We start from the raw sequence: 56,279 nt of genomic DNA, 5'->3' as shown, positions 1-56,279 counted from the left end.
GTTGCTGAGCAGGATTTCCATGGTGAAGGGTTCGCCCTTCGCGTTCACCAGCTTGCCGCCGGTGATCTGGTAGCCCGCCTCGCGCAGCAGCCGCGCCGCCTCGCGCAGATTGCTGCGCCGGGCCTCGTCGCCGCCCTCGGGCGGGTTGGCGTAGGGGGTGGTGAAGACGCTGGCCGGCACCTTGTCGCGCACCGCCTCCAGAATCTCCAGCTCGCGGCCCTGCGGCAGGCCGGAGGAGGCGAGCTCGGTGCCCTGGAAATAGCTGCGGGTGCGCTGGTACTGGCCGTAGAACAGGGTGCGGTTCATGCCCTCGAAGTCGAGCGCGAAATTGAGCGCGCGGCGCACCCGCGGGTCCTGGAATTTCTCGCGGCGCAGGTTCGGGATGAAAGCCTGCATCTGGCCGGAGGAGCGGTCGGGAAACTGCTCCAGCACAACCTTGCCCTGCTTCACCGCCGGGAAGTCATAGGCGGTGGCCCAGTTCTTGGCGGAGGTCTCGACCCGGAAGTCGAACTGGTCGCCCTTGAAGGCCTCCAGCTCCACCGTGTCGTCGCGGAAATACTCGTAGCGGATCTCGTCGAAATTGTTGGTGCCGATATTCACCGGCAGGTCCTTGCCCCAGTAGTCCGGCACCCGCTCGAAGGCGATGGTGCGGCCGGGCACCACCTGCTTGACGCGGTAGGCACCGCTGCCGAGCGGCACTTCAAGCGTGCCCTGGGTGATGTCGCGCGGCTTGCCGGCGGCGTCGGTGCCGGTCCACCAGTGCTTGGGCATCACCCGGAGCTGGCCGACGATCTGCGGCAGCTCGCGGTTGCCGGCCTGGTCGAAGGTGAAGGTCACCTCGTGCTCGCCGGTCTGCTCCACCTTGGCGACATGGCCGTAATAGAAGGCCTGGCGCGGGTTGTTCCTGGTCAGCACCTCGAACGACCACACCACGTCCTGCGGCGTCACCGGCTGGCCGTCCTGCCACTTCGCCTCGGGGCGCAGGCGGTAGGTGACGGAGGAGAAGTCGGCGGGGTAGCGCACCGCGTCGGCGAGCAGGCCATATTCGGAGGCCACCTCGTCGGCGGCCGGGGTCATCAGGGAGTCGTAGATCAGCGACATGCCCGCGGCGGCGTTACCGCGCGGCAGTATGTCGTTCAGCGTGTCGAAGGTGCCGTCGGCGGAGAGCCGCAGCAGGCCGCCCTTGGGCGCGTCCGGCTTCACATAGTCGAAATGGGCGAAGCCCGCCGGGTATTTCGGCGTCCCCATCAGCGCGACGCCGTGGCGCCAGGCACCCTCGCCCGGCGCGGGCAGCACGCCGCTGGAGGCCGGCGAGCCGGCCGGCGGCTCCGGCATCTTGCTCGCCGGCGCCAGCGGGTGGCCGGCATCGGCCGGCTGCGCGGCGGGCGGAGGCGGGCTCTGCTGCGCCGCCGCCGGGGCGGCAAGGCCGGCAGCGGCGAGGAACAGGGCAGCGAGGGCGGTGGAAACGAGGGGTGCGGGGCGGCGCGTCATTCGGTCGTCCTTCGCGGGGGCGGGGCAGCCGGGGCGCATCCTGCGCCCTTGGGCTTTCCTACGCCAAAGGGGCGTTGCTGCGCCAATGGCAATGGCGGGACACGTTCCGAAAAGAATAAGGCCGGGACGCGGGAGCGTCGCCGGCCTGACGTGATCGTGAAACGCGCGGGGCATAGGGACTCGGCCGGCCGATGCCGGCGGCGGAGGCTCGCCTTCCCCGGCGCCTTTCAGGCCGGAGCGTCCGGGCTCACGGCGCCGGGGCGGCGGCGCCGGGCGCGGGCAGCGGCTGCGGGCTGTGGGAGAGCGTGTTGAGATAGACCAGCAGGTCGGCGCGGTCGGTCTCCTTGGCGAGGCCGGCAAAGCCCATGGCGGTGCCGGGAATGTCGGCCTTCGGGTTCTTGATGAAGTCGGAGAGGTCCTGGAAGGTCCAGGTGCCGCCATGCGCCTTCAGCGCCGCGGAATAGGCGAAGCCCGGCGCGCTCGCCACCGGGCGGCCGACCACGCCGTAGAGGTCCGGTCCGACCTTGGCGCCGGCGCCCTCTTCGAAATTGTGGCAGGCGCCGCACTTCTTGGCGATGGCGGCGCCCTTCTCGACGCTGGCCTTGCCGAGCAGCTCGGCGATCGGCACGTCCGCCGCCGCGGCGGCCTGGGCCCCGCCGCTGGAGGCCTCCTGCACCGCGATCTCATATCCCGGCTTCTCGCCGTGGTGCGGGGAGAAGATGGCGCCGGAGAGGACACTCAGTCCGAGCGTGAAGGTGAGCGTGCCGAGCACGGCACCAGCGATCTTGTTCAGCTCGAAGCTGTCCATCGAAATTCGGCTCCCTCGATCCGCGGATAGTGGCGCTTCCGGCAGGCCACCGACCACATCGCCCAATGTAACAGCCGCCTTGCCCGGCCGCCAACGGCGCGCCGGAACTAATCATTTTGACGGTGGCCGTGCAACCCGTATAAGCCCGCTGCGGTTGCTACGTTTCGCCCCGGCGGCGGGGCCTCGCGCACCCCTCCGAGGCTTGCCGCCGCTGCGAAAGGCCCGGTTTGCCGACCTGCGCGGGCGTCTTCGCCCGGCACCCGCCGGCAGACCCTTCGCGAAACACCTGACGCGAGGGTGGCCGGGCCGGTCGTGGCGCGGCGTTCCGTCGCGGCAGGCGCCCGTCGCGCGGCCGGCCTCGGCACGGCGGCGGCGAGGGCGCGCGGCCCGGAGCCGGCCAACCCCTTCCGGAGGCCGGCGGTGCCGGCCCGGAGCTTCCGCAACGTGATTCGGGCGGTCCGCCGCCCTCCCCGCCCGCGCCGCCGGCGCGGCCTTCTGGCAGGGCGGCCGAACCGCAGCACGCGGCCGGCCGCATGAGGACTGAGAGATGACGACGCGCAAGACGATCGTGTTCCAGGGTGAGCCGGGAGCCAACTCCCACATCGCCTGCCGCGAGGCCTATCCCGACATGGAGCCGGTGCCCTGCGCCACCTTCGAGGACGCCTTCGCCGCGCTGCAGAACGGCGAGGCCGACCTCGGCATGATCCCGATCGAGAATTCGGTGGCCGGCCGCGTCGCCGACATCCACCACCTCATGCCGACCTCCGGCCTGCACATCATCGGCGAGTACTTCCTGCCGCTCAGCCACCAGCTCATGGCGGTGAAGGGCGCGAGCCTCGCCACGGTGAAGACCGCGCAAAGCCACGTGATGGCGCTCGGCCAGTGCCGCAACATCATCCGCAAGCTCGGCCTCAGGGCGGTGGTCGGCGCCGACACCGCGGGCTCGGCGCGGCAGATCGCCGAGGCCGGCGACCCCACCCAGGCCGCCATCGCCTCCCGCCTCGCCGCGGAAATCTACGGGCTCGACATCATCGCCGAGAACATCGAGGACGAGGCCCACAACACCACCCGCTTCATCGTGCTCTCGCGCGAGGCGGAGTGGGCGCCGGCCGACAATGGCCCGACCATGACCACCTTCGTGTTCCGGGTGCGCAACGTGCCGGCCGCGCTCTACAAGGCGATGGGCGGCTTCGCCACCAACGGCGTCAACATGACCAAGCTGGAATCCTACCAGCTCGAGGGCGAGTTCTTCGCCACCCAGTTCTATGCCGATGTCGAAGGCCACCCCGACCATACGTCGGTGCGCCTCGCGCTGGAGGAACTGGCCTTCTTCTCCAAGGAGCTGCGCATCCTCGGGGTCTATCCCTCGCACGCCTACCGGCTGGCCCTGACCCGCTCCTGAGCGCCGGCCGCCAACGCAAAACGCCCGGGCAAGGCCCGGGCGCGTCCGCGCGAGGGCAAGCGGGCGGGGGCCTTACTGCGCCGCCGCCTCGCCGCCGAACTTGCTCTCGGCATCTTCCATCGTCTTCAGCACGTCGGGATGCGGCATGGAGATGATGTTGTAGCCGGAATCGACGAAATGCACCTCGCCGGTGACGCCGGTGGACAGGTCCGACAGCAGGTACAGCGCGGCACCGCCGACCTCCTCGATCGTCACCGTGCGCCGCAGCGGGGCGTGGCGCTTCTGGTAGTTGAACATCAGCCGGGCATCGGCGATGCCCGCGCCCGCGAGGGTGCGGATCGGCCCGGCGGAGATGGCGTTCACCCGGATGCCCTGCGGGCCGTAATCGGCGGCGAGGTAGCGCACGCTCGCCTCCAGCGCCGCCTTGGCCACGCCCATCACGTTGTAGTTCGGCATCACCCGGGTGGAGCCGCCATAGGTGAGGGTGATGAGCGAGCCGCCCTGGGGCATCAGCGCCGCCGCCCGCTTGGCCAGCTCGGTGAAGGAGAAGCAGGAGATCACCATGGTGCGGGCGAAGTTCGCCCGGGTGGTGTCGGCGTAGCGGCCCTTCAGCTCGTTCTTATCGGAAAAGCCGATGGCGTGGACCAGGAAGTCGATGCTGCCCCATTTGGCGGCCAGCGCCTCGAACACCCCGTCGACCGAGGCGAGGTCCTCGACATCGCAGGGCAGCACGGTGTCGCTGCCGAGGCTCTCGGCGAGCGGCTTCACCCGCCGGCCCAGCGCCTCGCCCTGATAGGTGAAGGCGAGCTCGGCGCCCTGCGCCGCCAGCGCGCGGGCGATGCCCCAGGCGATCGAGTGATCGTTCGCGACGCCCATCACCAGGCCGCGCTTGCCGTTCATCAGGCTCATGGTGGTTCCTTCCGCCGCGGGCGCGGGGGCTGTCGGGGTCACGCGTCGGGATGCTGGAGGACGAGCACCGCATTGGTGCCGCCGAAGCCGAAGCCGTTGGAAAGCACCCGGCCGAGCCGCACATTGTCGACCCGCTCCCGCGCGATCGGCATGTCGGCGAAGGCCGGGTCCATCTCCTCGATATGGGCGCTCGCGGCGATGAAGCCGTTCTGCATCATCAGCACGGAATAGATCGCCTCGTGCACGCCGGTGGCGCCCTGCGAATGGCCGGTGAGCGCCTTGGTCGCCGAGATGGGCGGGCAATCCTTGCCGAACACGGCGCGAATCGCCTCGATCTCCTTGAGATCGCCGATCGGGGTCGAGGTGGCGTGCGGGTTGATGTAGTCGATCGGGCCCTTCACGCCCGCCAGCGCGAGGCGCATGGCGCGCTCGGCGCCCTCGCCGGAGGGGGCGACCATGTCGGCGCCGTCCGAGGAGGCGCCGTAGCCGACGATCTCGGCGTAGATGCGGGCGCCGCGGGCCCTGGCATGCTCCAGCTCCTCGAGAACGAGGACGCCGGCGCCGCCGGAGATGACGAAGCCGTCGCGGTTCTTGTCATAGGGGCGGGAGGCGACCTCGGGACGGTCGTTGTAGTCCGAGGACATCGCGCCCATGGCGTCGAACAGGCAGGACAGCGTCCAGTCGAGATCCTCGCAGCCGCCGGCGAAGACGATGTCCTGCTTGCCGTACTGGATCATCTCCGCGGCGTTGCCGATGCAGATGTTGGTGGTCGCGCAGGCCGCCGAGATGGAGTAGCTGGCGCCCTTGATCTTGTACCAGGTGGAGAGCGTCGCCGAGGCGGTCGAGCTCATCGCCTTGGGCACCGCGAAGGGGCCGACCCGCTTCGGGCTGCCGTTCTTGCGGGTGATGTCGGCGGCCTCGACGATGGTGCGGGTGGAGGCGCCGCCCGAGCCCATGATGAGGCCGGTGCGCTCGTTGGAAATCTCGTGCGCCTCCAGCCCGGAATCCCGGATGGCCTGGTCCATCGCGACCTGGTTCCACGCGGTGCCGCCGCCGTGGAAGCGCATGGCGCGGCGGTCGACCATGGCGGCGGCGTCGAGCTGCGGCGCGCCGTGGACCTGGCTGCGGAAGCCATGCTCGACATAGCTTTCCGACCGGGTGATCCCGCTCTTGCCCTCGCGCAGCGACGCCAGCACCTCCTGGGTGGAGTTGCCGATCGAGGAGACGATGCCCATACCGGTGACGACGACGCGGCGCATGGTTCTTAATCCTTCCGGGACCGCCGCCGGCGCACGGAATGCCCCCGGCGCCTCGGGCTGCGGTCGCCCTTCATGGTCAAATCCCCCGGCAGATGGCGCCGGGGCGCGGTGTGCACAAGGCCGGCCGCGCGATCAGCTCTGGAACAGGCCAACTTTCAGGTCGCCGGCGCGGTAGATCACTTCGCCGTCGGCCTCCAGCCAGCCATCGGCGATGCCGAGCACCAGCTTGGAGCGCATGACGCGCTTGAAGTCGATGCCGTAGACCACCTTCTTCACGCTCGGCAGCACCTGGCCGGAGAACTTGATCTCCCCGGCGCCCAGCGCCCGGCCGCGGCCCGGCGCCCCGAGCCAGCCCAGATGGAAGCCGACGAGCTGCCACAGCGCGTCGAGGCCGAGGCAGCCCGGCATCACCGGGTCGCCGATGAAGTGGCAGGCGAAGAACCAGAGGTCCGGCTTGATGTCGAGCTCGGCCCGGACATGGCCCTTGCCGGCCGGCCCGCCCGTTTCGGAAATCTCGGTGATGCGGTCGAACATCAGCATCGGCGGAGCCGGAAGCTGCGCGTTGCCCGCACCGAAGAGCTCGCCGCGCCCGCACGCGAGGAGGTCCTCATACCCAAAGCTCGATCGACGCTCGACCATCTTCCCTACGTCACCTTATTCTCGTTCGGACGCCGCGTCCGTTCCGCCGGCCGTGGCTCGCAGGCTTCCTAACACAGGGTTCCCGGCGCTCAAAGCCGCCTCGCCGCTCCTCGTCGGGGAGGCATTATGTCTCTGCCGTGACAGCCGGCCGCCCGACCCGAGAGCCCCCGGCGCGCCTGTGCAGGGTTCCGGACAGGCGTCACCAGATTGGAATCATTCCTGTTATCCCCCGGCGGGTTGCGGCGGGTCCTGCCCCGAGGGTAATATGCCGGCCAACCAGAGTGCTGCGCGCCGGTTTGGCCGCCGCAGCGTTCGTGTATGATAGGGTCTGGTGACGTCGGCCTCCCGCTGGGCGGCCGAGACGCACCCTGCCCTCAGCCGACCCCGGAACGAGACATGAGCGAGACTGTTCGCACTGTGCAGATGGCGATGCCGCGCGTGGTGGTGGAGGATGCGGAGCCCGTGCTCCCGATCGCCCGGCTGCGCGATTCGGCCTCCGTCAGCCGCACGGGCTGCCCCTTCCACGACGTGCGCCACATGCTGCGCGAAGTCGGCCTGCGCCCCACCCGGCAGCGCCTCGCGCTCGGCTGGCTGCTCTTCGCCAAGGGCGACCGCCACGTCTCGGCGGAAATCCTGCACGAGGAAGCCATCAAGGCGCGCTTCCCGGTGTCGCTGGCCACCGTCTACAACACGCTGCACCAGTTCACCGAGGTCGGGCTGCTGCGCGAGCTCGCGGTGGACGGCTCGAAGACCTATTTCGACACCAACCCCTCCGACCATCATCACTTCTTCGTCGAGGGAGAGAACAACCTCGTCGACATACCGAGCGCCGCGGTCGAGGTGGAGCGGGTGCCGGAGCCGCCGGAAGGCTATGAGGTCGCCCGCATCGACGTGGTGGTGCGGCTGCGGCCGAAGCGCCGCTCCTGAGCCGCGGCGCCGTCGCCTCCCTTACAAGGCCGGTCGCAGGACCGGCCTTTTTCGTCTGCGCGGCCCGGCTCCGTTGACGGCCGGCGGCAGGCGCGTGCCGCCCTCACCCCTGCCGGACGACGGCGCCGATCACATTGACCACCAGCCGCGCCGCGGTGAGGGCGGAGAGGCCGTCCCTGTCGGCGGGGGGATAGAGCTCGACGAGGTCGAACCCCGCGATCCGCGCCCGCCGGCCGAGCCCGGCGATCAGGTCGATGGCCTGGGTATAGGTGAGCCCGCCCGGCGTGGGGGCGGCCACGGCCGGCATGATGCCGGGGTCGAGTCCGTCGCAATCGAGGGTCACGACCACCCGGGCGCCTTCCGGGATGTGCCGGAGCGCGGCCTCCGCGCCGCCCGCTTGAACCTCGCGCGCGGTCACGAACCGGCTGCCATAGCGCAGCGCCGCCGCCACCTCCCCGGCGCGGGCGCTGCCGACGCTGCGCAGGCCGACCTGCACGAGGCCGGCGACATGGCCCATCTCGCTCGCCCGGCGCATCGGGCTGGAATAGCCGTAGCGCTCGCCCTTCACCTCGTCGCGCCAGTCGATATGGGCGTCGATCTGGAGCACCCAGACCGGGCCATGGCCGGTAAAGCCGGCGAGAAACGGGATGGTGGCCGAGCAGGTGCCGCCGAGCAGGATCGGCACCGCCGGCGTGGCGAGGATGTCGCGCGTCGCCGCCTCGATCCGCGCCCGGTTGCCGGCATTGTCGTGCGGCACGGTGGGAAGATCGCCGATGTCGATGCAGCTCTCCGGCCCGCCGTCGAACAGCGGGCCACCCAGATCGAAATCCCAGTGGCCGCGCAGCGAGGCATCGTCCTGGCTGGCGGCGCGGATGGCGGCGGGGGCGAGGGCGTGGCCGTGCCCCTCGGTGCCGGGATAGGCGGTGCCATGGCCGGCGCCGAAGATGACCGCACGCGGCGCCCGGCCGTCGGCCAGCCGGTCGGGGAGCCCGAGAAAGCCCGGCGTGGCGGTCATGTCCGGCGCCTTTCGGTCTGCGGGGGAAGGAAAGGACGGGCGGCGGCTCAGTCCGCCTTCTCGCCGGGATAGACGCCCCAGAGCTTTTCCTGCTGGATGAAGCCGTCGAAATTGTCGCTGAAGAAGCGACACCACTGGCCGTCGCAATCCTTGATGTTGCCGAGCACGCCGGATTCCAGCCGCGCCTTCACCTCGGAATCGGCGCTGCGGCGGGCGTAGAGCGCCACCGGGCCATCCTTCTTCAGCCAGGAGCCGACCAGCGCCGTGCGCCGGCCGGACAGCATGGCGTGGTAGACCCAGCCTTCCGCGCCTTCGGAATCGCGGATGCGGCGCCAGTTCTCGAACTCCGCCGTCACCTCCACCGGGAGGCCGGCGCGGGTGAACACCCAGACCACCTCGTGGTCCTTGCTGGGGCCGGCGCGGACATTCACCTTGTCGGCCTTGAGGCTGAGGAAGCGCGGCATCGGCAGCCCGCTTTCCTTGCCGATCTGGGTGCCGGCGTTCTGGGCGGCGGCGGGCGCCAGCGCGGCGAGCGGCAGCGCCGCCAGCGCCAGCAGCGCGCCGAGCGCCGCCCACCGGACGTGACGCGGCGGCCGGGCGGCCCGCGTGCCTTCCGGGGCGGGAAGACGGGCACTGCGTCCGACATCCGTGGAGCCAGGGGGAAGGGGCAAGGCCTGCCGGCACCTGTCGTCGCGCATGCTTCTCATCATCGTTACGTCCACCGCCCGGGGACATGGAAACCCGACGGGGCTCCCCGTCAAGCGTGGCGCGGGGCAGGTCCCCGCGTTTTGTCTTTCCCCGACCCGTCTGGTATTGAACGCCGGTCCCGACCGCCGACAGTCTGGAGGCTTGGGGTTAACGGGACCTTGACCGCGCACAGGGAATGATAATGGCCCGCAAGAAGCCGCTCGTCGTCGTCACCCGCAAGCTGCCCGACAAGATCGAAACCCGGATGCGGGAGCTGTTCGACGCCCGGCTGAACGTGGAGGACGTGCCGCTCGACCGCGCCAGGCTGGCCGAGGCCGTGGCCACCGCCGACGTGCTGGTGCCGACCATCGCCGACCGCATCGACGCCGAGGTGCTGGCCCATGCCGGGCCCAACCTCAAGCTGATCGCCAATTTCGGCAATGGCGTCGACCATATCGACGTCGCCGCCGCCACCGAGCGCGGCATCACCGTGACCAACACTCCCGGCGTCCTGACCGAGGACACCGCCGACATGACCATGGCGCTGATCCTCGCCGTGCCGCGCCGCCTCACCGAGGGCGCCGCCATGCTGACCCAGGATGACGGCTTCTGGCCGGGCTGGTCGCCGACCTGGATGCTCGGCCACCGCATCTGGGGCAAGCGGCTCGGCATCATCGGCATGGGCCGGATCGGCCAGGCGGTGGCGCGCCGCGCCAAGGCGTTCGGCCTGCAGATCCACTACCACAACCGCCACCCGCTGCCCGCCCATATCGAGGAGGAGGTGGAGGCGACCTACTGGGACAGCCTCGACCAGATGCTGGCCCGGATGGACATTCTCTCCGTCAACTGCCCGCACACCCCCGCCACCTATCACCTGCTCTCCGCCCGGCGGCTGAAGCTGGTGCGGCGCGACGCCTACATCGTCAACACCGCGCGCGGCGAGGTGATCGACGAGGCGGCGCTGGCGCGGATGATCGAGACCGGCGAGCTCGCCGGCGCCGGGCTCGACGTGTTCGAGCGCGAGCCGGCGGTGAGCCCGAAGCTGCTGAAGCTCGCCCGGCAGGGCAAGGTGGTGCTGCTGCCGCATATGGGCTCGGCCACGGTCGAGGCGCGCATCGACACCGGCGAGAAGGTGATCGTCAACATCCGCGCCTTCATAGACGGCCACCGCCCGCCCGACCGCGTGCTCGCCGCCATGCTCTAGACGCCGTCCCGCCCGACACCATCCCGCTCCGCCCGGTGTGGCGCGCCCGCTACAGTGCCGGCTCCGGCTTGTGCTAATTTGGCGGCGGTTCCAGCAGAGTTCCTATCGATGCTCGCAACAGCGATCCGGCGCAGCCGCTTCGGCGTGGTGCTCGTCCTGTCCCTCCTGATGGCGGCGTGCTCCTCGCTGCCGCGCACGCCCTACACCGCCGAGGACGCCGCGATGGGCGACCCGATGGGCATCCCCGGGGTGCGGATGTGGGCGGATGCCTCGATCGCCGAGCTGACCCCCCAGCTCGCCCGGCTGCGCTCCATCCAGCGCGATGTCGCCATCCAGGACTACAACATACTGGCGATCTCGGGCGGCGGGCAGGACGGCGCCTATGGCGCGGGCCTGCTGAACGGCTGGACCAAATCCGGGAAGCGGCCGGAATTCGCCATCGTCACCGGCGTCTCCACCGGGGCGCTCACCGCGCCCTTCGCCTTCCTCGGCCCGAACTATGACGAGAAGCTGCGCAAGGTCTACACCGAGACCACCGCCGACGACATCATCTCCGGCAACCCCATCGTCGGCCTGTTCAGCGAGGGCATCTTCCGCACCGACCCGCTGCGGGAGATGGTGGCGCGCTATTGCGACGAGCAGATGCTGGCGGAAATCGCCCGGGAGCACCGGCGCGGCCGCCGGCTCTATGTCCTCACCACCAATCTCGACGCCCAGCGCCCGGTGCTGTGGAACATGGGCGCCATCGCTGACAGCGGCAACCCGCGGGCGCTGGACCTGTTCCGCTCGGTGCTGGTGGGCTCCGCCAGCATCCCCGGCGCCTTCGCGCCGATGATGATCCCGGCGACGCATGACGGCCACAGCTTCGAGGAGATGCATGTCGACGGCGCCACCACCATGCAGGTGCTGACCGTGCCGACCAAGGTGGCGGCCGCCGCCGGCGATCTCTTCAACAAGGGCCGCAGCCGCAGCTTCTATGTGCTGCTGAACAAGAAGTTCGTGCCGGAATTCGACCTCACCCCGCGCTCGACGCTGCGCATCGCGGTGCGCGGCTTCGACACGCTGATGAAGGCCGACACCTTCGGCACGGTGCTGGACGCTTATAATTTCAGCAACAAGTTCCGCTACCGCTTCCAGCTCGGCTTCATTCCCGCCGACTTCGCGGAGAAGCCGGACTCGGTGTTCGACAAGACCTACATGAACGCGCTGTTCAAGGTCGGCTACGAGGCCGGGCTGAAGGGCGGCGGCTGGTACAGCGAGCCGCCGGGGCTGTACAACTGATAAATGGCGTAAATTATTCCACCGGGCCCACCCCATTACACCGACAGTATTATGAATCAGATCTATTTTAACGAGCCACATCAATGAAAGAGATAAAAATCAATCTTACCGAACCGACACCTCCATCGCTGATTAAGCCAAGAAAATTATTCTTAATTTATATATTAATATTGATTGCAATAATTTTTTTATCAATAAAATTAATCGATCCCATATTAATTACTTTTTCAACTCTAATGTTATTAATTTTGATTCCATTTTTCATTGTATATTATTATATATATCGTCGATCATGGCGTCTTTTCGTTGAAAACGAAATTCCCCTTTTCCTTGCTGAATACACTCTTACACTTCTTGCCGATCAGCCCGGGCGCGCTTTAGCCCGAAATAGGGCATTGATGCTGCAACCCGACGAATATGGTTTTGTCGATCCCGACAGATGGGATCGCGAACGCATTCGTTTTGCCGACAACCTCATTTGGCGACGGTTTCCACATTTGGCGAAAACCCCCTATCGAATGGCCCTTATCGATCATCTCCTAGAAACGCAGTGCATCGAGATTGCCACTAAGTATCCGTTTGCGGCTACATTAGAAGAAGTCCGAAACGGTTTCGACTATGAGCATTTCGTCGCTCAGCGGCTGCGGGAGCAGGGATGGGAGGCTCGCGTGACGCAAGCCAGCGGAGACCAAGGCGCTGATATAATAGCTAGTAGAGGGCGCCAAGTCGTAGCCATCCAATGCAAATATTACACATCGCCGGTGGGTAATAAGGCCGTGCAGGAAGCAGTTGCCGCAAGGGCACATTATCAAGCGTCTCAAGCGGCGGTGATTGCACCCTCGGGTTTCACCATGTCTGCAAAGCAGTTGGCGGCCACAAACAACGTCACCCTTCTTCACCACGAGGAACTGGACCGGCTTTGAGCGCTCCGAGCCCCTCACCGCCGGTGGCGCGACAGGTCGGTGATGCTCGGCGCGGTGCCGGTGAGCGGGTTGTCCGGGTCCCAGCCATAGTCCAGCGTCTCGAACCGCATGGTGAGGGCGTCGATCATCAGCAGCCGGCCGACCAGCCCCTGGCCGAAGCCGACGACGGCGCGGATCGCCTCCAGCGCGACCAGCGAGCCGGCGATGCCCGCCAGCGCGCCGAGAATGCCGGCCTCGGCGCAGCTCGGCACCAGCCCGGCCGGCGGCGGCTCGGGGAACAGGCAGCGATAGGTCGGGTTCGGCGTGCCGTCCGCCGTCGTTTCGTGCGAGCGCAGCGTGGTCACCGTGGCGTCGAACCGGCCGAGCGCCGCCGTCACCAGCGGCCGCCGCGCCAGCACCGCCGCGTCGGCGACGAGATAGCGCGTGGCGAAATTGTCGGAGCCGTCGATCACCACATCCGCCGCCGCCATGCGTTCGAGGGCGTTGTCGGCGCTGATCCGTTCCGGGATCGCCTCCACGCTGACATGGGGATTCAGCGCCGCGATGGCCCGCGCCGCGCTCTCGGTCTTCGGGGTGCCGACCCCCTCGGTCGTGTGCAGCACCTGGCGCTGGAGATTGGAGAGCGAGACGACATCGTCGTCCATGACCGCGAGGTGGCCGACGCCGGCGGCGGCGAGATACAGCAGGGCCGGGGCGCCGAGGCCGCCGGCGCCGATGACCAGCACCTTCGCCTTCTTCAGCTTCTGCTGGCCCGGCCCGCCGATCTCGGCGAGCACGAGGTGGCGGGCATAGCGCTCCACCTCCTCGGGCGAGAAGAGCGAGGCGCGGGGCGGGGCCGGCGGGGCGGGAGCATCGGTGATCATCGCCTTTATATAGCAGGCGCGCGCGCCGCCGCCACGGCGCCGGGACGGGCGGCGTTCCGCACGGAACGCGCGCGGCGCTGCCGCGTTGAATCCGCCTCATCCCGGGGGCAACTGCCATGGCTGTGCGCGCGAACTGGCGAGGTTTTCTCAAGCTCGCCGAGCTGACCTGCCCGGTCGGCCTGTACACCGCCGCCTCGACCTCGGACCGGGTGAGCTTCCACACCCTGAACCGCCGCACCGGCCACCGGGTGCACCGGCAGTTCGTCGACCGCGACACCGGCGCGGTGGTGGAGCGGGAGGAGCAGGTGAAGGGCTACGAGCTGGCACCCGACAGCTATCTCGCGCTGGAGCCGGAGGAGATCGCCGCCGCCGTACCGGACAGCGACAAGACGCTCGCGGTCGACAGCTTCGTTCCCTGCGCCGCGATCGACGACGTGTTCCTCGACCGGCCCTATTACCTCGCCCCCGGCCCCGGCGGCGCCGAGGTGTTCGCCCTGCTGCGCGAGGGGCTGCGCCGCGCCGGCACCGCCGCGCTCGCCCGCACCGTGCTGTTCCGCCGGGTCCGCACCGTGCTGATCCGGCCCCATGAGGACGGTATGATCGCGACCACGCTCAATTTCGACTACGAGGTGCGCTCCTCGCGCGAGGCCTTCCGCGACATCCCCAAGCGCAACATCGGCGGCGAGATGCTCGATCTCGCCCGCCATATCATCGCGACCAAGGCCGGCACCTTCGACCCCACCGCCTATAACGACCGCTATGAGGAAGCCCTCGCCGAGCTGGTGCGCGCCAAGGCCGAAGGGCGCCGGATCGAGCCGCCGAAGCCGCGCCGCGAGGAGAAGGTGGTCGATCTGCTCGAGGCGCTGCGGATGAGCGCCGGGGCGCCCGGAAAGGCGGGCGCGGGCGAGCCGAAGCCCGGCCGCAAGGCCGCCGCCACGTCGGCGGGCGGCACGAAGGAGGCTGGCACGGCAGACACCGGCAAGAAGGCGACGGCCGGGAAGAAGGGGACCGGTGGGAAGAAGGCCGCGAAGGCCGCCGGCAGCGCCGGGACGGAGGCCGCCCGCGCGCCCGGCACCAAGGCCGCCGTGCGCCCGCGCAAGGCCCGCGCCGCGCGCGAGGCGGGCGCGACGCCCCGCCGCAAGGCCGGCTGAGGAGAGCCCGACCCATGGCGCTCGAAGCCTATCGCCGCAAGCGCGACTTCGACCGCACCCCGGAACCGGCCGGCCATCCCCGCCGGGGCGACCGGACGGCGGCAGCGGCGGAGGGACATTCCTACCTCATCCAGAAGCACGCCGCGCGCCGGCTGCACTACGACCTGCGCCTCGAGCTCGACGGGGTCCTGAAGAGCTGGGCGGTGACGCGCGGCCCCAGCCTGCTGCCGGGCGAGAAGCGCCTCGCCGTCCATGTCGAGGACCACCCGCTGGAATATGGCGACTTCGAAGGCATCATCCCGAAGGGCCAGTATGGCGGCGGCACGGTGGTGCTGTGGGATCGCGGGAGCTGGCGGCCGATCGGCGACCCGCACAAGGGTTATGCCAAGGGCCACCTCGAATTCGAGATCGACGGCGAGAAGCTGCAGGGGCGCTGGCATCTCGTGCGGATGCACGGCAAGCCGGGCGAGCGCGGCGAGAACTGGCTGCTCATCAAGGGCGAAGACGATTTCGCCCGCACCGCCGGCCAGCCGGACATACTGAAGGAGCGCCCGGAATCGGTGAAGACCGGCCGCTCGGTCGAGGAGGTGGCGCGCGATGCCGACGCGCGCTGGGACAGCGACGTCGGCGCCGCCGCGCCCGAGCCGCCCGACCCGACGCCGGAGCCGGAGGACGGCGCGCCCGCGGCGGCGAAACGCCGCCAGGGTGCGCGTAGCCCGGCGAAGCTCCGCGCCGCCAGCCCCGCCGCCGCGAAGCCGGCAGCCGGGCGCGACGCCGCGCAGCCCGAAACGCCCGCCCGGCAGAAGGCCGCCCCGGCGGCGGGCCGGCTGAAAGGCGCCCGTGCCGCGGCGCTGCCCGACTTCGTGCCGCCGACGCTGGCGAGCCTCGTGGCAAAGGCACCCTCCGGGGCGCGCTGGCTGCACGAGATCAAGTTCGACGGCTACCGCATCGAGGCCCGCGTCGATCAAGGAGAGGCACGGCTGCTCACCCGCACCGGGCTGGACTGGAGCGGGCGCTTCGGTACGGCGATCACGGACGCACTGGCCGCGCTGCCGGTGAAGGACGCGCTGATCGACGGCGAGATCGTGGTCGAGACCGGCTCCGGCGCCTCCGATTTCTCCGCGCTTCAGGCCGACCTGTCGGAGGGCCGCGCCGACCGCTTCGTCTACTACGTCTTCGACCTCCTCCATCTCGACGGGCAGGACCTCACCGGCGCCACGCTGGAGGCCCGCAAGGCGGCGCTGGAGGCGCTGATCCCGGCGGGCGGCGTGCTGCGCTACAGCGAGCATTTCGACGAGGACGGCGCGACGATGCTGCGCCACGCCTGCCGCCTGAGCCTGGAAGGCGTCGTCTCGAAGCGCCGCGACGAGCCCTACCGTTCCGGCCGCGGCAAGGGCTGGGTGAAATCCAAATGCTCGGCCCGCCAGGAGTTCGTCATCGGCGGCTTCGTGCCCTCCACCGTCGACGCCCACGCCATCGGCTCGCTGGTGATGGGGGTGAACGGGAAGGAAGGGCTGCGCCATGTCGGCCGGGTCGGCACCGGCTACACCGCCAAGGTCGCCCGCGCGCTCTACCAGCGGCTGGCGCCGCTCGAGATCAAGGCGAGCCCCTTCGCCGGGAGGCTGGAGCGCGAGCAGGCGCGCGACGTGCGCTTCATGAAGCCGGAACTGGTCGCCGAAGTGGAGTTCCGAAGCTGGACCGGCGCCGGCCACATCCGCCACGCCGCCTTCCGTGGCCTGCGGGAGGACAAGCCGGCCGCCGAGGTGGTGGCGGAGGCCGTACCCGGCGACGCTGCCGACGCCGCTCCGGCGGCGCCCCGGTCCCGCCCGGCCTCCGGCGTGAAGCTCACCCATCCCGACCGGCTGTACTGGCCGGAGGACGGCATCACCAAGGAGGGGCTGGCCGGCTATTACGCCGATGTCTGGCGCTTCATCGCCCCGCACATCGTCGCCCGGCCCCTCTCCCTGCTGCGCTGCCCCGACGGCGTCGCGGCCCAGTGCTTCTTCCAGAAGCACGCCTGGCGGGGCATGAACCGCGCCATCCGGCAGGTGCGCGACCCCGGCGATCCCGGTGCGGAGCCGCTGCTGGCCATCGACGATCTCGACGGGCTGATCGCGCTGGTGCAGTCCGGCGTGCTGGAAATCCACCCCTGGGGCGCGCCGCTGGCCGATCTCGAGCGGCCGGACACGCTGATTTTCGACCTCGACCCCGGTGAGGGCGTGGCGTGGGACGCGATGATCGCCGCGGCCGGCGAGGTGCGGGAGCGGCTGTCGGCGGCCGGCCTCGCCGCCTTCGTCAAGACCTCCGGGGGCAAGGGCCTCCATGTGGTGGCGCCGCTGACGCCGAAGGCCGGGTGGGACGAGGCGAAGGACTTCGCGAAATCCATCGCCGCCGCCATGGCGGCGGACGATCCCGCCCGGTTCGTGGCGGTGATGACCAAGGCAAAGCGCCCCGGCCGCATCTTCGTCGATTATCTCCGCAACGGCCGCGGGTCCACCGCGGTGGCGCCCTATTCCACCCGCGCCCGGGTCGGCGCCGCGGTCTCGATGCCGCTGGCGTGGGAGGAGCTCGGCCCGGCGATCGGCCCGGCCTTCTTCACGGTGGCGAACGCGGCCGCAAGGCTCGCCGGCCTCGACGCCGACCCTTGGGCGGATCTGCGCGCCGCCGCCGCCCCGCTGGAAGCGAAGACCCCGAAGAAGCGCCGGCGCCGATGACGGCGGTCAGCGCCCCGGGCTGACGGGCGTCAGCGCCTCGGCGTGCGACTGCCGGCCTTCTCGGCCGCGAGGCTTTTCTTCAGCGCGTCCATGATGCTGATGACATTGCCGGCGGGCGCCGGCTCCGCCTTCGGCCGGGCCGGCTTGCGGCCCTTCTTGCGGGCGTCGATCAGCTTCTGCAGGCTGTCCTGGACGGGGTCGTGGGCGAGGCTGTCGTCCCAGTCGCGGGTGCGCCGGCCGATCAGGTCGGCGACGAGGTCGAGCATCGCCGGCTCCGGCTCGGCATCGGCACCGGCGAAGAGGTCGCCGGCCGGGCGCACCTCCTCGCCATAGCGCAGGGTCCACAGCACGATGCCGCGCTCGCGCGGCTCCAGCAGCACGGCGCGCTCGCGGCGGTAGAGCACGAGGCGGGCGATGCCCACCGTGCCGGTCACCGCCATCGCCTCGCGGATGACCGAGAAGGCCTCCTCCCCCACCTTGTCGTCGGGCGCGAGGAAATGGGGCCGGTCGTACCAGATCCAGCCGATCGAATCCGCCGGCACGAAGGTCTCGATGTCGATGGTGCGGGTGCTCTCCAGCGCCACCGCCTCCAGTTCCTCGTCCTCCAGCATCACATACTGGTCCGGGCCGGTCTCGTAGCCCTTCACCTCGTCGTCCTCCTCGACCGGCTTGCCGGTTTCGGCGTCGACATAGCGGGACTCCACCCGGTTGCCGGTGGCCCGGTTGAGGGTGTGGAAGCGCAGCTTTCCGCTGTCCGAGGTGGCGGGCGTCATCGCCACCGGGCAGGTGACGAGCGAGAGCTTGAGATAGCCCTTCCAGAAGCTGCGCGGCGCCATGGCGGTTTCCCCCGGGACGCCGGAGGCGGCGCCACCGTGGAGAACGGCGGAGCCGGCGCGGTGTTCCGGCCGGGAGGGCCGGACCCGTCACGGCCCGATCTCGGCCTCCGGCTCGTGCAGGGCGGCGACCTTCGGCGCGCGCGTCGCCAGCGTTGCCCCGGCGACGATCAGCGCGGCGCCCAGCAGCGTGCCGATGGAAGGCACCTCCGCGAAGACGAACAGCCCGATCACCACCGCCCAGACGAAGGCGGTGTATTCCAGCACCCCCAGCCGGCTGGCATCCGCCCGGCCATAGGCCCAGGCCATGCACAGATGCCCGCAGGTGCCGAGCGTGCCCATGATGACGAAGAGCAGGAACTGGTGGCCGTCCGGCATCACCCAGTGCAGCGCCGCCACCGGCGAGACGAAGAGACAGGCGAAGATGTTCTGCAGCAGCACGATGGTCGGCACCGGGTCGCGCGCCGCCCGGGATTTCAGCGCCACCATCGACACGGCATAGGCCACCGAAGAGATCAGCGCCGACAGCGCGCCGAGCAGGCTCGCCGAGCTGGAACGCGAGAGCTCGTCGCCCAGCACCACCAGCACCCCGCCGAAGCCGAGGGCGAGGGCGAGCGCCACCGAGCCGGAGGGCCGCTCCCCGAGGGTGAGCCGGGCGAACAGGGCGATGAGAATGGGCGAGGTGAACGACAACGCCATCGTCACCGCCAGCGGCAGCGTCGCCAGCGCGTAGAAGAAGCTCACCGCGGTGACGGTGACGACGACGCCACGCCAGCCATGCGGCCGGATGGTCGCCAGCGTCGGGCGCGGCGTGCCGGCCGCAAGGAAGACCAGCGCGGCGGAGACGATGCCGAAGAAGTACCTCAGCATAACCACCTGCGCGGTCGGGAAATCCGCCGAGACGAGCTTGATCACCCCGTCCATGCAGGTCAGCACCCCGATGCCGCCGACGGCGACCAGCATGGGGGCGAGGGAGGCGGCGGGCCGGGCCATGCTCAGCCCCCCGCCATCTGATTCGCCCATGCGAGGGGGCGGCGGAACGCGCGGTAAAACCGGAGTGGCGCTCCGGCAGGGCCGACGAGAGACCCGCCACCCGCGTCTGACGCGGCGGCAGGCAGGCGGAACTCGGTCACGGGATGGAATCTCCGGCCCTGAAGAGGGCCTGAATCGACGCGGCAACGAGGCGGGACTATGTTCGGCGAGGAACGAAGCGTAAAGCTCCGCATCATACGTTTATGGTGAACCTCACTTCGCGTTCTGCCGAACCATGCCCGCTGTCCCCCGCCCTCTGAGTCCGGCCTTCCGTGCCCCGGAGTCTTCGATGAACTGCTACCCCCGTCTGACGCGAGGCGTTGTTGCCGGCGCGATCGCCCTTCTGGTCGCGGCCTGCGCCGGAGGCAATCAGCCGCCGCCGCCCCAGGTGCCCGCCGGACCGGCCTACTCCTCACCCATCACCGCCGCGCAGCTCGAAGGCAAGTGGGGTCTCGCCGCCTATCATCGCCCGGAAGATGCCGCCCGCACCGAACAGCAGGCGCAGCAAGGTTGCCGCCAGCCTTACGTGATCACTAGGGGGCCGTCGAACGGCTTCATGATGTATCTCGCCGACCAGTCGCAGCCCTCGGAGCTCGTCTCCAAGCAGAATCCGCCCGGCCCGATCTATATCGGCCTGCCGGAGGAACCGCCCGGCGGCGACGGCGATCGCGAGGTGCTGCGCTTCGACGGGCAGGTTCTGGTGCTGAAGTGGCTGGATAAGGAAGTCGCCGGCCGCTACGGCACCATGGTGTATGTGCGCTGCGCGCCGTGAGGTGACCGATGGTCGGGGTCGGACTGTGGAAAGGGCGCCGCGCCGCTGAGGTGGCGGCCGGGAGACGAAGCGGCGATGCGCCGGCCGGGGCGGCCGGCCGCGACGTCGGGCGCCACCTCCCGGGTCGCGCACGGCTCGCCGCCGGCCTCGTCATGACCCTGTTCGCCACTCTTGCCCTCATGCCGGCCCCGGCGCGGGCGCAGACCTCGGGCTATGGCTATAACGCCGGAGCCTCCCCGGCGACCAGCCAGCGGCCCTGGCAGTACAGCGCCCGCACCTACTGGCAGCCCGGCCGAGGCTATGTCTACCCGCCGGGGCTCGAACCCTCGGCCCAGCCGGAGCCGGAGCCGGCGGCCAAGCCCGCCCCCACGGCCCGCCGCCCGGTCTATGCTCCCGCCCCGGCCGAGATCGAGATCGAGACGGCGGCGGTGGGCGCAGCCTCGGCCGCCTCGTCTGTCGCCGAACCCGAGGCCCCGGCCACCGGCAAGGCCGGGCCGCGGCCGATCGACCGGCTGGCGCGGCAGGTCGTGAAGTATCCCTCGCAAGAAGCCCCCGGCACCATCATCGTCGACACCTCCAAGCGCTACCTCTACCTCGTGCTCAGCGAGGGCAAGGCGCTGCGCTATGGCGTCGGCGTCGGCCGCGAGGGCTTCGCCTGGAGCGGCACCGAATACATCTCCCGCAAGAAGGAATGGCCGGAATGGCGGCCGCCCCAGGAGATGCTGGAGCGCCGTCCCGACCTGCCGATGTTCATGGAAGGCGGGCCGGACAACCCGCTCGGCGCCCGCGCGCTCTATCTCGGCGACACGCTCTACCGCATCCACGGCTCGAACGAGCCGGAGACGATCGGCCGGGCCGTCTCCTCCGGCTGCATCCGCATGCGCAACGACGACGTGATCGATCTGTATGACCGCGTCGTCATCGGCGCCAAGGTGCGGGTGCTCTGAGGCTCAGGCCCAGCCGCTGTCGTCCGAGCCGGAATCGTCGAAGCCGCCGTCGTCCAAGCCCGCCGTGTCGAAGCCACCGGCCTGATCCGAGCCGGTCTGGTCGCTCCCGGCATCCGAGCCGCCGAACGGCCAAAGCCCGTCGGTAAGGCCCGCCGTACTGTCGGTGCCGGCGTCCGGGGCGGCATCGCCGCCGGCGTCCTTGCCCGCATCGCCCCACGGGCTGGCCGCCTGGGTGACGTTCTCGGTGATGTTTTCCGTCACGTTCTCGGTGACATTGGTGGCGCCGCCGCCAAACGGGCTGCCCGCGCCGCCCATCATCGAGCGGATGCCGTCATAAAGCAGCGCGCCGCCGGCGACGCCGGCCGCCGTGGTCAGCGCGGTGGAGAGGAAGCCGCCGCCACCCATGCCGCCGCCGAAGCCGCGCGCGGGCGCCGCCTGCATGCCCGGCTGGGCATAGCCGGCCGCGCCGTAACCCTGCTGCCCATAGCCCTGCTGGCCGTAAGGCTGCTGGCCATAGCCACCCTGCGGAGCGCCCTGCGGGCCGAAGCCGGCGCCCGGCTGATCGCCGCCGGGGGCGAGGGTACGCTGGCCCGCGCTCGGCACCGACGTGCCGCGACCTCCGAGCAGCCCGCCGAGGAAGGAAGCCGGGCGGCTCTCCGCCTGCGGCCGCTCCCGCAGCTGGCGCTCCAGCTCCGCGATCCGGGCGCTGGCCTGCTGCAGCGCGTGCTCCTGCACCAGCACGGTCTGGGCGAGCGCATAGGGCGCGTGCGGGGCGCGGGCGACGCGCTGGTTGATGAGGTCCTCGGCCTCCGCGTCGCGCGGCGCGTCGGCCACGGACGCCATGCGGTCGAACAGGCCGTCGATCAGCGCGCGTTCCTCGGTGTTCATCGTCCCCTCCCTAAGGTTGACCGTCAGCGATATGACGGCGCGCCCAAGGCACGGAAAGGGCAGCGGCACGTGAAATTTCTGTAACACCGGCCGGAACGCCGGCTGCCGCAGCGTCGCTGCGCCTCCAGCCATCCACCGGGGCAGCAGCCATGCGCGGGCGGGATTGGCGCGGCGGCGGGCTCTCCGCTATGGTCCGCGCCACATCGACCGCCCTTCCGGGCGCAGCGGGGAGAAACGGCATGGCGGACAGTGCGAGGACGACCGAGGACGCCACCCATTTCGGCTTCCGCACCGTTCCGCTCGGCGAGAAGCAGGCCATGGTGGACGAGGTGTTCCACTCCGTCGCCCGCCGCTACGACGTCATGAACGACCTCATGTCCATGGGCCTGCACCGGCTCTGGAAGGAGGCGCTGGTCTCCAGGCTCCGCCCGCCGAAAAATGATCGGCCCTTCGCCCTGCTCGACGTCGCCGGCGGCACCGGGGACGTGTCGTTCCGCACCGTGGAGGCCGGCGGACCCAACACCCGCGCCACCGTGGCCGACATCAATGCCGAGATGCTGAGCGTCGGCCGCGAGCGGGCGGAGAAGCGCGGGCTTGCCGGCCGCGTCGCCTTCATCGAGGCCAATGCCGAGGAACTGCCCTTCCCCGACCGCAGCTTCGACGCCGTGACCATCGCCTTCGGCATCCGCAACGTGCCGCGCATGGACCGGGCGCTGGCCCATATGCACCGGGTGCTGAAGCCCGGCGGGCGCTGCTTCGTGCTGGAATTCTCCCGGGTCGACGTGCCGGGGCTCGACGCGATCTACGACGCCTATTCGTTCCGGGTGATCCCCGGACTCGGCAAGCTGGTGACGGGCGACGCCGAATCCTACCGCTACCTCGTCGAATCGATCCGGCGCTTTCCCCCGCCGGAGGAATTTGCCGAGCTGATGCGGGCCGCCGGCTTCCGCCGGGTGGCCTATACGCCGCTCACCGGGGGCATCGTCGCCCTGCATTCCGGCGTCCGGGTCTGAGGCCGCGGCGTGGGAACCGCACTCGGTGATGCGCTCCGGCTCGGTCGGGCCGGCTATGTCCTCGCCCGCGAGGGCGTCCTGGCCCGGCTCGACCCCGCGGGCCTGCCGCCCGGCGCGGCGGGTGCCTTCGCTCTGGCCCGGCTGATCGAGCGGCGCGGCAGCGGCAGCGGCGCCGCCCGGCTGTCGGCGGCGCTCAACCGGCTCGGCCCGTCCTATGTGAAGCTCGGCCAGTTCCTCGCCACGCGCCCCGACGTGGTGGGGCCGGAGCTGGCGAAGGACCTGGAGACGCTGCAGGACCGGATGCCGCCCTTTCCCCAGGCGGTCGCCGACGCCACCATCCTGCGCAATTTCGACCGCCCGGCGGGAGAGGTCTATGCCGGGCTCGGCCCGGCCATCGCCGCCGCCTCGATCGCCCAGGTGCACCGGGGCGAGGTCGTGGACGCCGACGGCAGCCGCCGCCATGTGGCGGTGAAGGTGCTGCGCCCCGATGTGCAGCGCCGCTTCCGCACCGATCTCGGCTCGTTCTACCGCGCCGCCCGGCTTGGCGAGCAGCTCTCGCCGGAGGGGCGGCGGCTGCGGCTGGTGGCGATCGTCGACACGCTGGCCCGCTCGGTCTCCATGGAGATGGACCTGCGGCTGGAGGCGGCCGCGCTGTCCGAACTCGCCCAGAACACCGCGGCGGAAGAGGATTTCCGGGTGCCCGCGGTCGACTGGGACCGCACCGGCCGCGAGGTACTGACCACCGAGTGGATCGACGGCATCAAGCTGAACGACATCGCCGGGCTGCGCGCGGCGGGGCACGACCTGCCGGCGCTGGGCCGCGTGGTCATGCAGTCCTTCCTCCGCCACGCCCTGCGCGACGGCTTCTTCCACGCCGACATGCACCCGGGCAATCTCTTCGTCGACCGCGAGGGCCGGCTGGTGGCGGTGGATTGCGGCATCATGGGCCGGCTCGACCAGAAGGAGCGGCGCTTCCTCGCCGAAATCCTGTTCGGCTTCATCACCCGCGACTGGCGGCGCACCGCCGAGGTGCATTTCGAAGCCGGCTATGTGCCGCCGCACCATTCGGTGGACGATTTCGCCCAGGCCATCCGCGCCATCGGCGAGCCGATCCATTCCCGCCGCGCCGACCAGATCTCGATGGCGAAGCTGCTGACGCTGCTGTTCGAGGTGACCGCGCTGTTCGACATGAAGACCCGGCCCGAGCTGCTGCTGCTGCAGAAGACCATGGTGGTGGTGGAGGGCGTCGCCCGTTCGCTCGACCCCCAGCTCGACATGTGGAAGACCTCCGAACCCGTGGTGCGGAGCTGGATCGAGCGCAATCTCGGCCCGGCGGGGCGGCTGGAGGACGTTGCCGGCAGCCTCTCGGCGCTGGGGCGCAGCCTGCAGACGCTGCCGGCGCTGATCGACCATGGCCAGCGCATCGCCGCCCAGCTCGACGCCGCCACCCGCGACGGTCTTGCCCTCGCGCCGGAGTCGGTGGAAGCGATCGGCCGGGCCGAGGGCCGCGGCAACCGCTGGGGCACGGCGGCGCTGTGGGTCATCGCCGCGCTGCTGGCCTGGAACCTGTTCCACTGACGCCGGAGCCCGCCGGGCGCGGGCCGCCTTTCGACTGACGCCGACCATCGCGGGGACCTCCACATGCTCGCCGGCACGCGCATCCTGCTCATCATCGGCGGCGGCATCGCCGCCTATAAGAGCCTCGACCTCATCCGCCGCCTCAAGGAGCGGGGCGCGACGCTGCGGGTGGTGATGACGGCCGCCGCCCAGCACTTCGTCACCCCGCTCGCCGCCGGGGCGCTGGCCCATGGCCCGGTCCACACCGACCTGTTCGACCGCGAGGCCGAGCAGGACATCGGCCATATCCGGCTGGCGCGCGAGGCCGATCTCATCGTGGTCGCCCCCGCCACCGCGGACCTGCTCGCCAAGATGGCGCACGGCCTTGCCGACGATCTCGCCAGCGCCGTGCTGCTGGCGGCGGACGTGCCCGTGCTCGCCGCCCCGGCGATGAACCCGCGCATGTGGTCGCACCCCGCCACCCGCCGCAATGTCGCGACGCTCGCCGCCGACGGTGTCACCTTTGTCGGGCCCAATGCCGGGGCGATGGCGGAGCGCGGAGAGAACGGCCCGGGCCGCATGGCCGAACCCGTGGAGATCGCCGAGGCGGCGGCCCGGCGCCTCGGCGGCCAGACGGGCGCGGCCGGGCCGCTGGCGGGACGGCACCTGCTCGTCACCTCCGGCCCGACCCATGAGCCGATCGACCCGGTGCGCTACATCGCCAACCGCTCCTCCGGCAAGCAGGGCCACGCCATCGCCGCCGCCCTTGCCGGCCTCGGCGCCCGGGTGACGCTGGTGAGCGGCCCGGTGACGCTGCCCGATCCGGCCGGGGTGACGGTGCAGCGGGTGGAGACCGCGCGCGAGATGCTGGCCGCCGTCGAGGCCGCGCTGCCCGCCGACGCCGCCATCTTCGCCGCCGCCGTGGCGGACTGGCGCAGTGCCGGCACCGCCGGGCAGAAGATGAAGAAGGACGGCAGCGGCGCCCCGGCGCTGGTTCTGGTCGAGAACCCGGACATCCTCGCCACCATCGCCCGGCTGCCGGCCGGCCGGCGCCCGGCGCTGGTGGTCGGTTTTGCCGCGGAGACCGAGAACGTCATCGCCTATGCCCAGGCCAAGCGCGCCCGCAAGGGCTGCGACTGGATCGTCGCCAACGACGTCTCCCAGACCGGCGAGGTCGCGGGCGGGGTGATGGGCGGCGACAGCAACGCCGTGCATCTCATCGCCGGCGACAGCGTCGAGCACTGGCCGCTCGCTTCCAAGGCGGAGGTGGCGGGCCGGCTGGCCGGCCGGGTCGCCGCGGCGCTCGGCGACCTTCCCCACCCAGCCCCGGAGCCCGCCCCGTGAGCCTCGACGTACCGGTGATGCGCCTGCCCCACGGCGCCGACCTGCCGCTGCCCGCCTATGCCACCGCCGGGGCGGCGGGGCTCGACCTGCTCGCCGCCCTGCCCGGCGACGCGCCGCTCACGCTGGCCCCGCTCGCCCGCGCGGCGGTGCCGACCGGCCTCGCCCTGGCCCTGCCGGAGGGCTACGAGGCGCAGGTGCGCCCGCGCTCGGGCCTCGCCCTCAAGCAGGGGCTCACCGTGCTGAACAGCCCGGGCACGGTGGACGCCGATTACCGCGGCGAGGTGAAGGTCATCCTCATCAATCTCGGCGCCGAAGCGGTGACGCTGGAGCGCGGCCACCGCATCGCCCAGCTCGTCGTGGCGCCGGTGACACGGGTTCACCTCGTGGAACGCAGTGATTTGGAAGAAACAACGCGCGGCAGCGGTGGTTTTGGCTCGACAGGGCTCGACGGCGGCGCCGGATCGCGGTAGCCAAGGCGCATGCCCCGCTTGTCCGACAAGAGTCTGCTCGCCATCGCCGCCGTTGTGGACGTCGCGCTGCATGCGCGGGGCACGCCGGTGGCCGCCAAGGCGCTCGCCGCCCGCCACGATCTCCCGCCCCGCCACCTGGAGCCGGTGCTGCAGGCGCTGGTGCATGCCGGCGTGCTGAAAGGCGTGCGCGGCCCGCGCGGCGGCTATGAGCTCGCCCGCGAGCGCCGGCGCATCACGGTCGCCGAAGTGGTGCGGGTGGTGGAAGCCGAGGCGGAGGAGGCTCTCGACAACTTCCCGCCGATCGTGCGCGACGTGGTTCAGCCCGCCGTCGCCGAGGCCGAACGCACCTTCGACGCCGCGCTGGAAGCGGTGACCGTCGAGGAGCTCTGCCGCAAGGCCGGGCAGGCCGATGGCCGGCGCAGCCTGCCCGACGGCATAGATTTCACCATCTGAAACTGTTCTTAATTTCCTTTCTCGACCCCGCGACGTGGATATGGTAGGCCCCTTGCCGATCAACCGGGGGAACGCCAGTTTCCCGGTGAGCCGAACCATCACCCCTCGGGAATCCGTCGGAGACGTCCCAATGGCCGAATCTGCCCAGAAGCCTGCCGCCTCTTCCGCCAAGCCGGGGCGCGGCCGTGTCTATGCCTCCATCACCGAGACGATCGGCGACACCCCGCTGGTGCAGCTCAACCGCCTGCCGGCGCAGCGCGGCGCCAGGGCCCGTATCCTCGCCAAGCTCGAATTCTTCAACCCCATCAGCAGCGTGAAGGACCGCATCGGCGTGTCCATGGTCGAGGCGATGGAGGAGGCCGGCCTCCTGAAGCCCGGCACCGTGCTGGTGGAGCCCACCTCCGGCAATACCGGCATCGCGCTGGCCTTCGTGGCCGCCGCGCGCGGCTACCGCCTCATTCTGGTGATGCCGGAATCGATGTCGGTCGAGCGGCGCAAGATGCTGGCGCTGCTCGGCGCCGAGCTGGTGCTGACGCCGGCGGCGCAGGGCATGCGCGGCGCGGTCGCCAAGGCCGAGGAACTGGTGCGCGAGCTGCCAGACGCGGTGATCCCGCAGCAGTTCCGCAACCCGGCCAATCCGGCGATCCACCGTGTCACCACCGCCGAGGAAATCTGGAACGACACCGCCGGCGAGGTCGACGCGGTGGTGTCCGGCGTCGGCACGGGCGGCACCATCACCGGCCTCGGCCAGGTGCTGAAGGCCCGCAAGCCGGGCCTGCGCATGATCGCGGTGGAACCGGAGGACAGCCCGGTCCTCTCCGGCGGGCAGCCCGGCCCGCACAAGATCCAGGGCATCGGCGCCGGCTTCGTGCCGGACGTGCTGGACCGTTCGGTGATCGACGAGGTGATCACGGTCGGCAACCAGACCGCCTTCGAGACCGCCCGCGCCGTCGCCCGGCTGGACGGCATCCCGGTGGGCATTTCCTCGGGCGCCGCCCTCGCCGCCGCGCTTGAAGTTGCCGCCCGGCCCGAAATGGAGGGAAAGACCATCGTGGTCATCATTCCCTCCTTTGCGGAGCGTTATCTCTCCACCGCCCTGTTCGAGGGGCTCTGATCGGCCCTTCTAGCGGGAGTCCCCCTTCGATAAAGTCGACGTGATTCGCGCGGCGCGCGGGACTTCGTCCCGCCGCGCCGTCGGGCATGGGAAACGGCAGGGGGACGACGGGGATATGGAGCGAGCGGCCGGGTTGGACGCGCGGTTTGCAGCGCTCCGGGCACGGCGCGGGTGGCGGTCGCCGCTCGCGGCCCCGCTCGCCGGCCCGTCCCCGGACAACCTCTCTCAGAACCGCAGCGGCCACGACAGCCCTCCGGCGCGGACCGCCTCCTTCTTCCGCCGCACGGTCCTCGCCGGCGGCGCCGTCGCCGCCGCTCTTGGCGTTGGGGCGGGCCCGGCGGCCGCCGGACCGCTCGCCGAGGCCGCCCTGGCGCTCGGCCAGCTCGACCGCGGCGATATCACCGGCGTCGCGCTGCTGGTCGGCCTCATCGCCTTCGCCACCACCACCGCCATCGTCCATGTGCGCTACCGCGCCGCCAGCGCCCGCCGCGACAGCGAGGCGATGGCGGAGATTTCCCGGCTGGAGGCCCAGCTCGAGGAAAGCCGCGCCCTGATGCTGGCCGAGCCGCAGGTGATCGTGGTGTGGCGCGATCCCGCGGCCGAGCCCGAAATCCTCGGTAACGGCACCGCCTTCACCGGCTTCTCCGCCCCGCGACGGCTGCTCGCCTTCGGCGCCTGGCTCGGGCCGACCTCGGCGGCCGCGGTGGAGAAGGCGGTGGAGATGCTGCGCCGCCGCGGCGTCTCCTTCTCCCTCGCGCTCGTCACCCATGACGGCCGCCACATCGAGGCCGAGGGCCGCCCGGTGGGCAGCGCGGTCGTGCTGCGGCTGCGGGAGGTCACCGGGGCCCGGCAGGAACTCGCCCGCATCCGCGAGACCCAGCAGCGGGTGGAAGGCGAAGCCGCCATGCTGCGCGCGCTGCTCGGCCGTCTCGCCACCCCGGCCTGGCTGCGCGACCCGCAGGGCCGGCTGGTCTGGGCCAATGCCGCCTATGCCCATGCGGTGGAGGCCGCCGACCCCGCCGACGCGGTGAAGCGCGACCTGCCGCTGCTCGACCAGGCCGGCCGGCGCAGCGCCGCCGAGGCCGAGGCCAAGGCCGGCCATTTCGGCGCCCGTCTTCCGGTGGTGGTCGCCGGCACCCGCCGCGTGCTCGATCTGGTCGAGGTGGCGACGGGGGAAGGCTTCGCCGGGCTGACACTGGACGCCACCGAGGTCGAAACCGTGCGGGCCGACCTCGCCCACGTCATCAGCGCCCACCGCCGCACGCTGGACCAGCTTTCCACCGCCGTCGCCATCTTCGGCGGCGACCGCCGGCTGGTGTTCCACAACGCCGCCTATGCCCGGCTGTTCGACCTCGACCCCGGCTTCCTCGAGGACCGGCCGAGCGACAGCGCGGTGCTGGATCGGCTGCGCGCCAGCCGCCGCCTGCCCGAACAGGCCGACTTCCGTGCCTGGCGCGAGGAACTGCACAAGGCCTACCACGCCATCGAGCCGCGCGAGCACGCCTGGCACCTGCCGGGCGGGCGCACGCTGCGGGTCGTCACCGCCCCCAACCCCGAGGGCGGCGTCACCTATCTGTGCGACGAGGTGACCGAGCATCTCGCGCTGGAGAGCCGCTTCGCCGCCCTCTCCCGTCTCCAGACCGAGACGCTGGACGGCCTCGCCGAGGCGGTTGCGGTGTTCGGCTCGGACGGCCGGCTCGGCCTGCACAACCCCGCCTTCCTGCGGCTGTGGCGCTTCCCGCCGAGCGCGCTGGCCGACCGTCCCCATATCGACCGGGTGATGAAGCTCTGCGGCGCCGAGATGCTGCGGCCGGAACTGTGGCGCGGCCTGCGCGAGGCGGTGACCACCATGGAGAAGCGCACCCCGCTCGACGTGCGGATGGAGCGCCGCGACGGCGCGGTGCTGCACGGCTCCACCCAGCCGCTGCCGGACGGCGGCACCCTCATCACCTTCCGCGACGTGACCGACAGCGTGAAGGTGGAGCGCGCGCTGGTGGAGCGGAACGAAGCGCTGGAAGCCGCCGACTACCTCAAGAGCACCTTCGTCGGCCATGTCTCCTACGAGCTGCGCTCGCCGCTCACGACCATCATCGGCTTCGCCCAGCTTCTCGACGAGGACGCCACCGGACCGCTGACGGCCAAGCAGCGCGCCTATGTCAGCCACATCACCGAGTCGAGCGCGGCGCTGCTCGCCATCATCAACGACATTCTCGACCTCGCCACCATCGACGCCGGCACCATGGCGCTGGAACTCGGCGAGGTCGACATCCGCGCCACCATGGAGGCGGCGGCCGAGGGCGTGCGCGACCGGGTCGCCGAGGGCGAATTCCGGCTGGTGCTCGAGGTCGCCGAGCGCGCCGGCAGCTTCCTCGCCGATGGCCGCCGGGTGCGGCAGATCCTCTACAACCTGCTGTCCAACGCCGTCCGCTTCGCCCCCAACGGCAGCACCGTCACCCTCTCGGCCGAGCGCACCGCTTCGGCGGTCCGCTTCCAGGTCCGCGACGAGGGCCCGGGCATCGCCCCCGATCTCGCCGGCCGGGTGTTCGACCGTTTCGAAAGCCGCACCGTCGGCAGCCGCCAGCGGGGTGTCGGCCTCGGCCTGTCCATCGTACGCTCGCTGATGGAGCTGCATGGCGGGCTGGTGTCGATCGGCGCCGCGCCGGGCGGAGGCACGATCGTGACCTGCACATTCCCGCTCGACCGACGCACCGCGCCCGGCGCTTCGCCGCGGGCGGCGGAGTAGCCCATGGCCGAGACGCCCCCGCCCGCACCTCCCCGGCCCAGCGCCCCGCCGACCGAGGCCCCCATGACGTCCAGCACCTGGGACGTGGTCCTGCCCGACGAGAGCGCCACCGGCCGCCTTGCGATGGACCTCGCCATGATGCTCTCGCCGGGCGACATGGTGGCGCTGTCGGGCGACCTCGGCGCCGGCAAGACCACGCTGGCGCGGGCGCTGATCCGCGAGATCGCCGGCGATGCCCGGCTGGAGGTGCCGAGCCCGACCTTCACCCTGGTGCAGATGTACGACCTGCCGCGGGGCCGGCTGGTGCATGCCGATTTCTACCGCATCGAGAGCACGGACGAGATCGAGGAGATCGGCTGGTCGGAGATGGCGGACGGTGCTTTCGTGCTGGTGGAATGGCCGGACCGCGCCCGCGGCCTGCTGGAACCCGACCGGCTCGACATCAGCATTTCCATGGTGCCGGGGGCGGCCCCCACGGTGCGGCGCATGCGCCTCGTCGGCCATGGCCGGCTGGGCGTGGCGCTGGCGCGGATGCGGGCGACGCGCCGGCTCATCGACATGTCGAGCTTCGGCCCGGCCCGGCGGCGCCACCTGCAGGGCGACGCCTCCAGCCGGGCCTATGAACGCCTCACCCTCGGCGAGCGCACCGCCATCCTGATGAACGCGCCGCGCCAGCCGGACGGCCCCCCGGTGCGGGATGGCCGGCCCTACAGCGCCATCGCCCATCTCGCCGAGGACGTGACGCCCTTCGTGGCGCTGGCCCGCGGGCTGAAGCAGCGGGGGTTCTCCGCCCCCGCCATTCACGCCGCCGACCTGCAGGAAGGGCTGCTGGTGCTGGAGGATTTCGGCCTCGACGGGGTGGTGGAAGGCACGCCGCCGGCCCCCATCGTCGAGCGCTACGAGGCCGCGGTCGACGTGCTCGCCGCGCTGCACGCGCTCGACTTGCCGCACCGGCTGCCGGTCGGGCCGCGGGTGGACTACACCCTGCCGCGCTACGACCTCGAAGCCATGCTGATCGAGGTCGAGCTGCTGCTCGACTGGTACCGCCCGCATCGCGGCGCCCCGGCCCTGCCGGATGCCGCGCGCGCCCAGTTCCGCCGGCTGTGGACCGCCGCGCTGCAGGGATCGCTCGCCCAGAAGCCGGTCTGGGTGCTGCGCGACTACCACTCGCCCAACCTGATGTGGCTGCCCGCCCGCGAGGGGCTGGCCCGGGTCGGACTGCTGGATTTCCAGGACGCGCTGATGGGTCCGCCCGCCTATGATGTGGTGTCGCTCACCCAGGACGCCCGCATCGACGTGCCGGAAAAGCTGGAGCTGGAACTGCTCGCCCGCTATGTCGGCCGCCGCCGCAGCGAACCGGCCTTCTCGGTGCCGAGCTTCCTCGCCAGCTACGCCATCATGGGAGCGCAGCGTTCCAGCAAGATCCTCGGCATCTTCGCCCGGCTGAACCGGCGCGACGGCAAGCCGCATTACCTGCGCCACATCCCGCGCATCTGGCGCCATCTGGAGCGCAGCCTCGCCTTCCCCGATCTGGCGGAGCTGAAGGCGTGGTACGACATTCACGTTCCACCACCCCCGGCCGAGGCCGCTGCAGGCGGTGCGGTTCCGACCCGATGAGGCCGGTCCGAACCGCCATGGTGCTGGCCGCCGGGCTCGGCACCCGCATGCGCCCGCTCACCGACAGCCGGCCCAAGCCGCTGGTGGAGGTCGCCGGGCGGGCGCTGGTCGACCATGTGCTGGACCGGCTGGAAGAAGCCGGCATCGAGACCGCCATCGTCAATGTCCACCACCACGCCGAGATGCTGATCCGCCATCTCGCCCGCCGCCGGACGCCGCGCATCGTGATCTCGGACGAGCGCGACGCCCTGCTGGAGACCGGCGGCGGCGTGGTGCGGGCGCTGCCGCTGCTGGGGCACGAGCCCTTCCTCACCATCAATGCCGACACGATCTGGATCGAGGGCATCACCCCGAACCTGCCGGCGCTGGCGGAGGGGTTCGACCCCCTCTGCATGGACGCGCTGCTGCTCTGCGCCGCGACCGTCACCTCGATCGGCTATGACGGGCGCGGCGATTTCGTGATGGACGGCGAAGGCCGGCTGACCCCGCGCCCCGAGCGGGCGGTCGCCCCCTTCGTCTATGCCGGCGCGGCGCTGTGGCGGCCGGAGGTGTTCGCCGCCGCGCCGCAGGGCGCCTTCTCCCTCAACCGGCTGTTCCGCCGCGCCGCCGAGGCGGGACGGCTGTTCGGCCTGCGACTTGAGGGTGTATGGATGCATGTGGGCACGCCCGAGGCGATCGGGCAGGCCGAGGAAGCGATCCGCCGCTCGGTCGACTGACCCCGCGGCCGGCGAACAGCGAGGGACAGCCGATGCGACCGGACCTTCCCCGCGTGGGCACCATCCCGGCTTCCGTGCCCTTCCTCGACCGGCTGGCCGACGCGCTGCTCGATGGCGAGCTGGTGCACGGCTTCGCCCCGCGCCACGACCCGCTGGCGCTCGCCTCCGCCACCGTCTTCCTGCCGACCCGCCGCGCCGGGCGGCTGTTCGCCGATGCGCTGGTGCGGCGCGGCCCGGCCGGGGTGGCGCTGCTGCCGCGCATCGTGCCGCTGGGCGATGTCGACGAGGACACGCTGGCCTTTGCCGACGCCTTTCCCGATCCGCCCGAGCCGGTGCCGGAAACCACGCGCCGGCTCGCGCTCGCCCATCTGGTGCGACGCTGGCGGCTTGCCCTGCGGGCGGGCGACGACCGGGCGGCGGTCGCCTCCGGCCCGGGTGCCGAGATCGGGCTGGCCGACGCGCTGGCCGGGCTGATCGACGAGATGTCGGCGCAGGATGTCGACTGGGCCCGGCTCGACACGCTGGTGCCCGGCGAGCACGACGCCTATTGGGACGTCGCGCTCGACTTCCTCAAGATCGCGCGCACCGCCTGGCCCGCCCTGCTCGCCGCCATGGGGCGGGCCGATGCGGGGGCGCGGCGCGACCAATTGATCGACGCCGAAGCCGCCCGCCTCACCCGTCTGGGTGTCGCCGCCGGGCCGGTGATCGCGGCAGGCTCGACCGGCTCGATGCCGCGCACCGCACGGCTGCTGAACGCGGTGGCGCGGCTGCCCCTCGGCTGCCTGGTGCTGCCGGGGCTCGACACCGACCTCGACGATGCCGCCTGGGCCGCCCTCACCGACCCCGCCCACCCCTGCCCGAGCCACCCGCAATTCGGCCTCGCCGGGCTGCTGGCACGGCTCGGCATCACGCGCAGGGAGGTGGAGGTGCTGGCGCCACCGGCCGAACATGGACGCGCGTTGCTGCTCTCGGAAGCGCTGCGCCCGGCCGGCACCACCGAGGCCTGGGCCGGTCTCGAGAAAAAGACGGACATCGCCGCCGGCTTCGACGCGGCCCTTTCCGGCCTTACGGTGGTGGTGGCCGACGACGCCCGCGAGGAGGCCCTCGCCATTGCCATTGCCCTGCGCGAGGCGCTGGAAGCGCCGGGGCGCACGGCCGCGCTGGTGACGCCCGATCGAGACCTTGCGCGCCGGGTGGCGGCGGAACTGCTGCGCTTCGGGGTCGCCATCGACGATTCCGCCGGCGTGCCGCTCTCCGAGACACCGGCCGGCCGCTTCGCCCGGCTGGTGGCGGAAACCGCGCAGCAGAGGCTGGCGCCGGTGCCGCTCGCCGCGCTGCTGCGCCACCCGCTGGCCGGGTTCGGCACCGCCCGCGAGGCCCATGCCGCCGCCGCCGACGCGCTGGAACTGATGGTGCTGCGCGGGCCACGGCCGGCAACCGGCTCGGCCGGCCTGCTCGCCGCGACACGCGGCTTCGCCCCGGAGGCCTTCCACCGCAGCGACGTGCGGGCGAGCCTGCCCCGGGCGGCGCAGGAGGCTGCGCTGGGCCTCGCCGAGCGCATTGCCGCCGCCTTCGGGCCGCTGGAGGCCCTGGCCGGACCGGAGCGCCCCTTCGCCGAACTGGTCGCCGCGCACCGGGCCACCCTCCTCGCCGTGGCCGGGGTGCCGGAGGCGGTCGCGCCGCTGGACGACGCCTTCGCCGCTCTCGCCGATGGCGCGGAATGGGCGGCGCCGATGAGCCTGTTCGACTACGCGGAGGCGCTGCCGAAGCTGCTCGCCGCGATCCCGGTGCGGGCGCCGCTCGCCGCGGCACGGCTGCGCATCCTGGGGCCGCTGGAGGCCCGGCTGGTGGCGGTGGACCGCGTGGTGCTGGCGGGGCTGGTGGAGGATGGCTGGCCCGCGGCGGTGCGCACCGATCCCTGGCTCAGCCGGCCGATGCGCGCGGCGCTGGGGCTCGACGCCCCGGAGCGGCGCATCGGCCTTGCCGCCCACGACTTCGCCCAGCTCTGCGGCGCCCGCGAGGTGATCCTCAGCCGGGCCGGCAAGCTCGGCGGGGCGCCGACCGTGCCCTCGCGCTTCCTCCAGCGGCTCGCCGCCGTGGCCGGGGAACGGCGCTGGTCCGCGGCGGTGGCGCGCGGGGACCGGCTGCGCCGGCTGGCCGGCCGGCTCGACACCGCGCCGCGCCTTCCCGCCATCGAGCGTCCGGCGCCGAAGCCGCCGGTGGAGCTGCGCCCGACACGGCTCAGCGTCACCGAGATCGAGACCTGGCTGCGCGACCCCTATTCGATCTATGCCCGCCACGTCCTCGGCCTGCGCCCGCTCGACCGGCTGGACGAGGAGCCGGGCGGGGCCGAACGCGGCAATGCGGTGCACCAGGCGCTCGGCACCTTCGCCGCGGCCTATCCCGAGGCGCTGCCCGAGGCGGCCGAGGTCCTTCTCGCGCAGATGGGGCGGGCGGCCTTCGCCGACCTCGCCATCTATCCCGCCGAGCACGCGGTATGGTGGGCCCGGTTCGAGCGGCTGATCCCGCGCTTCATCGCCTGGGAGCGCGAGCGGCGCGCGGACCGGCCAAGGATCGTCGCGGAAACCGCCGGCCGGATCGAACTGGCCGGCACGCGCGGGCCCTTCACCCTCACCGGGCGGGCCGACCGGATCGAGATCGGGCGCGGCGGCTCGCTCGCCATCCTCGACTTCAAGACCGGCACGGTACCCACCGCCCGCCAGACCCACGCCAGCTACTCCCCGCAGCTCCCGCTGGAGGCCGCCATGGCGAAGGCCAACGGCTTCCGCAACGTGCCGCCCTGGCCGGCGAGCGAGCTGGTCTATGTCAAGCTCGGCGCCGGCGCGGTGCCGCTGGAGGCGAAAAGCGCGGTGGACGCGCGCGAGGGCCTCGGCGCCGCCGCGCTCGCCGAGCAGGCGCTGGAGCGGCTCAGGGAGCTGGTGCTGGCCTTCGAGAACGAGGCGCAGGGCTATCTCGCGCTGCGCCGGCCGATGTTCCGCAACCGCTTCGGCGACTACGATCATCTCGCCCGGGTCAAGGAATGGTCGGTCAGCGGGGAGGCTGCGGCGGAATGAACGAAACGGTCCGCGGCTCGCTCGACACCGCCCCTGCCCGCGCCGCCACCGCGCTGCAGACCACGGCATCCGACCCGGCGCTGTCGGCCTGGGTCGCGGCCAATGCCGGCTCCGGCAAGACCCACGTGCTCGCCCGCCGGGTGATAAGGTTGCTGCTGCGGGAGGTCGCGCCCTCGCGCATCCTCTGCCTCACCTACACCAAGGCGGCCGCCGCCAACATGTCGATCCGCGTGCTCAACGAACTGCGGGAGTGGGTGAGCCTGGACGACGGGGCGCTCGACGCCCGCATTGCGGCGGCCGACGGGATCGACGGCCGGGAGCCGGCAGCCGCGCGCCGCGCACGCGCCCGCCGGCTGTTCGCCGCCGCGCTGGAAACGCCGGGCGGCCTCAAGATCCAGACCATCCACGCCTTCTGCAGCGCGCTGCTGCACCGCTTTCCGTTCGAGGCCGGAGTTCCGGCGGGATTCAGCGATCTCGACGAATCCGCCCGGGCCGAGCTGCTGGCCCGGGTACGCGAGGAGGTTGTGCTGGAAGCCGCCGGCACACCGGACGGCCCGCTCGGGCGCGCGCTGGCGACGCTGCTCGGCTTCGTGTCCGACGGCACGCTGCCGGCGCTCATCGGTGAGCTGATCGACCAGCCGGCCGCACTGGACGCCGACGCCGCGGACATCGCCGCTGCGGTGGGGTGCCCGCCGGGGGTGGACGTTGCCGGCGTGGAGCATGCCATCCTCAATGGAACGCTGCTGCCACGCGGCGCATGGCTGGGGCTGGGTCAGGCGCTGCTGACGGAGGGCGGCAACTGCGCCAAGCGCGGCAGCGCGCTGCTGGAAGCCGCCGCCGCGCCGCTGGAAGGGGCCGCCGATCTCTATATCGGGGTGTTCTTCAAGGAGAATGGCGAGCCCTATGGCGACAGCCAGTTCGGCCGCAAGGAGATCGTGCAGGCGCGCTACAGCCAGCTTCTCGCCGAGCGCGACCGGCTGGTGCCGCTGGTGCGCGACCTGTTCGCCGCCCGCGCCGCCGAGCGCAGCCTCGCCGCGCTGGTGCTCGCCCGCGAGGCCCGCTGCCGCTACGAGCGGGAAAAACGCGCCCGGGGCACGCTGGACTTCGCCGACATGATCAGCTTCGCGCGGCGGCTGCTCGGCTCGGGAGCCTCGGCCTGGGTCCACTACAAGCTCGATCAGGGCATCGACCATGTGCTGCTGGACGAGGCGCAGGACACCAGCCCCGAGCAGTGGGAGGTGATCCGGCCGCTGGTGGCGGAGTTCTTCGCCGGGGAAGGCGCCAGCACCCGGGGGCGCAGCCTCTTCGTCGTCGGCGACGAGAAGCAGTCGATCTTTTCGTTCCAGGGCGCCGATCCACGGCGGTTCGACTCGATGCGCGGCGAATTCGCCCGGCTGGTGCCGGCGGGCAGCTTTGCGGAGGTGAAGCTGCAGCACTCCTTCCGTTCCGCCCCTGGCATCCTGCAGGCGGTCGACACCGTGTTCCGCCGCGAGGAGGCCTTTCAGGGGCTCAACGCCACGCCGGAGCCGACCCACCACCAGCCGATCCATGTCGCACTGCCCGCTCTCGTCGAGATCTGGGAGCCCGAACAGCCCGGGGAGAGCGTGGACGTGAACGCCTGGGCCCGTCCGCTCGACGCCCCGGCGGAAGACGACCCGGTGAGCCGGCTCGCCCGCCACATCGCGGGCCATGTCGCCGCCCGCATCGCCGCGCGCTTTCCCGTCGCGCTGCGCAAGGAGACCCGACCGATACGGCCGGGCGACGTGCTGGTGCTGGTGCGCCGGCGGGGGGCGATCTTCGAATCGGTGATCCGGGAGCTGAAGCAGCGCGGCGTGCCGGTGGCCGGGGCCGACCGCCTCGTCGTCGCCCAGCACATCGCGGTCATGGACCTGATGGCGCTGGGCGACGCGCTGATTGCCCCGGACGACGAACTGGCGCTCGCCTGCGCGCTGAAGAGCCCGCTGTTCGGCTTCGACGACCATGACCTGATGAAGCTGGCGCCCGGCCGCACCCGGCGGCTGGAGGCGGAGCTGCGGGCCCGCGCCGACGCCGACCCGAAATGGGCCGCCGCCGCCGCCGCGCTCGACCGGCTGCGGCCGGAGGCGCTGAGCCTGCGCCCGTTCGACTTCTACACCCGTGTGCTCGGCCGCGAACGCGGCCGGGCCCGCATGCTGGCCCGGCTGGGACCGGAGGCGGCCGACGCGCTGGACGAGATGCTGACCCTCGCGCGGAACTATGAGAGCGTCGAGACCCCCTCGCTCGCCGGCTTCCTCGCCTTCCTGCGCCGCGCCGGCACCGAGGCCAAGCGCGACATGGAGGCCGGCCGCGACGAGGTGCGGGTGATGACCGTCCACGGCGCCAAGGGTCTGGAAGCGCCCTATGTCATCCTCGCCGACACGACCACCGGCCCGCGCAGCGGCTCGGAGTCCGGCCTGCTGCGCAGCCAGACCGCCGATGGCCGGCCCCTGCTGCTGCTCGCCGGGGCCAAGCGGAACGACACCCCCGCCATCGCCGAAGCGCGCCGGCGCAACGAGGCCGCGGCGATGGACGAGTACCGGCGGCTGCTCTACGTCGCGCTGACGCGCGCCGAAACCACGCTGGTGGTGGCCGGCGCCGACGGCAAGAAGGCACGCCCGGCCGAGTGCTGGTACAATCTCGTGCGCGCCGCGCTGGAACCCGAGTCCGTGCCGGCCCCCGCCACCGGCTTCGAGGGAACGGTGCTGCGCTGGCCGGCCGGTCTCCCGCCGCCGCCCGCCGCCGCTCCGCCCTCCGCTTCCGCCAGCCCCATGGTGGGCGATGACGACGAGGCCGTGCTGGCGCGGCTGCTGCGGCCCATCGACGACGGCGGCCCCCCGCCGCCCGCGCGCCCGGCGGAAGCGGTGACCGGCGACATAAGTGCCGCAACGGGCGTGCCTCCCGCCGGGGCCGGCACCGGAGCGCTCGCGCCCTCCCGCGCCGGCGCGGCCGGAACACTCGACGACACCCGCAGCGCGGCGCGGGCGGCGGCGCTGATGCGCGGCGACCTCGTGCACCGGCTGCTCGCCGGCCTCGCCGGACTGCCGGAGGACGAGCGCGCCGCCGCCGGCCGCCGGCTGCTCGACGGCGAAGCCGCGGGCTGGAGTGCGACGCAGCGCGAGGAGGTGCTCGCCACCGCCCTCGCCACACTGGCCCTCACGGAACTGGCGCCGCTGTTCGGCCCCGGCAGCCGGGCGGAGGTGCCGCTCGCCGGCGAGATCGCGCCCGGGCAGGCGGTGAGCGGGCGAATCGACCGGCTCGCGGTGCTGCCCGATCGCGTGCTGATCGCCGACTTCAAGACCGATGCGCAGGCCCCCGCCCGCCCGCCGGTCCACCATATCGCGCAGGTCGGGCTGTATGCCCGGCTGCTGGAGCGGCTCTATCCCGGCCGCGCCGTGGAGGCCGTTCTGGTCTACACCGCCGGTCCTGCTGTTCATCTCGTTGGCAGAATGGAACGAAATGCCGCCGTGGACGGCGTCACGTCGGCGTGACGCATCCTTGACGCAAGCGGGGGCGGGTTCTTACGTTGCATCCAACTTGTTCTGTTTCCTGAAAGGTCACGCCATGAGCGTCGAGAAAGTGTCGGATCACTCGTTCGAGGCCGACGTCATCAATTCCTCCCAGCCGGTGCTGGTCGATTTCTGGGCCGAGTGGTGCGGCCCGTGCCGCATGGTGGCCCCGGTCCTCGACGAGGTCGCCGGCGAACTCGCCAGCAAGGTCAAGATCGTGAAGCTGAACGTCGACGAGAACCCGGAGACGGCTTCCAAGTTCGGCATCATGTCGATCCCGACCCTCCTGCTGTTCAAGGACGGCAAGATCGCGTCGCGTCAGGTCGGCGCGGCCCCCAAGGCCAAGCTGATCAGCTGGATCAACAGCGCGGTCTGATGCTGCCGGCATGAACGACAAAGCCCCGGGGCGGCGACGCCCCGGGGCTTTTCGTTGTGAGCCGGATGTTCGTTCGTGAGCCGGAACCGCGGGGCACTCCCGCCGCTCCGGGCGCCGTCACGCCGTCGGCAGCGGCACCAGACCCGCCTCGATCTGCACCCGGCGCGGCTCGAGGAAGGGCGGCAGCGCCAGCGTCTCGCCCAGCGCCGCGGCCGGCTCGTCCTGGGCGAAACCCGGCCCGTCGGTGGCGATCTCGAACAGGATGCCGTTCGGCTCGCGGAAATAGAGGCTGCGGAAGTAGAAGCGGTCGACCGGACCGCTCGACGGCACCCGGAGCTGGCGCAGACGCTCGTTCCACGCGGCGTACTCGGTCTCGTCCGGCGTGCGGAACGCGACATGGTGCACCGCCCCGGCGCCCTGCCGGGCCTGCGGCAGATGCGGCTCCACCGCGACGTGGAGCTCGGCCCCCGCGCCGCCCGCACCCATCTCGAACACATGCACCGTCGAGCCGGCGAGGGTGTAGTCCCGCACCTTGCGCATCTCCATGACGCGGGTGAGCACCAGCTCGGTCATTTCAAGGGCGGGTACGCTCATGATGATGGGGCCGAGGCCGCGGATCTGCCGCTCCGCCGGCACCGGGCTGCGGTCCCACGGATGAGCCTCGCCCTGCCCGCCATCGTCGACCAGAGCGAGGCGCTGGCCCTCCGGGTCCTCGAAATCGAGGGTGAGGCGGCCGTCGCGCTCCACGACCCCGTCATGGGCGACGCCGTGCGCGGTGAGCCGCTCGGCCCACCAGTCCAGCGTTTCCCGGCCGGAGACGCGCAGCAGCGTGCGGATCACCGCATTGGTGCCACGGCGCTCGGGGCCGACGCGCCAGTCGAAGAAGGTGAGGTCGGTGCCGGGCGAGGCCTCGGCATCGGCGTAGAACAGGTGATAGGCGGAAACGTCGTCCTGGTTCACCGTCTTCTTGACCAGCCGCATGCCGAGGGTGCGGGTGTAGAAGGCGTGATTGGCGCGGGCGTCCGCGGTGACCGCGGTGAGATGATGGATGCCGGTGAGTTGCATGGTGTCCTCCTGGACCCACACATAGGCCGGGCGGCGGCGCGGGGCGATGGCGCGGCTGCAAGACCGGTTTTGCCGGACGGGAAGAAGCCGGCGCAGCCCCCGCGCCGGACCACCGCGCTCAGAGCAGGGCCGACAGGCCGTCCCACACGATTTTCACCGACAGCACGAACAGCGCCAGCATCACCGCCCGGTAGAACAGCTTTTCCGGGATGACCCGGGTCACCCGCACGCCGAGGAAGGTCGCGGCCACCGCCACCGGCAGCAGCAGCGCCGCGGTCTTCAGGTTGCCGGCGCCGAGCTGGCCCAAAGCCCAGTAGGGCGGCACCTTCATCCAGTTGATCGCGGCGAACAGCAGGGTGGAGGTGCCGGCATAGACCATCTTCGGCAGCCGCTGCGGCACCACATACATCTGGTAGGGCGGCGCGCCGGCATGGGTGACGAAGCTGGTGAAGCCGGTGACGGCCCCCCAGAACAGGCCGCGGGGCAGGTCCGCCGGGCGGGCCGGGGCATCCGCGCCCCCGAGCCACCGCACCAGGCAGAAGGCGAGGCCAATGGTGCCCACCGTCAGCATGACCGCCGGCTCCGACACCACCGCCGCGCTGGCCCAGCCCACGGCGATGCCGACCGCCGCGCTCGGCGCGAGAATGGCGAGGTTGCGCCCGGAGAATTCACGCCGGTACGCCACCACGCCGAACAGGTCCGAGACGACATAGACCGGCAGCAGCATCCCCGCCGCCGCAATGGGATGCATGACCAATGCCATGATCGGCACGGCGAGCATGCCGACCATCGGCACGCCGCCCTTGCCCATGCCGACGGTGAAGGCCGCCGGCACGGCGGCCAGCCAGAACGCGAACGCGGGATCGATCATGGCGGAGCCGGCGCGCGCAGGCGCCGGGTGTCCTCAGGCGACGGCCGCGCCCTCCAGCCGCTTGCCGACCAGCGCGCGCAGGCTGCGCAGGTCGCGCACGAACTGGCGGATGCCCTCCGAGAGCTTCTCGGTCGCCATCGGGTCCTCGTTCATGGCGAAGCGGAAGGCCTTCTCGTCGAGCACGATGCGCTCGGGCGCGCCGTCGATTCCGGTGGGATCGAGCCGGCGCGGCAGCTCGCCTTCGTCGGCGGCAAGCTGGTCGAGCAGCGCCGGACCGATGGTGAGGCGATCGCAACCCGCCAGCGCCTCGATCTCGCCGGTGTTGCGGAAGGAGGCGCCCATCACCACGGTGGAGATGTCGTGGCGCTTGTAATAGGCGTAGATCTGCCGCACCGACACCACGCCGGGGTCGGTCTCGGCCTCGAACGGGCCTTCGCCCGCCTTGACGTGCCAGTCGAGAATACGGCCGACGAAGGGCGAGATCAGGAAGGCGCCGGCATCGGCGCAGGCCACCGCCTGCGGCAGGGCGAACAGCAGGGTGAGGTTGCAGTCGATGCCCTCGCGCTGCAGCACCTCGGCGGCCTGGATGCCTTCCCAGGTGGAGGCGATCTTGATGAGGATCTTCTCGCGGCCGATGCCGCGCTCCTCATAGGCCCTGATGTAGTGGCGGGCCTTGTCCAGCGTCGCGGCGGTGTCGAAGGAGAGGTCGGCGTCGACCTCGGTGGAGACGCGGCCGGGCACGATGCCGGCGAGGGTGGCGCCGAAATTCACCGCCAGCCGGTCGCAGGTCGCCTTCACCGCCGCCTCGTGGCTGCCGCCGAGTTTCTGGCCCCAGCCGATCGCCTCGTCCACCAGATCGGCATAGGCCGGCATCTCCGCGGCCTTGAGCAGCAGCGTCGGATTGGTGGTGCAGTCCTGCGGCTTCAGACGACGGACGGCCTCGATGTCGCCGGTGTCGGCGACGACGACGGTCATGGCGCGGAGCTGGTCGAGCTTCGAGGGCATGGGCAATCTTTCTCAGCAATATGGACAGGAAACCGCGCCCGCCGCGGCCTTCCAGGGATATAGTGACGCACATCGTTGGATCACAGATGACGGGTCGGTATCAAGCCCGCGCGAAAGCCGGCGCCCGCCGCTGCGTCAGCGCCCAGAACGCCCTTGAGCGCGCCGCGGCTTCGGCGTAAGCCTTTGCTATAGGCTGCTTTCTCCGCTCGGCCCCGAGGCGTCGCATGGACGACATTCATTACCTTGAGTACAAGATCCTCCTTCGGGCGGAACGGTTCTTCGATCCCCATCAGTTCGAGGTCTACTGGAAGAAGATCACGCATATCGCGTCCGATCTCGGCGTGGGGGTGGTGACCAACAGGGACGCCTTCAAGCGGCATGTGCGCGAGGTGCTGTTTTACGACACCCCGGACTATCAGCTCTATCGCAACGCCTTCATCCTGCGGCGGCGCACCTTCTACACCGATGGCTGGCCGGACCCGGCGCATGAGCTGACCTTCAAGTTCCGCCATCAGGACCTCGCCACCGCGGCGGCCATCGACGTCACGCCCCATCTGAGCGGCAAGGCCGAGATCAAGTTCAAGGAAGAGCTGCTGCCGCTGCGGACCGGGCTTGGCGGCATGCGCTCGCTGTTTTCGCACAACTGCGTGCTGCTCACCCCCGGACTGGTGCTCGACGAGGGGCTGGACCGGGTCGTGGGCGTGTTCCCCGCCCTTTCCCAGGTCTGCGCGATCCACCAGCCGGTGTCGCTGGTCAACAACCTCGCGGTCGAGGAAGTCGAGGTGAATGTCGGCCATTTCGACTTCGGACACGGCATGGAAGCGAAGGCCACCATCGCGGTGTGGCGCGACCGCAAGACCGAGACGTCGCTGGTCGGCGAATTCGCCTTCCAGGCGAAGTTCGACCGCTACGACGAGCTCCACAAGAAGTCCAAGCACCGGGCCGAGCATTTCTTCATCGAACTGCAGAACCAGGCCCCGGAATGGGTGCAGCTCGGCACCACCAAGACCGCCCTGGTCTACGGCTTCGGCCGCACCGAAACGGTCGGCCAGGAATGAGCGCCCCCGCCAGCGAGGCCGAGGCGCCGCCCGCCGCCCGGCCCGGGCAGGTCACGCTGGCGGAGATCTTCCTCACCTTCCTCCTCATCGGCGCCACCAGCTTCGGCGGCGGCGTGGTGGCCTATCTGCGCAACACGCTGGTGCTGCAGAAGGGCTGGCTCGACGAAGAGCGCTTCCTCTCGGCGCTGGAAATCGCCCAGGCCTTGCCGGGCCTGAACGCCACCAACATGAGCGTCATCGTCGGCGACCGGCTGCGCGGCCCGGTCGGGGCGCTGGTCGCGCTGCTCGGCATGACCCTGCCCGGGGCGACGCTGGTGATGGCGCTGGGTGTCGCCTATGCCTCCAACGCGTCCAACCCCCATGTCAATGCGGCGCTGGTGGGCGTCGGCGCCGCGGCGACCGGCATGCTGGCGGCGGTGACCCTGCAGATCGGACGCAAGCAGCTCGGCACGGTCGCCGACGTCGCCATCATCGCGGTGACGGTGGTGCTGGTGAGCGTGCTGCACGTCTCGCTGATCTGGGTGCTGCTCACGGTCGGGCCCATCGCCGTGCTGCTCTACCGCCCCAACACGCCGCCGGTGCCCGACCGGCCCGAACCCCACCACGGGAGCCTGTGATGGACCAGGGCGGCAGCAACCTGCAGGTGCTCGGCGTCTTCGCCCTGCTCTCCGTGCTCGCGGTGGGCGGCGGGGCGGCGGTGATCCCCGAGACCAAGGCGCTGGTGATCGACCAGCACCACTGGCTGACCGACGACCAGTTCCGCGACATATACGGCCTCGGCCAGGTGGTGCCGGGCCCGAACATGCTGATGGTGATGGTGATCGGCTATCACGTCACTGGCTTCATGGGCGCGCTGCTGGCCTATCTCGGCTTCTTCCTGCCGGCGAGCCTCATCTCGTGGCTGGCGTCGCGGGTCTGGGATCATTTCGAGGGCTCGCCGTGGCGCGCCTCGCTCCAGCGCGGGCTGGCGCCCCTTGTGGTCGGGCTCATGGCGGCCGGCGCCATCTCCATCGCGAAGACCGCGATCGACGGCGCCGAGACCGTGCTGATCGCCATCGCGGTGTTCCTCGGCGTGTATTTCGTCAAGAAGGTCAACCCCGCCATCCTCGTGCTGAGCGGCGGGGCGGTCGGGGTGGCGCTCGGCCTGCACTGACGCTGCTCTCACGGCTCGCGCGCGCGGAATCCGGCGTAGCCGCCCTCCGCGTCGTACAGCACGTCGAAGCCGTTCAGCAGGTGGAAGCTGGTGTTGACGAACACCCTGTCCGCCGCGACCCGCAGGTGCACGGCCTCCGGCGCGAGCGGAGAGGCCCCCCCGACCGCGAAGGAATACAGGTCGAAACCACCGCTCCCACCGGCCGGCGCGCCGGCAGCGCTCCGGGCCGGCGCCACCCGTACCGCGACCTCGGTGCCGGCCGGCAGAACCGGTCGGCCCTCCCCGTCGAGCACCGCGCCCGCCTGCGCCGCCGGAAGGGTGAGGAACATCGCCCCCACGCCGGTGTCGACCAGCAGCGTGCCGCAGGCCGGCGGCGTGCGGCCATCGACGCTCAGGCAGGCCGGCGTTCCCGCCCAGTCCGCGCCATCCTCCTGCCGGGCGAGCCTGGCAAAGGCGAAGCCGCGGGCCGACGCCGCGGTCAACCCGACTTCCACCCCCCGGGCGGTGAGGATGAAGCCCCGCCGCCAGCGGCGGCCATCCGCCGCCAGGCGCAGCAGCGGGTTCTTCTCGGGTGTGCCCTGCGCCTGCGCGTCCTTCTCGCGTCCATAGCCGACGCCGACCATGGCGATGTCGCGCGGATCGGCGCTCGGCCTGCAGTCCCGCGCGGCGTGGAGGCAGCGCACCTCCTCCACCGCCAGCACCGGCATGGGGTCCGTGGTCACGCTCGCCCCATCGGCGCCGGACAGCGTCACCGGGGTGACGACCCAATGGCCAAGCATCACCCGGCCCGAACTCGTATAGGTGACACGGCCGGGAGCCTGCACCGGCAGCCGGTCGAGGTCCGGCAGCAGGCGGGCCGCCACCACGATGCCGGTCGAGCCCGAATCCAGCACCGCGCGCAGCGGGCGCCCGCCGAAGGAGAGGCCGATGCGCGGTGGCGCCGAAAGCCCGCCGTCGCCACCTCCGAGAAAGCCGAGAAAGGCGCGGCCGTCATAGCCGGAATAGTCCGGCCCCTGGGTGGGGCCGGATGGCGGCGCCGCATCCCCGGCCGGCGCCGGCGCCGGCAGGGCCACGACCGGCAGGGCGAGCGCGAGCACCGTGGCCAGCCTCCGCCACGCCCGCACCCCGCACCGCCGCGCCAACACCGGAGCCATCGCCCTCACCCCTGCCGGGCCGGCAGGTAGGGCGCCACGGCATGGGCCACGCCCGGCACGCTGAGGGTCTGCAGCCACACCCGGCCGGGACCGCCGAGGCGGACGAGGAAAAGGCCGTCGCCACCAAACAGCGCGTTGCGGACGCCGCGGATCATCGTCAGCTCGAAGGCGACGCTCTCCTCGAACAGGCCGACATGGCCGGGATGAACGAGAATCTCCTGCCCAGCCTCGAGTGTGTAGGCGACGAGCTCGCCGCCCAGCTCGATAAAGGCGGTGCCGGAGCCGGCAAGCTTCTGCAGGACGAATCCCTCGCCGCCGAACAGGCCGGCGCCGAGGCTCTGCTGGAAGGCGCTCGACAGCTCGATCCCCGGCGTACCGCAGACGAAACCGTGGCGATGGGTGAGATAGCCCCGCCCCGGCGCGACCTCCACCTCGATCATGCTGCCCGGCAGCTTCGCGGCGAAGGCGACATTGCCCGGCCCGCGGGCGGCGTGGAACTCGGTCATGAACAGCCCGGCGCCCGAGACGACGCGGCTGAGCAGGCCGAATAGCCCGCCGGCGCCGCCGCCCGACGTGCTGGTGGTCATCTCGATGTCGCCCGACATCCACGACAGCTGGTCCGGCACGCCGACGATCCGCTCGCCGGGGTCGAGGCTGATCTCAAGGACGGGAAGGGTGGTGCCGATGATCTTCGACCGCATCGCGAACTCTCCAGGCCGCATCGTCCCGGCGGCATGAGGCCGGGGACGGGATGCGGGGTAAACCATGTTGGCGGGACGGCGTAGGCATCCCGACACACTCACGATAGCTTGATCGCGCGGCAGGATCCCAGTCACGCGGACGGCACGTTCTTCCGGTCGTCCGGCGTCACCGCGCCGGGCCGCGCTGTTCCCGCTCTGCTCGGAGACCGACATGTCTGTCTTACGCAACACCTCCCTCACGGCGGCGCTGGTGCTGGGCCTCGGCCTGGCCGCCGGCACCGCGCAGGCCGGCATCGCCACGCCGGCCACCGCCACCGCGGCACCCTCGGTGGCCACCACCGAGAATGTCCGCTGGGTCTGCGGCGTGTTCCACTGCTGGTGGCGCCCCAATGCCCCGGGCTTCTGGGTCACCCCGGGCTATGCCCGCGGCTGGGGTCCGCCGCCCGGCCCGCGCTGCTTCTGGCGCCGCGGCTGGGGCGGCTGGAACCGCGTCTGCCCCTGAGCCGACCTTGCACCACACGTCCGCCGCCGGCCCAACCCGCGGCGGACGACGGCGCCGGGACAGGGCCGCCCGGGCTGCCCCGCCCCCCGCGCCAGCCCGGCGCCCGCCAAGGACCCGTCGTGTCAGAACGCACCCTGCGGGAGCCCGCGGCCCCACAGACGCCCCCCGCCGCACGGCCGCTCCAGAGCGGGGCAATGCCGACCCTTCTCGCCAGCGCGATCACCGCGGTCGCGGGCTATGTCGACGCGGTCGGCTACGCCCACATGGGCAATCTCTATCTCTCCTTCATGAGCGGCAATTCGACCCGGCTCGGCCTTGCCCTCGGCGAGGCGAAGCTCGACGCGATCGCCAGCGCCGCCGCGGTGATCGGCCTGTTCGTGCTCGGCGCGGTGCTCGGCACGCTTCTCGGCGACGCCCTGCCCACGCGCCGGATCACCGCGACGCTGGCGGCGGAGGCCGCGCTGTTCGCGCTGGGGGCCGGCCTGCTGGCGGGCGGCATCGGCTTTTCCGCGCTGCTGCCCCTCGCGGGGGCGATGGGAATGCAGAACACCATTCACCAGACCGTCCACGGCGCCGACATCGGCAAGAGCTTCGTCACCGGTGCGCTGTTCTCGCTCGGCCAGTCGCTGGCGCTGGCGCTGCGCGGGCGGGCGAGCGCCGCGGCCTGCGCCTTCTACGCCCTGTCCTGGGCCCTGTTCGTCACCGGCGCCGCCCTTGGCGTGACCCTGCTCGGGCGGCTGGGCCTCGAAACCGCCGTCGCGGCGGCCGGCGGGGCGCTGCTGCTGCTGGCTCTCCTGGCGGCCTGGAAGCGGCTCTAGCGCGCGGGCGGAACGTCCCGACGCATCGTGGAGCACCCCGACGATCCCTTGCCGTTTCGCCCCCGCCCCGCCGACGTAGCGTCATGCCGCAAGGGCTGGTAACGCTGGTGCCGACCTCGCGACGCAGGCGGGGCTGCCGCACACGGCGCGAGGGGACGCCGGCCCGGCAGGGCAACGGAGTTCCCCCCGGGAGGCGGACCATGTTGAAGATTCTGGCCATCGCAGTGCTGGCCCTGTCGGTTGCCGGCTGCACCACGACCCAGCGCCGTGCGGGCACCGGCGCCCTGATCGGCGGCGGCGCGGGCGCCGTCATCGGCGGCATCGCCGGCGGCGGGACCGGCGCCGCCTGGGGCGCGGGCATCGGCGCCGCGACGGGCGCGGCGGTCGGCGCCCTCACCGCCCCCAAGGAATGCTGGGGCCGCGACCGCTACGGCAACAAGGTGCGGGTGAGCTGCTGATCCCGCCTCAGGCGTGCGCACCGCCCCCCGCGCGAGGGCGGTGCGCACGCCGCGGGACCACGTCAGTGGTTGGAGTGCTGCTCCACGCAGAAATAGCCCACCGGGCATTCCGCCTGGTCGGAGGTCTGCAGCCAGGCCGGCTTCACCGTCTGCATCGAGCTGCAGTATTTCCCGTCGGAGACATAGCGCGAATACGCCACCGGCCCGGTGCCGATGACCGCCTCGCCGCGCTCGCGCACCATCGTCTGCGCCGCGGCGCAGGTCATGTTCAGCGAGTTCGGCACATCCTGCGCGGAGGCCGCGGAGGCCGCGAGGAGAAAGGGAACGCAGAGCACGAGGTTTCGCATGGTGCACCTTCAGGAACAGGCGATTTGCAGCGGGGACAGGCGGTCGGCCGGCAGGAAAGGCTCTCGGAGAGGCGGTCGGCCTGGAGGGGCCGCCGGCCATTCCTTCCTCAAGGTCAGACACCACATCCGCGCGGCGGTTTCCATGCCCTTTGCCGCCAGAATGGTGATTTCGCCGTTCCCGAAAGCGTCATCGCTCCGCCCCGGCGCCGCCGTCACGGCATGAAGGGCGGTCCCCACGGGCCGAAGTCGAAGGCGGCGTTCTCGTTCATCATCGCCGTCATCTGCTGCTCATTGGCCAGCTTCTGCTGGAACATCATCTGCTGGTAGGCCTGCAGATTGTCCTGGCTGCCGTAGTAGATGCAGCCGCAGGCGGTGGGGTCGGCATAGAGGAACACCGGCTGGCCGTTCTGGCTCTGGGCCACGAACTGGTGCGGCGGCAGCGACTTCATGGACGCCACCTTTTCCGGGGTGTCGGCGAGGCGGATGCGGAAGCCGGCCGCGACCAGCAGGTTCTCGCGGTTCTGCTCATCGGTCACGCAGGCCGCGGTGGTCAGGCCGAGCAGGGCCAGGGCGGCGACGGTCAGCAACTTCACGCGCGCATACTCCTCTTTCCACACCGCGGCGCTTCGCCGGAAGCCTCGGCGGCTCCGAGCCCATAGCAGGCTTCCGCCCCGCCGTCATGATGACGGAACGGACGGACACGAAAAGCCCGGCCCTCCCGACACATAGAGCCAGGGGAGTTCAGCATTTCGGTATCATAGGGTAAGGCGCCCTCGGCGGGATTCCGCGAGGAATCGTCCTTGGAATAAAGGACGAATGGTGCCGGGAGAGGACTCGACTGAAATGATTAGTGTATTGATATAGATAAATCTTTTTCCGCCATGTAAATCACATACCCCCAGAACTACCCCCACGGGTTAATCGCCAGGCGGTGCCGAGGCGCTTCAGGTGCCATCCATCGCCCGCCACCGCCTCACGCGACGCGGCGGAACATGAAGCTGCGGCCGTCGCGGCTGCTGGCGAAGCCCATGCGGACGAGGGAGGCGAGGGTTGCCTGCACCTGCGGTTCGGCGCGCTTGCCCTGCCGGAAGCCGGCAGCGATGGAGGCGGCGTCCACGGGGGCGGAAGCGTTGGCCAGCGCGGCCATGACGGCGGCGGTGCGCTCCACCTCGCCGGTGGGGAATGGCGGCTTCTGCTCCTTGGCGGCGTCCACCACCAGCATCATGCTGTCCTGCGCCTCGGTCGGCTGCACGGAGACGGCGAGGCCGGCGCGGGCCTTCTGATAGTCCGGCCGCAGCCAGCGGATCAGGCCCCGCGCCTCCTCCTTCGCCCGCTCCTTGTTGAGGGCGACGAGGCGGGCGATGATCTCCTCATCCGAGAGGTCGCGCGGCCAGCCATAGGCGTCGAAGACGAGGCCATCGAGCCGGTCGTGCAGCTCTTTCAGGATCAGCACCAGCCCCTCGTCGCGGATGCGCCGGTCGTCCTCGTCCAGCGCCGCGCCGGCCTTGAGCTTCTCCAGCACATTGTACATCTGGGTGAGCGTGAGGCGCGGATGCTCCGCCTGCCGGGCCTTGCGGAAGGCGTCCAGCTCCTCGGCAACGGCGCGGATGTCGGCCTTCAGCGCCTCGGAGGCGTCCGGAAAGGGGAAGGGGTCGAAAACCTTCGATTTCACGTAAACGGAGTCATTCCCGACCCCGAGCCAGCCCCCAGCGCGCATGGCCCACGTCACATGCGCCTGAGATAACAATACAGCCAAGAAATAGGCATCATCTAACGCTAGGCAAATCAGCTTGTTGTCTGGAAGGATGCTAGGCGGAAGGAACTGAAACACCCGGTGTCGGGATGTCTCCACAGTCGCGATGTACCTCGAAAGGTGTCTCAGAGCCGGTCGAAACTCGGAGCGAGGCTCACCAAATACCCACCAGTTGGTACGGTACGTTTCACGATTGTTCGCGTCCCGCCCATTCGGGCGCCCGTCTGGGCCTGTGCTCTCTTTCACTGTCGCAACAACGTGTTGGTAGACCTCTGGAAAACGCAGGCGAACCTCGTCCGCATTCAGACCAAACAGGTCGATGGCCATGACCTCACGGGGACGCGCCATTAAGTCCCGGCCGTTGCGGTACTCGCGAATGTGGCGGTCAAGTCCCGGCCGCTTCCCCAGCCCCAACGCTTCGGCTTCTGAGGGCGTCACGATAAAGCCCGCGCCGTGTAGCTTCATTCCCGGCGAGCATACGAAATCGTTCGCCTGTAAGGGGTGTGCTGCTGTCACATCGGCACCGACCGTAAGGTCGGCATTGATGGGGCCAACGGCTTCACGGAGCTCCACAAGCGGCGTATCGCTGCTTAGCCCCTCCTCGCGCACCACCTCATACAGCACGCCCTCGTGCTTGCCGGCCGCCGCGACCGTCATGGCGATGCGCACCGCCGCCGCGTCGCGCGTCACCTTGGTCCAGGGGTGGTCCGGTATCGCCATCAGCAGGGAAATGGGCTTCTTCGCCTTCATCCGCGCCGTCATGACGCGGCGGGAGAATTCCTGCGTGATGGAATTGGTGGTGACGAAGCCGAAGCGCCGCAGCTTGCTGCCCCGCCGGGTCAGCAGGTCCGCCGCGCGGTCCCACCAATACATGACGAAATCCGCGCTCTCGTTCATGTGCGGGTGCGCCGCCCACAGCGCCTTGGCGTAGCCGTCACCCAGCCGGCCGCGAATGTCCTTGCCGCCGATAAAGGGCGGGTTGCCGACGATGTACTCCGCCTCCGGCCAGGACGGCAGGCGCGGGTTGCGGAAGGTGAGCACCGGCACGCGGCGCCCTTCCGCGTCCGTCTGCATCACCTTCTGTCCGGCCGCGTCCCGCGCCGGCTCGGCGCCGTCGTGCATCAGCACCGCGTCCATCGCCTTGATGGTGCGGAAGTCGCGCAGAATGGGCTCGGTGGGCTGGCCGCCCTGGGTGCGGAAGAACCACTGCAGGAAGCCGATCCACACCACCAGCTCGGCAATGGCGGCGGCGTGCGGGTTCAGCTCCAGCCCCAGGAACTGGTGCGGGTCGATGGTGTGGCGGTCGAGGCCGAGGGCTTCCTGTCCGCCGAGGTCCGCCACCGCCTCCAGCACCTCGCCCTCAAGCCGCTTCATCAGCTCCAGCGCGACATAAAGGAAGTTGCCGGTGCCGCAGGCGGGGTCCAGCACCCGCACCGCGCACAGCCGGGCGTGGAACTTCGAGACCTCGTCCAAGGCGCCGGCGGGGTTGCCGGCCGCGCTCAGGCGCTCGGCGGTGGCGCGCACATGGTCCCATTCCTCACGCAGCGGCTCGATCAGCGTGGCGATGACGAGACGTTCGACATAGGCGCGCGGGGTGTAATGTGCCCCGAGCTTGCGCCGCTCCACCGGGTCCAGCGCCTGCTCCAGCAGCGTGCCGAAAATGGCCGGCTCCACCTCACGCCAATTCGCCCGCGCCGCCTCATACAGCTCGCCGATTTCGTCACGCGGCAGCGGCAGCACGGTGCGGTCTTTGAAGAGGTAGCCGTTGAACTTCTTCACCTTGGCCTCGATGGCATAGGCGAACTCGCCCTTGTCCATCGCCTCCCAGAGCTGCCCCACCAGCGCGGGAAACAGGTCGGGCTTGGCCCGGCACCGCTCCAGCACGCCCTTGAAGCTCTCTTTCGGAATAAGCTCCACATCCTCCGCGAACATGGTGAAGAGGCAGCGCATGAGGAAAGCGGCGATGGCCTCGCGCCGGTGACGCGGTGCGTTGTCAGCCCCGCGCTGCTCCTCAAGGAATTTCGACACGCGGGCGAGGCGCTCGGCAATGTCGCGCGTGACCTTGGCGGCGCGCCTGGTGGGATCAAGGCTGTGCGGATCGGTCCAGATCAGACGAAGGCGCTCGCGCACCTCCTCCGAGCGCAGATCGGTGAGGAAGATGCGGAAACCTTGCCGATCCGGGAACTGGGCATAGTTCTTCCCCTGCCCGGAGAAGTCCGCATACAGCTCCAGACAGTGGCCCACGTCGCAGACGATGAGGAAGGGCGGCCATCCCTCGGCAGGCGGCAGGGCTTTGGCATAGTCTTCCGCCTGACGGCGGGCGTTCATCATGAGCACGTCCCAGCGCCGGCTCTCGCGCCGCCCCTGCGGCAGCTCGTTCGGGGCGAACAGGCCCTGCTGCGGCGCGCCCGCCGCCGTGCCGGCGGCCTTCGGCCCCGCGCCCTGCCGGCTCTGCTTGGCCTCAAGCACGAAACAGCCGCGCTTGTAGAGATCAATGCGGCCTTTCGCGGTGGACCCGTCCGGCTCGCGGAAGGTCACCGCCCGCTCGAACACATAGGCGTTCAGCTCGGTGGCGTGCCCGGCCGGTTCCGGCGGAGGAACGCCGATAACCGCGCAAAGCTCCGACAGGAACAACGCATAGTTCGCCCGCTCCTGCCCTCCCTCACGGGCGCTCCAGCGGGAAATGAAAGGCTCGATCAATGACATTGGGCGTCCGGCCGGAAAGGTTTTCCAAGGTAAGCCGTTCCAACGCCGGCCCGCAACGCGGTTGTCGCTGTCCCGGACGGTGTTTGTTGCACCCGTGCCGGTCAGCCCGGCGCATGGAGCCGCCTCCGGGCGAGAATGGCGCTGATCTCGATAAGCGCCACGTCATCATCTCTGGCATAGGGAAACGCCATCGCGCCGATAACCTCGCCCTGCCGGTGCGGGTCGATCTTGCCGTAGCTCGTGAGGGTGGTGGTGGCGATGTTCTCGTGGCCGAGATTCTGGCTCCAGGCGCGCAGTTGCCGGCGTGCGGCACATGGTCTGCGCGAGGTGGCCAAGCGTGTGGCGAAAGGAGTGCGGCGGGAAATAGGGCAGGCCGGCGCGGGTGAAGGCCTGCCGGAAGATGGCGCGGATCGGCGAGGCGTCGCTCCAATGCGCCCGCTCGATGCCGTGTGGCGTGAAGGCGAGGTCCGCCCCCTGTCCGATGCACGTGCGGGGAAACAGCGGATCGGTGGGGCCGAAAAGATGCACCTCGCGCAGCTTGCGCGCCCAGTCGGTGACGATGGCGGCAAGGTCATCGCCGAGCGGGAGGAAGTAGGTGGCGATGGCCTTGGCGAACTTGGTTTCCACACGGTTCGGCTCCTGCCGCACCAGCGGCGGTGACTTGGCGAGGTCGAGGTCGCGCAGGGACAGTGACGCCATGGCGCGGTCGCGCATCCCGGGGAGAATGGCGAAGGCGAGGAGGGCGCGGTTGCGCCGCTCAATGGGCGTTTCCTCCGGCATGGCGGCAAGGGCGGCGCGAATCTGTTCGAGGCTCGGATAATCCCGGAGCTTCGCGGCCTTGGCCTTCGCCGCGTCTTTGCGCGACGGGTTGAGATAGTCGATATCCGTGATGTGCAGCTTGGACATGAAGCCGGGGCGCCACGCCAGCCAGAGGAAGAACTCTTTGACGGCGGTGAGCGTCGCGGTGTGCGTCGCCGCGCTCAGGGGCTCAGCCACCGCCTCACCGTGTTGCGATGGGTGCCGAGGCGCTTGGCCAATTCCGCGACGTCGCAGGTGGCGGCCTGCTTCACCCGCTGCACGGGAAGCCGTCGCTGCGGCCGTTTCATCCGCGCCGGCATCCACTCAGGCGCTCCGGCGGCCGGCGATGCGCTCGGCAATCCAGGCGTCAATTTCGCTCTCGATCCACGCCACGCAGCGGTCAGAAAGGGCGATGGGCTCGGGAAAGCGGCCCTCGCGCATGTAGGCGTAGATGGTGCTCAGAGCCACCGCGCTTGTGCCGCGTGGCGGCAGCAACACCTTCGTTCCAGCTTGGTTAGAAGCTCTTCGGCGATGGCGCGGAAAGTGTTTGTGACAGCGGCCTTGGCCTTCTGCCGCGCTTCCTTCTTCAGGGCGGACGGGTCGAGGCCATCGGCAAGCTGACGCCGCGCCTCCGTGCGCCGCCCGCGGGCCTTGGCGAGTGTCACATCGGGATAGGGGCCGATGGCGAGGAGCTTCTCGCTCCCTCCGACACGATATTTCAAACGCCAGAGGCGCGAGCCGGTCGGATTCACCAGGAGGTAGAGGTCACCACCGTCAGCGAGCTTGTAGGGCTTCGTGGTGGGTTTGGCGGTGCGGACGGCTAGTTCGGCAAGCGCCATGGGGGGGCGGGATCAGATGGGATTTTTCTGCGATACCCCCAAAAATACCCCCAACTGTGCTGGCTTCCAACGGAAAAAACTGGAGCTTCCCGGAACCTCTTGGCTCGGGGAATCCAGCATTTTCAACGCTTCTAGGAAGTACCTGACCTTGGTAAAAGGATCAGATGGTGCCCAGGAGAGGACTCGAACCTCCACGGTGTTACCCACTGGTACCTGAAACCAGCGCGTCTACCAATTCCGCCACCTGGGCACGTGCTCGTCGGGCGAGCGGGGCGAGACATAGTCGGGCGCACTCCACCTTGTCAACGAGGCTGATGGAATTCTTCGCACCGATCCACATGGCCGTCACATTTCACGGCCCGCGAGGGGCATCGCTGGCGGCCGTTCGCGGCGTGGCGACCCGCCGGCATTTGCGCCAGAAGCGCGTCCCGGCCGGCCGGGACGCTGGACGCTCGCGCGCGGGCGCGCTAATCGTCGTTCCAGCTTAGGAAAAGCGCCGGGAGAACGCGATGGCAGAGCCTGTGAAGTCTGACGACATGCCGTTGCCCAGCGAGGCGGAGCTGCTCGCGCGGTCGGCGCCGATGTCGCGGCTCGTCACGGTGTATGGCGGCTCCGGCTTCATCGGCCGCCATGTGGTGCGGGCGCTGGCCCGGCAGGGCTGGCGGGTGCGCGTCGCGGTGCGGCGGCCCGATCTCGCCGGCCACCTCCAGCCGCTCGGCATGGTCGGGCAGATCGCCCCGGTGCAGGCCAATCTGCGCTACCCCGCCTCGGTGTTGCGGGCGGCCGAGGGCGCCGAGGTGGTGATCAACCTTGTGGGCATCCTGCATGAGAGCGGCCGGCAGAGCTTCGAGGCGGTTCAGGATTTCGGCGCGCGGCAGGTAGCGCGGGCGGCCCGCGAGACCGGCGCCCGGCTGATCCACCTCTCCGCGATCGGCGCCGACGCGCAGTCCGGTTCCGCCTATGCCCGCACCAAGGCGGCGGGCGAGGCCGCGGTGTTCGAGGCCCGGCCGGACGCCGTGGTGTTCCGCCCCTCCATCGTGTTCGGGCCGGAAGACGATTTCTTCAACCGCTTCGCCGCCCTCTCCCGGCTGATGCCGGCGCTGCCGCTGATCGGCGGCGGACACACCCGGTTCCAGCCGGTCTTCGTCGGCGATGTCGCCGCCGCCATCCTCAAGGCGGTGGACGAGGAAGCCCGGCCCGGCACGGTCTATGAGCTGGGCGGCCCGGAGGTGCGCAGCTTCCGCGAGCTGATGGAGACGATGCTGGCGCAGATCGGGCGCAAGCGCCCGCTGGTGCCGCTGCCCT

50 protein-coding genes and 1 tRNA gene (2 of these 51 cut by a window edge) are annotated in these 56,279 nt (G+C 70.8%); 28 read left to right on the top strand and 23 right to left on the bottom strand.

Annotation, left to right across the window (positions count from 1 at the left end; all coding sequences use genetic code 11):
• Both KHC27_RS16220 and KHC27_RS16215 read right to left on the bottom strand, forming a co-directional pair.
• On the bottom strand, positions 1–1,335 hold the 5' portion of the coding sequence (locus KHC27_RS16220) for an extracellular solute-binding protein (RefSeq protein ID WP_213340464.1). It extends 492 nt beyond the left edge of the window; only the first 1,335 of its 1,827 coding nucleotides appear in the window; its start codon is at positions 1,333–1,335; its stop codon lies off the left edge, out of view.
• 403 nt (positions 1,336–1,738) lie between these two features.
• Positions 1,739–2,299, bottom strand: coding sequence for a c-type cytochrome (locus KHC27_RS16215; RefSeq protein ID WP_213340423.1), 561 nt, complete (start codon positions 2,297–2,299; stop codon positions 1,739–1,741).
• A 547-nt stretch (positions 2,300–2,846) separates the two neighbouring features.
• Here KHC27_RS16215 and KHC27_RS16210 point away from each other — a divergent pair.
• A complete protein-coding gene (locus KHC27_RS16210; protein WP_213340422.1) occupies positions 2,847–3,701 on the top strand; it encodes a prephenate dehydratase in 855 nt (284 codons plus the stop codon).
• Between the two features lie 72 nt (positions 3,702–3,773).
• Here the strand turns inward: KHC27_RS16210 and fabI are convergent, their stop codons facing one another.
• From fabI to fabA, 3 genes are all read right to left on the bottom strand, one after another.
• A complete protein-coding gene (fabI, locus tag KHC27_RS16205) occupies positions 3,774–4,610 on the bottom strand; it encodes an enoyl-ACP reductase FabI (RefSeq protein ID WP_213340421.1) in 837 nt (278 codons plus the stop codon).
• A 38-nt stretch (positions 4,611–4,648) separates the two neighbouring features.
• Positions 4,649–5,869 (bottom strand): beta-ketoacyl-ACP synthase I, encoded by a 1,221-nt coding sequence (gene fabB / locus KHC27_RS16200; protein WP_213340420.1) that lies wholly within the window; start codon positions 5,867–5,869, stop codon positions 4,649–4,651.
• 132 nt (positions 5,870–6,001) lie between these two features.
• Positions 6,002–6,508 (bottom strand): 3-hydroxyacyl-[acyl-carrier-protein] dehydratase FabA, encoded by a 507-nt coding sequence (fabA, locus tag KHC27_RS16195; protein WP_213340419.1) that lies wholly within the window; start codon positions 6,506–6,508, stop codon positions 6,002–6,004.
• A 396-nt stretch (positions 6,509–6,904) separates the two neighbouring features.
• Between fabA and irrA the strand changes: the two genes are divergently transcribed.
• Positions 6,905–7,435 carry an iron response transcriptional regulator IrrA gene (gene irrA, locus KHC27_RS16190; RefSeq protein WP_281417086.1) on the top strand — a complete coding sequence of 177 codons (531 nt, stop codon included), beginning with the start codon at positions 6,905–6,907 and terminating at the stop codon, positions 7,433–7,435.
• 103 nt (positions 7,436–7,538) lie between these two features.
• On the opposite strand, the gene KHC27_RS16185 is transcribed toward irrA, so the two are convergent.
• Positions 7,539–8,450 (bottom strand): arginase family protein, encoded by a 912-nt coding sequence (locus tag KHC27_RS16185; protein WP_213340418.1) that lies wholly within the window; start codon positions 8,448–8,450, stop codon positions 7,539–7,541.
• 47 nt (positions 8,451–8,497) lie between these two features.
• The gene (locus tag KHC27_RS16180) at positions 8,498–9,007 is read right to left on the bottom strand and encodes an SH3 domain-containing protein (protein ID WP_425514889.1); all 510 of its coding nucleotides are present in this window, start codon (positions 9,005–9,007) and stop codon (positions 8,498–8,500) included.
• Between the two features lie 332 nt (positions 9,008–9,339).
• On the opposite strand from KHC27_RS16180, the gene KHC27_RS16175 reads away from it, so the two are divergent.
• From KHC27_RS16175 to KHC27_RS21735, 3 genes are all read left to right on the top strand, one after another.
• Positions 9,340–10,341: a 2-hydroxyacid dehydrogenase gene (locus KHC27_RS16175; RefSeq protein WP_213340416.1), complete on the top strand. Its 1,002-nt coding sequence runs from the start codon at positions 9,340–9,342 to the stop codon at positions 10,339–10,341.
• A 108-nt stretch (positions 10,342–10,449) separates the two neighbouring features.
• On the top strand, positions 10,450–11,622 hold the full coding sequence (locus KHC27_RS16170; protein ID WP_213340415.1) for a patatin-like phospholipase family protein: 1,173 nt from the start codon (positions 10,450–10,452) through the stop codon (positions 11,620–11,622).
• An 83-nt stretch (positions 11,623–11,705) separates the two neighbouring features.
• Positions 11,706–12,545, top strand: a complete 840-nt coding sequence (locus tag KHC27_RS21735) for a restriction endonuclease (protein WP_246520002.1) — start codon at positions 11,706–11,708, stop codon at positions 12,543–12,545.
• A 14-nt stretch (positions 12,546–12,559) separates the two neighbouring features.
• Here KHC27_RS21735 and KHC27_RS16160 read toward each other — a convergent pair whose 3' ends face one another.
• Positions 12,560–13,408 carry a HesA/MoeB/ThiF family protein gene (locus KHC27_RS16160; RefSeq protein ID WP_213340414.1) on the bottom strand — a complete coding sequence of 283 codons (849 nt, stop codon included), beginning with the start codon at positions 13,406–13,408 and terminating at the stop codon, positions 12,560–12,562.
• A gap of 116 nt (positions 13,409–13,524) precedes the next feature.
• Between KHC27_RS16160 and ku (KHC27_RS16155) the strand changes: the two genes are divergently transcribed.
• Both ku (KHC27_RS16155) and ligD read left to right on the top strand, forming a co-directional pair.
• Positions 13,525–14,559, top strand: coding sequence for a non-homologous end joining protein Ku (gene ku, locus KHC27_RS16155; RefSeq protein ID WP_213340413.1), 1,035 nt, complete (start codon positions 13,525–13,527; stop codon positions 14,557–14,559).
• A 14-nt stretch (positions 14,560–14,573) separates the two neighbouring features.
• Positions 14,574–17,273, top strand: coding sequence for a DNA ligase D (gene ligD / locus KHC27_RS16150; protein ID WP_213340412.1), 2,700 nt, complete (start codon positions 14,574–14,576; stop codon positions 17,271–17,273).
• A gap of 29 nt (positions 17,274–17,302) precedes the next feature.
• On the opposite strand, the gene ku (KHC27_RS16145) is transcribed toward ligD, so the two are convergent.
• Positions 17,303–18,109: a non-homologous end joining protein Ku gene (gene ku / locus KHC27_RS16145; protein WP_213340411.1), complete on the bottom strand. Its 807-nt coding sequence runs from the start codon at positions 18,107–18,109 to the stop codon at positions 17,303–17,305.
• A gap of 87 nt (positions 18,110–18,196) precedes the next feature.
• The gene (locus KHC27_RS16140) at positions 18,197–19,099 is read right to left on the bottom strand and encodes a DMT family transporter (protein WP_213340410.1); all 903 of its coding nucleotides are present in this window, start codon (positions 19,097–19,099) and stop codon (positions 18,197–18,199) included.
• Positions 19,100–19,427: 328 nt separating this feature from the next.
• On the opposite strand from KHC27_RS16140, the gene KHC27_RS16135 reads away from it, so the two are divergent.
• Positions 19,428–19,910 (top strand): hypothetical protein, encoded by a 483-nt coding sequence (locus KHC27_RS16135; RefSeq protein WP_213340409.1) that lies wholly within the window; start codon positions 19,428–19,430, stop codon positions 19,908–19,910.
• Between the two features lie 152 nt (positions 19,911–20,062).
• Positions 20,063–20,857 (top strand): L,D-transpeptidase family protein, encoded by a 795-nt coding sequence (locus tag KHC27_RS16130; protein ID WP_246520001.1) that lies wholly within the window; start codon positions 20,063–20,065, stop codon positions 20,855–20,857.
• 3 nt (positions 20,858–20,860) lie between these two features.
• On the opposite strand, the gene KHC27_RS16125 is transcribed toward KHC27_RS16130, so the two are convergent.
• A complete protein-coding gene (locus tag KHC27_RS16125; RefSeq protein ID WP_213340408.1) occupies positions 20,861–21,745 on the bottom strand; it encodes a DUF2076 domain-containing protein in 885 nt (294 codons plus the stop codon).
• Between the two features lie 239 nt (positions 21,746–21,984).
• Here KHC27_RS16125 and ubiE point away from each other — a divergent pair, with 239 nt between their 5' ends.
• From ubiE to trxA, 12 genes are all read left to right on the top strand, one after another.
• Positions 21,985–22,758, top strand: a complete 774-nt coding sequence (ubiE, locus tag KHC27_RS16120; protein WP_213340407.1) for a bifunctional demethylmenaquinone methyltransferase/2-methoxy-6-polyprenyl-1,4-benzoquinol methylase UbiE — start codon at positions 21,985–21,987, stop codon at positions 22,756–22,758.
• Positions 22,759–22,767: 9 nt separating this feature from the next.
• Complete coding sequence (ubiB, locus tag KHC27_RS16115; protein WP_213340406.1) at positions 22,768–24,336, top strand: 2-polyprenylphenol 6-hydroxylase; 1,569 nt, start codon at positions 22,768–22,770, stop codon at positions 24,334–24,336.
• A gap of 63 nt (positions 24,337–24,399) precedes the next feature.
• Complete coding sequence (gene coaBC / locus KHC27_RS16110; protein WP_213340405.1) at positions 24,400–25,659, top strand: bifunctional phosphopantothenoylcysteine decarboxylase/phosphopantothenate--cysteine ligase CoaBC; 1,260 nt, start codon at positions 24,400–24,402, stop codon at positions 25,657–25,659.
• A gap of 17 nt (positions 25,660–25,676) precedes the next feature.
• Positions 25,677–26,129: a dUTP diphosphatase gene (dut, locus tag KHC27_RS16105; protein WP_213340460.1), complete on the top strand. Its 453-nt coding sequence runs from the start codon at positions 25,677–25,679 to the stop codon at positions 26,127–26,129.
• A gap of 9 nt (positions 26,130–26,138) precedes the next feature.
• Positions 26,139–26,582, top strand: a complete 444-nt coding sequence (locus tag KHC27_RS16100; RefSeq protein ID WP_213340404.1) for an RrF2 family transcriptional regulator — start codon at positions 26,139–26,141, stop codon at positions 26,580–26,582.
• Positions 26,583–26,712: 130 nt separating this feature from the next.
• Complete coding sequence (cysK, locus tag KHC27_RS16095) at positions 26,713–27,696, top strand: cysteine synthase A (protein WP_246520000.1); 984 nt, start codon at positions 26,713–26,715, stop codon at positions 27,694–27,696.
• A 133-nt stretch (positions 27,697–27,829) separates the two neighbouring features.
• Positions 27,830–30,439, top strand: a complete 2,610-nt coding sequence (locus tag KHC27_RS16090) for a sensor histidine kinase (protein ID WP_246519999.1) — start codon at positions 27,830–27,832, stop codon at positions 30,437–30,439.
• A gap of 63 nt (positions 30,440–30,502) precedes the next feature.
• Positions 30,503–32,056: a tRNA (adenosine(37)-N6)-threonylcarbamoyltransferase complex ATPase subunit type 1 TsaE gene (gene tsaE / locus KHC27_RS16085; protein ID WP_213340402.1), complete on the top strand. Its 1,554-nt coding sequence runs from the start codon at positions 30,503–30,505 to the stop codon at positions 32,054–32,056.
• Positions 32,053–32,772, top strand: coding sequence for a nucleotidyltransferase family protein (locus KHC27_RS16080; RefSeq protein ID WP_213340401.1), 720 nt, complete (start codon positions 32,053–32,055; stop codon positions 32,770–32,772). Before tsaE ends, KHC27_RS16080 begins: the two co-directional genes overlap by 4 nt.
• A gap of 32 nt (positions 32,773–32,804) precedes the next feature.
• Complete coding sequence (addB, locus tag KHC27_RS16075; protein WP_213340400.1) at positions 32,805–35,846, top strand: double-strand break repair protein AddB; 3,042 nt, start codon at positions 32,805–32,807, stop codon at positions 35,844–35,846.
• Positions 35,843–39,352 (top strand): double-strand break repair helicase AddA, encoded by a 3,510-nt coding sequence (addA, locus tag KHC27_RS16070; protein WP_213340399.1) that lies wholly within the window; start codon positions 35,843–35,845, stop codon positions 39,350–39,352. The genes addB and addA overlap by 4 nt, the downstream gene beginning before the upstream one ends.
• A gap of 73 nt (positions 39,353–39,425) precedes the next feature.
• On the top strand, positions 39,426–39,746 hold the full coding sequence (gene trxA / locus KHC27_RS16065) for a thioredoxin (protein WP_213340398.1): 321 nt from the start codon (positions 39,426–39,428) through the stop codon (positions 39,744–39,746).
• Between the two features lie 117 nt (positions 39,747–39,863).
• Here trxA and KHC27_RS16060 read toward each other — a convergent pair whose 3' ends face one another.
• From KHC27_RS16060 to tal, 3 genes are all read right to left on the bottom strand, one after another.
• Positions 39,864–40,811 (bottom strand): ring-cleaving dioxygenase, encoded by a 948-nt coding sequence (locus KHC27_RS16060; protein ID WP_213340397.1) that lies wholly within the window; start codon positions 40,809–40,811, stop codon positions 39,864–39,866.
• Between the two features lie 118 nt (positions 40,812–40,929).
• Complete coding sequence (locus KHC27_RS16055; protein WP_213340396.1) at positions 40,930–41,682, bottom strand: sulfite exporter TauE/SafE family protein; 753 nt, start codon at positions 41,680–41,682, stop codon at positions 40,930–40,932.
• A 33-nt stretch (positions 41,683–41,715) separates the two neighbouring features.
• Positions 41,716–42,687 carry a transaldolase gene (gene tal, locus KHC27_RS16050; RefSeq protein ID WP_213340395.1) on the bottom strand — a complete coding sequence of 324 codons (972 nt, stop codon included), beginning with the start codon at positions 42,685–42,687 and terminating at the stop codon, positions 41,716–41,718.
• A 224-nt stretch (positions 42,688–42,911) separates the two neighbouring features.
• Here tal and KHC27_RS16045 point away from each other — a divergent pair, with 224 nt between their 5' ends.
• The 3 genes from KHC27_RS16045 to KHC27_RS16035 are packed head-to-tail and all read left to right on the top strand — an operon-like array spanning position 42,912 to position 44,898.
• Complete coding sequence (locus KHC27_RS16045) at positions 42,912–43,745, top strand: hypothetical protein (protein ID WP_213340394.1); 834 nt, start codon at positions 42,912–42,914, stop codon at positions 43,743–43,745.
• Positions 43,742–44,362 (top strand): chromate transporter, encoded by a 621-nt coding sequence (locus KHC27_RS16040; RefSeq protein WP_213340393.1) that lies wholly within the window; start codon positions 43,742–43,744, stop codon positions 44,360–44,362. Before KHC27_RS16045 ends, KHC27_RS16040 begins: the two co-directional genes overlap by 4 nt.
• Complete coding sequence (locus KHC27_RS16035; RefSeq protein ID WP_213340392.1) at positions 44,362–44,898, top strand: chromate transporter; 537 nt, start codon at positions 44,362–44,364, stop codon at positions 44,896–44,898. The genes KHC27_RS16040 and KHC27_RS16035 overlap by 1 nt, the downstream gene beginning before the upstream one ends.
• Positions 44,899–44,906: 8 nt before the next feature.
• On the opposite strand, the gene KHC27_RS21730 is transcribed toward KHC27_RS16035, so the two are convergent.
• Positions 44,907–46,052, bottom strand: coding sequence for a retroviral-like aspartic protease family protein (locus tag KHC27_RS21730; RefSeq protein WP_246519998.1), 1,146 nt, complete (start codon positions 46,050–46,052; stop codon positions 44,907–44,909).
• A gap of 5 nt (positions 46,053–46,057) precedes the next feature.
• Positions 46,058–46,753 carry a TIGR00266 family protein gene (locus KHC27_RS16025; protein ID WP_213340391.1) on the bottom strand — a complete coding sequence of 232 codons (696 nt, stop codon included), beginning with the start codon at positions 46,751–46,753 and terminating at the stop codon, positions 46,058–46,060.
• Positions 46,754–46,964: 211 nt separating this feature from the next.
• Between KHC27_RS16025 and KHC27_RS16020 the strand changes: the two genes are divergently transcribed.
• From KHC27_RS16020 to KHC27_RS16010, 3 genes are all read left to right on the top strand, one after another.
• Complete coding sequence (locus tag KHC27_RS16020; protein WP_213340390.1) at positions 46,965–47,255, top strand: hypothetical protein; 291 nt, start codon at positions 46,965–46,967, stop codon at positions 47,253–47,255.
• A gap of 194 nt (positions 47,256–47,449) precedes the next feature.
• Positions 47,450–48,073 carry a YoaK family protein gene (locus tag KHC27_RS16015; protein ID WP_213340389.1) on the top strand — a complete coding sequence of 208 codons (624 nt, stop codon included), beginning with the start codon at positions 47,450–47,452 and terminating at the stop codon, positions 48,071–48,073.
• Positions 48,074–48,273: 200 nt separating this feature from the next.
• Entirely contained in the window at positions 48,274–48,531 is a 258-nt protein-coding gene (locus KHC27_RS16010) for a YMGG-like glycine zipper-containing protein (RefSeq protein ID WP_213340388.1), read from the top strand.
• A gap of 62 nt (positions 48,532–48,593) precedes the next feature.
• Here the strand turns inward: KHC27_RS16010 and KHC27_RS16005 are convergent, their stop codons facing one another.
• The 7 genes from KHC27_RS16005 to KHC27_RS15975 form a co-directional block, all read right to left on the bottom strand.
• Complete coding sequence (locus KHC27_RS16005) at positions 48,594–48,878, bottom strand: hypothetical protein (RefSeq protein ID WP_213340387.1); 285 nt, start codon at positions 48,876–48,878, stop codon at positions 48,594–48,596.
• Positions 48,879–49,090: 212 nt separating this feature from the next.
• The gene (locus tag KHC27_RS16000) at positions 49,091–49,471 is read right to left on the bottom strand and encodes a hypothetical protein (RefSeq protein WP_213340386.1); all 381 of its coding nucleotides are present in this window, start codon (positions 49,469–49,471) and stop codon (positions 49,091–49,093) included.
• Between the two features lie 380 nt (positions 49,472–49,851).
• Positions 49,852–53,337 (bottom strand): class I SAM-dependent DNA methyltransferase, encoded by a 3,486-nt coding sequence (locus tag KHC27_RS15995; protein WP_213340385.1) that lies wholly within the window; start codon positions 53,335–53,337, stop codon positions 49,852–49,854.
• Positions 53,338–53,502: 165 nt separating this feature from the next.
• Positions 53,503–54,333 carry a tyrosine-type recombinase/integrase gene (locus KHC27_RS15990; protein ID WP_213340384.1) on the bottom strand — a complete coding sequence of 277 codons (831 nt, stop codon included), beginning with the start codon at positions 54,331–54,333 and terminating at the stop codon, positions 53,503–53,505.
• Between the two features lie 126 nt (positions 54,334–54,459).
• Positions 54,460–54,603: a helix-turn-helix transcriptional regulator gene (locus tag KHC27_RS15985; protein WP_343210930.1), complete on the bottom strand. Its 144-nt coding sequence runs from the start codon at positions 54,601–54,603 to the stop codon at positions 54,460–54,462.
• Positions 54,594–54,974, bottom strand: a complete 381-nt coding sequence (locus tag KHC27_RS15980; RefSeq protein WP_213340383.1) for an Arm DNA-binding domain-containing protein — start codon at positions 54,972–54,974, stop codon at positions 54,594–54,596. The genes KHC27_RS15985 and KHC27_RS15980 overlap by 10 nt, the downstream gene beginning before the upstream one ends.
• A 165-nt stretch (positions 54,975–55,139) precedes the next feature.
• Positions 55,140–55,224: transfer RNA gene (locus tag KHC27_RS15975), tRNA-Leu, on the bottom strand.
• Between the two features lie 286 nt (positions 55,225–55,510).
• On the opposite strand from KHC27_RS15975, the gene KHC27_RS15970 reads away from it, so the two are divergent.
• Positions 55,511–56,279, top strand: partial view of a complex I NDUFA9 subunit family protein gene (locus KHC27_RS15970; RefSeq protein WP_246520009.1) — the 5' portion only. 233 nt of this gene lie beyond the right edge of the window; the window shows 769 of its 1,002 coding nt (coding positions 1–769); the start codon lies at positions 55,511–55,513; its stop codon lies off the right edge, out of view.

The sequence above is a fragment of the Ancylobacter lacus genome (assembly GCF_018390635.1).
In the GTDB taxonomy this organism is placed as follows: domain Bacteria; phylum Pseudomonadota; class Alphaproteobacteria; order Rhizobiales; family Xanthobacteraceae; genus Ancylobacter; species Ancylobacter lacus.
The sequence above is the reverse complement of the archived record's forward strand: the minus strand, read 5'-3'. Positions and strand labels throughout refer to the sequence as shown.

Excerpts from the sequence above, each read along its gene's own strand:
- ku (WP_213340413.1), top strand. The coding sequence starts at position 13,525 with ATGGCTGTGCGCGCGAACTGGCGAGGTTTTCTCAAGCTCGCCGAGCTG.
- fabA (WP_213340419.1), bottom strand. The coding sequence starts at position 6,508 with ATGGTCGAGCGTCGATCGAGCTTTGGGTATGAGGACCTCCTCGCGTGC.
- KHC27_RS16170 (WP_213340415.1), top strand. The coding sequence starts at position 10,450 with ATGCTCGCAACAGCGATCCGGCGCAGCCGCTTCGGCGTGGTGCTCGTC.
- KHC27_RS16060 (WP_213340397.1), bottom strand. The coding sequence starts at position 40,811 with ATGCAACTCACCGGCATCCATCATCTCACCGCGGTCACCGCGGACGCC.
- KHC27_RS15995 (WP_213340385.1), bottom strand. The coding sequence starts at position 53,337 with ATGTCATTGATCGAGCCTTTCATTTCCCGCTGGAGCGCCCGTGAGGGA.
- KHC27_RS16055 (WP_213340396.1), bottom strand. The coding sequence starts at position 41,682 with ATGATCGATCCCGCGTTCGCGTTCTGGCTGGCCGCCGTGCCGGCGGCC.
- KHC27_RS16160 (WP_213340414.1), bottom strand. The coding sequence starts at position 13,408 with ATGATCACCGATGCTCCCGCCCCGCCGGCCCCGCCCCGCGCCTCGCTC.
- KHC27_RS16175 (WP_213340416.1), top strand. The coding sequence starts at position 9,340 with ATGGCCCGCAAGAAGCCGCTCGTCGTCGTCACCCGCAAGCTGCCCGAC.
- KHC27_RS16140 (WP_213340410.1), bottom strand. The coding sequence starts at position 19,099 with ATGGCCCGGCCCGCCGCCTCCCTCGCCCCCATGCTGGTCGCCGTCGGC.
- cysK (WP_246520000.1), top strand. The coding sequence starts at position 26,713 with ATGGCCGAATCTGCCCAGAAGCCTGCCGCCTCTTCCGCCAAGCCGGGG.
- ubiE (WP_213340407.1), top strand. The coding sequence starts at position 21,985 with ATGGCGGACAGTGCGAGGACGACCGAGGACGCCACCCATTTCGGCTTC.
- KHC27_RS16215 (WP_213340423.1), bottom strand. The coding sequence starts at position 2,299 with ATGGACAGCTTCGAGCTGAACAAGATCGCTGGTGCCGTGCTCGGCACG.
- KHC27_RS16210 (WP_213340422.1), top strand. The coding sequence starts at position 2,847 with ATGACGACGCGCAAGACGATCGTGTTCCAGGGTGAGCCGGGAGCCAAC.
- KHC27_RS16185 (WP_213340418.1), bottom strand. The coding sequence starts at position 8,450 with ATGACCGCCACGCCGGGCTTTCTCGGGCTCCCCGACCGGCTGGCCGAC.
- KHC27_RS16020 (WP_213340390.1), top strand. The coding sequence starts at position 46,965 with ATGTCTGTCTTACGCAACACCTCCCTCACGGCGGCGCTGGTGCTGGGC.
- coaBC (WP_213340405.1), top strand. The coding sequence starts at position 24,400 with ATGCTCGCCGGCACGCGCATCCTGCTCATCATCGGCGGCGGCATCGCC.
- addA (WP_213340399.1), top strand. The coding sequence starts at position 35,843 with ATGAACGAAACGGTCCGCGGCTCGCTCGACACCGCCCCTGCCCGCGCC.
- KHC27_RS16135 (WP_213340409.1), top strand. The coding sequence starts at position 19,428 with ATGAACTGCTACCCCCGTCTGACGCGAGGCGTTGTTGCCGGCGCGATC.
- irrA (WP_281417086.1), top strand. The coding sequence starts at position 6,905 with ATGAGCGAGACTGTTCGCACTGTGCAGATGGCGATGCCGCGCGTGGTG.
- addB (WP_213340400.1), top strand. The coding sequence starts at position 32,805 with ATGCGACCGGACCTTCCCCGCGTGGGCACCATCCCGGCTTCCGTGCCC.
- ku (WP_213340411.1), bottom strand. The coding sequence starts at position 18,109 with ATGGCGCCGCGCAGCTTCTGGAAGGGCTATCTCAAGCTCTCGCTCGTC.
- KHC27_RS21730 (WP_246519998.1), bottom strand. The coding sequence starts at position 46,052 with ATGGCTCCGGTGTTGGCGCGGCGGTGCGGGGTGCGGGCGTGGCGGAGG.
- KHC27_RS16125 (WP_213340408.1), bottom strand. The coding sequence starts at position 21,745 with ATGAACACCGAGGAACGCGCGCTGATCGACGGCCTGTTCGACCGCATG.
- dut (WP_213340460.1), top strand. The coding sequence starts at position 25,677 with ATGCGCCTGCCCCACGGCGCCGACCTGCCGCTGCCCGCCTATGCCACC.
- KHC27_RS16080 (WP_213340401.1), top strand. The coding sequence starts at position 32,053 with ATGAGGCCGGTCCGAACCGCCATGGTGCTGGCCGCCGGGCTCGGCACC.
- KHC27_RS16010 (WP_213340388.1), top strand. The coding sequence starts at position 48,274 with ATGTTGAAGATTCTGGCCATCGCAGTGCTGGCCCTGTCGGTTGCCGGC.
- KHC27_RS16035 (WP_213340392.1), top strand. The coding sequence starts at position 44,362 with ATGGACCAGGGCGGCAGCAACCTGCAGGTGCTCGGCGTCTTCGCCCTG.
- KHC27_RS15980 (WP_213340383.1), bottom strand. The coding sequence starts at position 54,974 with ATGGCGCTTGCCGAACTAGCCGTCCGCACCGCCAAACCCACCACGAAG.
- KHC27_RS16045 (WP_213340394.1), top strand. The coding sequence starts at position 42,912 with ATGGACGACATTCATTACCTTGAGTACAAGATCCTCCTTCGGGCGGAA.
- ligD (WP_213340412.1), top strand. The coding sequence starts at position 14,574 with ATGGCGCTCGAAGCCTATCGCCGCAAGCGCGACTTCGACCGCACCCCG.
- KHC27_RS16015 (WP_213340389.1), top strand. The coding sequence starts at position 47,450 with ATGCCGACCCTTCTCGCCAGCGCGATCACCGCGGTCGCGGGCTATGTC.
- KHC27_RS16005 (WP_213340387.1), bottom strand. The coding sequence starts at position 48,878 with ATGCGAAACCTCGTGCTCTGCGTTCCCTTTCTCCTCGCGGCCTCCGCG.
- KHC27_RS16100 (WP_213340404.1), top strand. The coding sequence starts at position 26,139 with ATGCCCCGCTTGTCCGACAAGAGTCTGCTCGCCATCGCCGCCGTTGTG.
- fabI (WP_213340421.1), bottom strand. The coding sequence starts at position 4,610 with ATGAGCCTGATGAACGGCAAGCGCGGCCTGGTGATGGGCGTCGCGAAC.
- tsaE (WP_213340402.1), top strand. The coding sequence starts at position 30,503 with ATGACGTCCAGCACCTGGGACGTGGTCCTGCCCGACGAGAGCGCCACC.
- tal (WP_213340395.1), bottom strand. The coding sequence starts at position 42,687 with ATGCCCTCGAAGCTCGACCAGCTCCGCGCCATGACCGTCGTCGTCGCC.
- KHC27_RS16130 (WP_246520001.1), top strand. The coding sequence starts at position 20,063 with ATGACCCTGTTCGCCACTCTTGCCCTCATGCCGGCCCCGGCGCGGGCG.
- KHC27_RS16040 (WP_213340393.1), top strand. The coding sequence starts at position 43,742 with ATGAGCGCCCCCGCCAGCGAGGCCGAGGCGCCGCCCGCCGCCCGGCCC.
- fabB (WP_213340420.1), bottom strand. The coding sequence starts at position 5,869 with ATGCGCCGCGTCGTCGTCACCGGTATGGGCATCGTCTCCTCGATCGGC.
- trxA (WP_213340398.1), top strand. The coding sequence starts at position 39,426 with ATGAGCGTCGAGAAAGTGTCGGATCACTCGTTCGAGGCCGACGTCATC.
- KHC27_RS21735 (WP_246520002.1), top strand. The coding sequence starts at position 11,706 with ATGAAAGAGATAAAAATCAATCTTACCGAACCGACACCTCCATCGCTG.
- KHC27_RS16025 (WP_213340391.1), bottom strand. The coding sequence starts at position 46,753 with ATGCGGTCGAAGATCATCGGCACCACCCTTCCCGTCCTTGAGATCAGC.